The sequence below is a fragment of the Bradyrhizobium sp. AUGA SZCCT0222 genome, from assembly GCF_018130205.1.
In the GTDB taxonomy this organism is placed as follows: Bacteria; Pseudomonadota; Alphaproteobacteria; order Rhizobiales; family Xanthobacteraceae; genus Bradyrhizobium.
In genome coordinates this window covers 1-51259 of the sequence record NZ_JAFCLX010000051.1, presented here as the reverse complement: position 1 = coordinate 51259, position 51259 = coordinate 1, and the positions used below count along the sequence as shown (strand labels likewise).

Annotated in this window: 44 protein-coding genes, 1 tRNA gene and 1 pseudogene; 29 read left to right on the top strand and 17 right to left on the bottom strand. The window is 61.6% G+C overall.

What is annotated here, in order from left to right; translation table 11 throughout:
* Positions 1 to 112 precede the first annotated feature (112 nt).
* Positions 113 to 631, bottom strand: a complete 519-nt coding sequence (locus JQ629_RS30700; RefSeq protein WP_212415791.1) for a MarR family winged helix-turn-helix transcriptional regulator — start codon at positions 629 to 631, stop codon at positions 113 to 115.
* A 317-nt stretch (positions 632 to 948) separates the two neighbouring features.
* Between JQ629_RS30700 and JQ629_RS30695 the strand changes: the two genes are divergently transcribed.
* Complete coding sequence (locus JQ629_RS30695) at positions 949 to 1830, top strand: SDR family oxidoreductase (protein WP_212415790.1); 882 nt, start codon at positions 949 to 951, stop codon at positions 1828 to 1830.
* Positions 1831 to 1912: 82 nt separating this feature from the next.
* Entirely contained in the window at positions 1913 to 2713 is an 801-nt protein-coding gene (locus JQ629_RS30690; RefSeq protein ID WP_212415789.1) for an enoyl-CoA hydratase/isomerase family protein, read from the top strand.
* Positions 2714 to 2716: 3 nt separating this feature from the next.
* On the opposite strand, the gene JQ629_RS30685 is transcribed toward JQ629_RS30690, so the two are convergent.
* Complete coding sequence (locus tag JQ629_RS30685; RefSeq protein ID WP_212386037.1) at positions 2717 to 3520, bottom strand: enoyl-CoA hydratase/isomerase family protein; 804 nt, start codon at positions 3518 to 3520, stop codon at positions 2717 to 2719.
* Positions 3521 to 3743: 223 nt separating this feature from the next.
* Here JQ629_RS30685 and JQ629_RS30680 point away from each other — a divergent pair, with 223 nt between their 5' ends.
* The 4 genes from JQ629_RS30680 to JQ629_RS30665 all read left to right on the top strand — a co-directional run bounded on the left by JQ629_RS30680 (position 3744) and on the right by JQ629_RS30665 (position 7184).
* The gene (locus JQ629_RS30680; protein ID WP_212415788.1) at positions 3744 to 4613 is read left to right on the top strand and encodes an SDR family oxidoreductase; all 870 of its coding nucleotides are present in this window, start codon (positions 3744 to 3746) and stop codon (positions 4611 to 4613) included.
* A 68-nt stretch (positions 4614 to 4681) separates the two neighbouring features.
* On the top strand, positions 4682 to 5134 hold the full coding sequence (locus JQ629_RS30675) for a MaoC family dehydratase (RefSeq protein WP_212268832.1): 453 nt from the start codon (positions 4682 to 4684) through the stop codon (positions 5132 to 5134).
* A complete protein-coding gene (locus JQ629_RS30670; RefSeq protein ID WP_212415787.1) occupies positions 5131 to 6006 on the top strand; it encodes an HpcH/HpaI aldolase/citrate lyase family protein in 876 nt (291 codons plus the stop codon). The genes JQ629_RS30675 and JQ629_RS30670 overlap by 4 nt, the downstream gene beginning before the upstream one ends.
* On the top strand, positions 6003 to 7184 hold the full coding sequence (locus tag JQ629_RS30665; RefSeq protein WP_212415786.1) for an acyl-CoA dehydrogenase family protein: 1182 nt from the start codon (positions 6003 to 6005) through the stop codon (positions 7182 to 7184). The genes JQ629_RS30670 and JQ629_RS30665 overlap by 4 nt, the downstream gene beginning before the upstream one ends.
* A gap of 230 nt (positions 7185 to 7414) precedes the next feature.
* Here JQ629_RS30665 and JQ629_RS30660 read toward each other — a convergent pair whose 3' ends face one another.
* From JQ629_RS30660 to JQ629_RS30640, 5 genes are all read right to left on the bottom strand, one after another.
* On the bottom strand, positions 7415 to 8560 hold the full coding sequence (locus tag JQ629_RS30660; RefSeq protein WP_212415785.1) for an acyl-CoA dehydrogenase family protein: 1146 nt from the start codon (positions 8558 to 8560) through the stop codon (positions 7415 to 7417).
* Positions 8561 to 8622: 62 nt separating this feature from the next.
* The gene (gene kce / locus JQ629_RS30655) at positions 8623 to 9552 is read right to left on the bottom strand and encodes a 3,5-dioxohexanoate:acetyl-CoA acetone transferase (protein ID WP_212415784.1); all 930 of its coding nucleotides are present in this window, start codon (positions 9550 to 9552) and stop codon (positions 8623 to 8625) included.
* 90 nt (positions 9553 to 9642) lie between these two features.
* The gene (locus tag JQ629_RS30650) at positions 9643 to 10437 is read right to left on the bottom strand and encodes an enoyl-CoA hydratase-related protein (RefSeq protein ID WP_212268827.1); all 795 of its coding nucleotides are present in this window, start codon (positions 10435 to 10437) and stop codon (positions 9643 to 9645) included.
* Between the two features lie 18 nt (positions 10438 to 10455).
* Positions 10456 to 11214 carry a glucose 1-dehydrogenase gene (locus tag JQ629_RS30645; protein ID WP_212268826.1) on the bottom strand — a complete coding sequence of 253 codons (759 nt, stop codon included), beginning with the start codon at positions 11212 to 11214 and terminating at the stop codon, positions 10456 to 10458.
* A gap of 90 nt (positions 11215 to 11304) precedes the next feature.
* Positions 11305 to 12477: an acyl-CoA dehydrogenase family protein gene (locus JQ629_RS30640; RefSeq protein WP_212415783.1), complete on the bottom strand. Its 1173-nt coding sequence runs from the start codon at positions 12475 to 12477 to the stop codon at positions 11305 to 11307.
* A gap of 240 nt (positions 12478 to 12717) precedes the next feature.
* On the opposite strand from JQ629_RS30640, the gene JQ629_RS30635 reads away from it, so the two are divergent.
* From JQ629_RS30635 to JQ629_RS30600, 8 genes are all read left to right on the top strand, one after another.
* Entirely contained in the window at positions 12718 to 14016 is a 1299-nt protein-coding gene (locus JQ629_RS30635) for an enoyl-CoA hydratase-related protein (RefSeq protein ID WP_212415782.1), read from the top strand.
* A 36-nt stretch (positions 14017 to 14052) separates the two neighbouring features.
* Complete coding sequence (locus JQ629_RS30630) at positions 14053 to 15243, top strand: CaiB/BaiF CoA transferase family protein (protein ID WP_212415781.1); 1191 nt, start codon at positions 14053 to 14055, stop codon at positions 15241 to 15243.
* 31 nt (positions 15244 to 15274) lie between these two features.
* Positions 15275 to 16447, top strand: a complete 1173-nt coding sequence (locus JQ629_RS30625) for an aminoglycoside phosphotransferase family protein (protein ID WP_212415780.1) — start codon at positions 15275 to 15277, stop codon at positions 16445 to 16447.
* Between the two features lie 356 nt (positions 16448 to 16803).
* A complete protein-coding gene (locus JQ629_RS30620; RefSeq protein ID WP_212268821.1) occupies positions 16804 to 17661 on the top strand; it encodes a branched-chain amino acid ABC transporter permease in 858 nt (285 codons plus the stop codon).
* Positions 17658 to 18701, top strand: a complete 1044-nt coding sequence (locus tag JQ629_RS30615; protein ID WP_212415779.1) for a branched-chain amino acid ABC transporter permease — start codon at positions 17658 to 17660, stop codon at positions 18699 to 18701. The genes JQ629_RS30620 and JQ629_RS30615 overlap by 4 nt, the downstream gene beginning before the upstream one ends.
* Before the next feature lies 1 nt (position 18702).
* Positions 18703 to 19401, top strand: coding sequence for an ABC transporter ATP-binding protein (locus tag JQ629_RS30610; protein WP_212415778.1), 699 nt, complete (start codon positions 18703 to 18705; stop codon positions 19399 to 19401).
* On the top strand, positions 19398 to 20093 hold the full coding sequence (locus tag JQ629_RS30605; RefSeq protein ID WP_212415777.1) for an ABC transporter ATP-binding protein: 696 nt from the start codon (positions 19398 to 19400) through the stop codon (positions 20091 to 20093). Before JQ629_RS30610 ends, JQ629_RS30605 begins: the two co-directional genes overlap by 4 nt.
* A 33-nt stretch (positions 20094 to 20126) precedes the next feature.
* Positions 20127 to 21344 carry an ABC transporter substrate-binding protein gene (locus JQ629_RS30600; RefSeq protein WP_212268817.1) on the top strand — a complete coding sequence of 406 codons (1218 nt, stop codon included), beginning with the start codon at positions 20127 to 20129 and terminating at the stop codon, positions 21342 to 21344.
* A gap of 83 nt (positions 21345 to 21427) precedes the next feature.
* On the opposite strand, the gene JQ629_RS30595 is transcribed toward JQ629_RS30600, so the two are convergent.
* Positions 21428 to 22447, bottom strand: coding sequence for a zinc-binding dehydrogenase (locus JQ629_RS30595; protein ID WP_212415776.1), 1020 nt, complete (start codon positions 22445 to 22447; stop codon positions 21428 to 21430).
* Between the two features lie 235 nt (positions 22448 to 22682).
* Between JQ629_RS30595 and JQ629_RS30590 the strand changes: the two genes are divergently transcribed.
* Genes JQ629_RS30590 through JQ629_RS30560 form a run of 7 tightly spaced genes read left to right on the top strand, consistent with a single transcriptional unit; the run spans position 22683 to position 30072 of the window.
* Positions 22683 to 24341 carry an AMP-binding protein gene (locus JQ629_RS30590; protein ID WP_212415775.1) on the top strand — a complete coding sequence of 553 codons (1659 nt, stop codon included), beginning with the start codon at positions 22683 to 22685 and terminating at the stop codon, positions 24339 to 24341.
* The gene (locus JQ629_RS30585) at positions 24338 to 25099 is read left to right on the top strand and encodes an SDR family NAD(P)-dependent oxidoreductase (RefSeq protein WP_212415774.1); all 762 of its coding nucleotides are present in this window, start codon (positions 24338 to 24340) and stop codon (positions 25097 to 25099) included. The genes JQ629_RS30590 and JQ629_RS30585 overlap by 4 nt, the downstream gene beginning before the upstream one ends.
* Positions 25100 to 25109: 10 nt before the next feature.
* The gene (locus JQ629_RS30580; protein WP_212268813.1) at positions 25110 to 25895 is read left to right on the top strand and encodes an SDR family NAD(P)-dependent oxidoreductase; all 786 of its coding nucleotides are present in this window, start codon (positions 25110 to 25112) and stop codon (positions 25893 to 25895) included.
* Between the two features lie 38 nt (positions 25896 to 25933).
* A complete protein-coding gene (locus JQ629_RS30575; protein WP_212415773.1) occupies positions 25934 to 27181 on the top strand; it encodes an acyl-CoA dehydrogenase family protein in 1248 nt (415 codons plus the stop codon).
* Positions 27181 to 28221, top strand: a complete 1041-nt coding sequence (locus tag JQ629_RS30570) for a phosphotransferase family protein (protein WP_212415772.1) — start codon at positions 27181 to 27183, stop codon at positions 28219 to 28221. Before JQ629_RS30575 ends, JQ629_RS30570 begins: the two co-directional genes overlap by 1 nt.
* Positions 28218 to 28904: a nitroreductase gene (locus JQ629_RS30565; RefSeq protein ID WP_212415771.1), complete on the top strand. Its 687-nt coding sequence runs from the start codon at positions 28218 to 28220 to the stop codon at positions 28902 to 28904. Before JQ629_RS30570 ends, JQ629_RS30565 begins: the two co-directional genes overlap by 4 nt.
* Positions 28882 to 30072 carry a CaiB/BaiF CoA transferase family protein gene (locus tag JQ629_RS30560; protein WP_212415793.1) on the top strand — a complete coding sequence of 397 codons (1191 nt, stop codon included), beginning with the start codon at positions 28882 to 28884 and terminating at the stop codon, positions 30070 to 30072. The genes JQ629_RS30565 and JQ629_RS30560 overlap by 23 nt, the downstream gene beginning before the upstream one ends.
* 138 nt (positions 30073 to 30210) lie before the next feature.
* Here JQ629_RS30560 and JQ629_RS30555 read toward each other — a convergent pair whose 3' ends face one another.
* A complete protein-coding gene (locus JQ629_RS30555; RefSeq protein ID WP_212415770.1) occupies positions 30211 to 31878 on the bottom strand; it encodes a hypothetical protein in 1668 nt (555 codons plus the stop codon).
* Between the two features lie 355 nt (positions 31879 to 32233).
* Positions 32234 to 32307: transfer RNA gene (locus JQ629_RS30550), tRNA-Gln, on the bottom strand.
* 517 nt (positions 32308 to 32824) lie between these two features.
* Here JQ629_RS30550 and JQ629_RS30545 point away from each other — a divergent pair.
* From JQ629_RS30545 to JQ629_RS30530, 4 genes are all read left to right on the top strand, one after another.
* Positions 32825 to 34189, top strand: a complete 1365-nt coding sequence (locus tag JQ629_RS30545; RefSeq protein WP_212415769.1) for a protein kinase domain-containing protein — start codon at positions 32825 to 32827, stop codon at positions 34187 to 34189.
* Complete coding sequence (locus JQ629_RS30540; RefSeq protein WP_212415768.1) at positions 34189 to 35340, top strand: ATP-binding domain-containing protein; 1152 nt, start codon at positions 34189 to 34191, stop codon at positions 35338 to 35340. Before JQ629_RS30545 ends, JQ629_RS30540 begins: the two co-directional genes overlap by 1 nt.
* On the top strand, positions 35337 to 36677 hold the full coding sequence (locus JQ629_RS30535; RefSeq protein ID WP_212415767.1) for a hypothetical protein: 1341 nt from the start codon (positions 35337 to 35339) through the stop codon (positions 36675 to 36677). The genes JQ629_RS30540 and JQ629_RS30535 overlap by 4 nt, the downstream gene beginning before the upstream one ends.
* Positions 36678 to 37054: 377 nt before the next feature.
* Positions 37055 to 37783 (top strand): polyamine aminopropyltransferase, encoded by a 729-nt coding sequence (locus JQ629_RS30530; RefSeq protein WP_212415766.1) that lies wholly within the window; start codon positions 37055 to 37057, stop codon positions 37781 to 37783.
* Positions 37784 to 37915: 132 nt separating this feature from the next.
* On the opposite strand, the gene JQ629_RS30525 is transcribed toward JQ629_RS30530, so the two are convergent.
* The 3 genes from JQ629_RS30525 to JQ629_RS30515 all read right to left on the bottom strand — a co-directional run bounded on the left by JQ629_RS30525 (position 37916) and on the right by JQ629_RS30515 (position 42931).
* Positions 37916 to 38494, bottom strand: coding sequence for an invasion associated locus B family protein (locus tag JQ629_RS30525; RefSeq protein WP_349631349.1), 579 nt, complete (start codon positions 38492 to 38494; stop codon positions 37916 to 37918).
* Between the two features lie 124 nt (positions 38495 to 38618).
* Positions 38619 to 41765 (bottom strand): multidrug efflux RND transporter permease subunit, encoded by a 3147-nt coding sequence (locus JQ629_RS30520; RefSeq protein WP_212415765.1) that lies wholly within the window; start codon positions 41763 to 41765, stop codon positions 38619 to 38621.
* Entirely contained in the window at positions 41762 to 42931 is a 1170-nt protein-coding gene (locus JQ629_RS30515) for an efflux RND transporter periplasmic adaptor subunit (protein ID WP_212415764.1), read from the bottom strand. The genes JQ629_RS30520 and JQ629_RS30515 overlap by 4 nt, the downstream gene beginning before the upstream one ends.
* A 577-nt stretch (positions 42932 to 43508) precedes the next feature.
* Between JQ629_RS30515 and JQ629_RS30510 the strand changes: the two are divergent.
* The 4 genes and pseudogenes from JQ629_RS30510 to tolA all read left to right on the top strand — a co-directional run.
* Positions 43509 to 43721, top strand: a pseudogene (locus JQ629_RS30510) (PKHD-type hydroxylase); the annotation flags it as partial.
* On the top strand, positions 43718 to 44671 hold the full coding sequence (gene exbB / locus JQ629_RS30500; RefSeq protein WP_212415763.1) for a tonB-system energizer ExbB: 954 nt from the start codon (positions 43718 to 43720) through the stop codon (positions 44669 to 44671). The pseudogene JQ629_RS30510 and the gene exbB, both read left to right, overlap by 4 nt.
* Positions 44672 to 44674: 3 nt before the next feature.
* Positions 44675 to 45145: a TonB system transport protein ExbD gene (gene exbD, locus JQ629_RS30495; protein WP_212415762.1), complete on the top strand. Its 471-nt coding sequence runs from the start codon at positions 44675 to 44677 to the stop codon at positions 45143 to 45145.
* 70 nt (positions 45146 to 45215) lie between these two features.
* On the top strand, positions 45216 to 46010 hold the full coding sequence (gene tolA, locus JQ629_RS30490; RefSeq protein ID WP_212415761.1) for a cell envelope integrity protein TolA: 795 nt from the start codon (positions 45216 to 45218) through the stop codon (positions 46008 to 46010).
* A 21-nt stretch (positions 46011 to 46031) separates the two neighbouring features.
* Here the strand turns inward: tolA and JQ629_RS30485 are convergent, their stop codons facing one another.
* The 4 genes from JQ629_RS30485 to JQ629_RS30470 form a co-directional block, all read right to left on the bottom strand.
* Positions 46032 to 47237: a serine hydrolase domain-containing protein gene (locus JQ629_RS30485; protein ID WP_212415760.1), complete on the bottom strand. Its 1206-nt coding sequence runs from the start codon at positions 47235 to 47237 to the stop codon at positions 46032 to 46034.
* Between the two features lie 270 nt (positions 47238 to 47507).
* Positions 47508 to 48830, bottom strand: a complete 1323-nt coding sequence (locus JQ629_RS30480; RefSeq protein WP_212415759.1) for an adenylate/guanylate cyclase domain-containing protein — start codon at positions 48828 to 48830, stop codon at positions 47508 to 47510.
* A gap of 390 nt (positions 48831 to 49220) precedes the next feature.
* Positions 49221 to 49982 (bottom strand): hypothetical protein, encoded by a 762-nt coding sequence (locus JQ629_RS30475; RefSeq protein WP_212415758.1) that lies wholly within the window; start codon positions 49980 to 49982, stop codon positions 49221 to 49223.
* A 1-nt stretch (position 49983) separates the two neighbouring features.
* Positions 49984 to 50841: a tetratricopeptide repeat protein gene (locus JQ629_RS30470; protein ID WP_212415757.1), complete on the bottom strand. Its 858-nt coding sequence runs from the start codon at positions 50839 to 50841 to the stop codon at positions 49984 to 49986.
* Between the last annotated feature and the right edge of the window lie 418 nt (positions 50842 to 51259).

Here is a 51259-nt window from a genome sequence, read left to right as displayed (position 1 = left end):
CTCAATCGAACGCTTCTGCGCTTACAACTCGCCTGCGAAGGTCTAAAATGCCCCGAACTTTTGGTTCAGGACACTAGAGCCCCGTTCCGATTCCATCGGAACGGAAAAGGCTCTAGGCCGCTTTCCTGCTCTTCCGCGTTTTGCTCTTCTTGCCGACGTCCTCTTCGCTCTCATCCGGCAGGGCGCTTCCGTCGGACATCGCGAGCAGATTGTGCTTCATCGCAAGCAATGCGTCCGAAGCCGCCTCCAATGCCTGCCTGTCAATCCCGTTGGTCAGCTGGGCATTGAACTTATCGGTCTCCTTGCGAAGTTTTTCCAGGAAGCCGCGCGCCTGCTTGGTGACGAAGACGCGCTTGACGCGGCGGTCGACCGGGTCTGCCTGCCGAAGCACGAAGCCGGAAGACTCCAGACGATCGATCAGCGCCCCCACGCCGACCTTGCCAACGTCGAGCTCGTTGGCGAGCTGCGTCTGCGGCAGTCCGTCTTTGCGCGAGATGAAGGCAAGCACCCACCATTGCGACCGCGTGATGCCGAGCGGCGCGAGGGCGCGATCGAACATCATCCGGCGCAGCCGGGAAACGTCATGGATGAGGTAGCCTAGTCGGAGATCCCAGTCGGGCCGGTCGACCATTCGATTTTTTCCTCGTCAGAAGCTGATACCGATTGCGTGTCCATCACCGGCGATTCAACTGATATCATACACAAGCGTATTTTAAAAGGAACGCGATGCTGCGAACCCGTCCGCGGCGATTCCTGGCCCTGCGTGTCCCCCGGAATCGGCTCTATTTTGCCGGGAATTGAGCCGGATTGAGCTCCCGGGACATCCCTTGAGTCGGGACGATCGCGATTTACAGATGAAGTACATTAGTGTATTAATTTTGCTTGGCGGCCTGGCTCGGCTGCAAAGTAAGGCTTCGAATAGCGCTTCGAGTAGAGGATTTGCCGTTCATGTTCAGCCGTGACGTCCTCAAGGGAAAGCGCATCCTCGTGACCGGCGGCGGCACGGGGCTCGGCAAGGAGATTTCGCTGGGGTTCGCCTCGCACGGCGCGCATGTCTTTATCTGCGGCCGTCGGCCGGAAATTCTCGAGCAGGCGGCGGGCGAAATTCGCAGCCGATCGGGCGGGCAGGCCGAGGCGCTGGTCGCCAACGTTCGCGATCCCGACAGCATTGAAAAGATGATGGCGGAAATCTGGGCCACCGGTCCTCTCACGGGCCTCGTGAACAACGCCGGCGCCAATTTCCTGGCGCCGACCGAGACGTTGTCACCTCGCGGCTACGAGGCGATCAGGTCGACCATCATGGACGGCTCGTTTTACGCGGCGCAGGGTTGCGGAAGACGCTGGATTGCCGCGGGGCTTCCCGGCGTGATCATCAGTAATCTGGTGACGTGGGTCTGGACCGGATCGGCCTATGTGGTGCCGGCCGCGATGGCCAAGGCCGCGGTCCATGCGATGACGATGTCGCTCGCGGTGGAATGGGGACCGAAGGGCATCCGCGTCAACGCGGTCGCGCCCGGTCCGTTTCCGACCGAGAATGCCTGGGACAAGCTCAATCCGCTGGCGGAGACCGGAGTGGGGGCTACCCAGGCGGACGAAGTTCCGCTGCGGCGGTTCGGCAAGATGGATGAGCTGCGCAATCTGATGATCTTCCTGATGTCGGATGGCTGCAGCTACATCACCGGCGACACGATCAGCATCGATGGCGGGCATCATCTGGCGGCGCCAAGCACGTTTGCGGGGCTTTCAGAACTTTCGCCTGACGATTGGCAGCGGGCGCGCGAGGCCATTCAGGCTTCCACGCGCAAGGAAAAGGAAGGCCGGTCGGCCTGACGCTGGGCTGGCGACGAAAAGCCGTCCATGCTGGCCGCCTCGAAAGCATTTCTAACAAGTCCGAACGCCCGGGAGAGACGCAATGGGTCTGGCAATCGCTACCACCAGCTTCGAATGCACGATCGACGGCGGCCTTGCGCATATCGTTCTCAATCAGCCCGAGCGCGGTAACCCGATCGACGGCAACTTCTGCCGCGAATTCAACCTTTGCATGGCGGAATTGAGCGAGCGCAACGATGTGCGCTCGGTGCTGATCTCCGCGCGCGGAAGGCTATTCAGTGTCGGCGGCGATCTTGCCGCACTTGCGTCGCGGGGCGACGCGCTGCCGGTGACCATCAAGTCGTGGACAGCCGATTTGCATGCCGCCATCGTGCGGATGGTCCGCATGCGTGCGCCGGTCGTCGTGGCCGTGCAAGGCAACGTCGCGGGCGGCAGCGTCTCGCTGATGGCCGCGGGCGATCTGGTGGTGATCGGCAGATCGGCGCGCATTTCATCCGCATTCGCCAGGATCGGCTTCACGCCGGACAGCGGCTCGACGACAACCGTGACGCGGCGCATCGGGGTCGCCCGTGCCCGGCGGTTTTTCCTGCTGGCGGAGACGATGGACGCCGACGCCGCGCTGGCGACGGGGCTGGTCGACTATGTCGTGAACGACGACGCGGTTGTCGCCGAGGCCGAGAAGATCGCGCGCGAGCTGGCTTTGGGTCCCACCGAAGCCTATGGCGGGATCAAGCGCCTGTTCCTGCAGACGCTCAACCGTTCCATCGAGAGCCAGTTGGAAGATGAGGCACAAACGCTCGCAGCGATCTCGCGAACGGCGGATGCCCAGGAGGGGATAAAAGCCTTCAGGGAGAAGCGCAAACCGACATTTGCGGGAAGATAGGTTCTATTGATCCCTGTAGGTCGGATCGCGCTTCTCTCGAAATGCCGCGACAGCCTCCTGGTGGTCGCTGGTTTCAAGCAGCATGACCTGCTGGCGGTCCTCGATCATCAGCGCGGCATCGATGCCGGGCGCGTCGATCAGCGCGTTCAGCGTTTGCTTGGTCATGCGCAAGCCCATTGGCGAGGCGCGGGCCATTTCAGCGGCGAAGGCAAGGCCGGTCTCGAGCAATTTGTCGTCGTCAACGACGTCGCTGACGAGTCCTACCGCCTTGGCCCGGTCCGCACCCAGAAACCGCCCGGTCAGCAACAATTCCGACGCCACCGAAAGACCGATCAGCCGCGGCAGCAGATAGCCGGATCCCATGTCGCAGCCGCCGACGCCGACGCGTATGTAGGCGGCGTTCATCCGCGCCGCCGGTGTCGCGAAGCGAACATCGGAGGCCAGCAGCAAGGAAAACCCGGCGCCGCATGCCGCACCCTGAACAAGTGCTACGATCGGCTGCGGGCAGCTTCGCATCAGGCGGATGATCCGCGAATAGCGCTGCTGCATGTCCAGCTGCCGCTGCGGACGCCCCGCGCCGGGCGCTGCGAACGCATCGGACCCGAGTTCGGCCCCGGCGCAAAACGCCCGCCCATTGCCGCGGAAGATGACGATGCGCGTGGTCAGGCGTTCGTGCAGACCCGAAAAGTAGGCGATCAGCTCGTCGGCCATCGCGGGTGTCACCGCATTGAGGGCATCCGGCCGATTGAGGGAGAGAATCTCGATGGCGTCGCGCGCTTCGACGGTGATGGTCGTGAATTTGTCCATGTCGTACGTTTCCAAGGGCATCATTCGGCGCCGGGACAACACAATGTCACGGGGCGATCTGGATGGCCATAAGCGGCCGGTTGTTCCAATCGTTCGGCCTCCGGCCTTGTGGCGAGCCCCGCCGCAAAGCGCTTGCGAAACAGAGTACACCATATCATAATATAGTGTACTAATTTTTGGCAACGCGGCGTGACCCGCCAGTCCGTCACTCTCGGAGAGCACGATGCCGTATCAATCGGTTTTCAGGTCCGATCTGTTCAAGGGCAAGACGATTATCGTCACCGGTGGCGGCAGCGGTATCGGTCGTTGCACCGCACACGAACTGGTTGCTCTCGGTGCCAATGTCGCGATCCTCGGCCGCACCGCTGAAAAGCTGGCGGAGGTGAGGGCGGAGATTGAAGAGGATGGCGGACGGGTGCTCACCCATGTTTGCGATATCCGCGACGAAACGATGGTGATCGCTGCGATCGACGCGGTGCTAGGCACTTATGGCCGCATCGACGGGCTGGTGAACAATGCCGGGGGTCAATATCGCGCGCCGATGAAAACCATCTCGACCAAGGGCTTTGAGGCCGTGGTCCGCAGCAATCTGACCGGTGGATTCATTTTCATGCGCGAGGTCTACAATCGCTGGATGGAGGCGAATGGCGGGGCCATCGTCAATATCATTGCCGACATCTGGCATGGCTGGCCCGAGTTCGCCCACTCCGGTGCGGCGCGCGGCGGAATGCTGACGCTCACCGAAACCGCGGCGTGCGAATGGTCCGCTTCGGGAGTCCGTGTCAACGTGGTCGCGCCGGGAGGTATCGTGTCCAGCGGGTTTGATACCTACACGCCGGAAATGCAAAAGAAGCTGCATGATTTCACGGCCGGTGTGCCGCTGCAGCGGTTCGGCACCGAGGCCGAAATTTCGGCCGCGATCGTGTATCTGCTGTCGCCGGCTGCCGCCTACGTCACCGGTTCCTGCATCCGGGTCGATGGCGGCACACCGAATGCGCGGACCACGTGGAAGCTCGAACCGCACAATCGTAGCGCGCCCTTCGAAGGCTTTCATCGCTCCAGGCTTCCGGAGGCGTTGAAGAAAGCGCCCTGACTCCTGTCGGGCACCGTCAATAAGAAATAGTGTGCGTGTGTACGAATACAGAAAGGCGAGGAAACGGGATGGCGGGACTCTATTTCGAGCAGTTTTCGGTCGGGCAAACTTTCGTTCATGAAATCCGGCGCACGGTCACCGACATGGACAACATCCTGTTCTCGTCGCTGACCTATAATCCGGCGGCCGTGCACATCGATCATGAATACGCCAAATCGACCGAATTCGGCAAACCGCTGATGAACTCGATCTTCACCCTCGGCCTTGTCATCGGCCTGTCGGTGCAGGACACCACCCTGGGAACGACGGTTGGAAACCTCGGGATGGAAGACACCAAATTTCCACGCCCGGTCTTTGCCGGTGATACGATCAGGGCGGAAACGAAGATCCTGGCGGTGCGCGAGAGCAAGTCCCGCCCGACCCAGGGTATCGTGACCTTCGAGCATCGCGGCTTCAATCAGCACAACGAGGAAATCGCTTATTGCCGCCGCACAGGCCTGATGATGAGGCGTCCCGCATGAGATTGCGCTCCCTTCTGTTTGTGCCTGGCGACAGCGAGCACAAATTCGCAAAGGCATCCGGTATCGGCGCCGACGCGCTGATCCTCGATCTTGAGGATGCCGTCGCGCCGCCGCGCAAGGCGCTGGCGCGCGAGATGGTAAAAAACCTGCTCGGGGGGCCGGCGCGCGACTGGGCGTTTCTGGTGCGCATCAATCCGCTCGGCAGCGGGCTGACGCTCGAAGACATCGCGGCGGTTGTTCGTCCGGGCCTCGACGGCATCCTGATCCCGAAGGTCAACGGCACGCAGGATATCGAACTGATTTCGCACTACGTCGACGTGCTCGAGGTGGCTACCGGGGTCACGCCGGGGCATGTGAAGTTACTCGTGGTGGCGACCGAGACACCGGCTGCGATGATCGGCTTTGCGAGTTATGCAACGCCGAGCAGGCGTCTCATCGCCATGACATGGGGCGCGGAGGATCTGGGCGCGGCGCTCGGCGCACTGTCCAACAAGGAAGCCGACGGAAGCTGGACGTTCCCGTATCAGGTAGCGCGGGCGCAATGCCTGTTCGCCGCCGGTGCTGCGGGTGCCATGGCGCTGGACACGCTGTATGGCGATTTCAAGGACGAGAAAGGGCTGGCGGAAAGCTGCCGGATTGCACGCCGCGACGGCTTTGTTGGAAAGATCGCCATTCACCCGGCTCAGGTCGCGACGATCAATCAATGCTTCACGCCGTCGGAGGCCGATCTGGCGCATGCGCGCCGCGTGGTGGCGGCGTTCGCGGCGCAGCCTGATGCGGGGACGCTCGGCATCGACGGCAAGATGTATGACATGCCGCATCTGATCGCGGCAAAGCGCGCGCTCGCCTCGGCCGGGGAGGACGTCACATGAGTGCATTGGCCAACGAGTTCGAGCCGGGAGACGATCAGGCGGCCATTCGCGAGGGCGTACGCTCAGTCGTCACGCGCTTTGGCGACGACTACTGGCTGGCGCGCGACGACGACGGCAAGTTTCCGTTCGAGTTTCATCGCGCGATGGCCGACGCCGGCTGGCTCGGCATCACCATGCCGGAAGAGTATGGCGGCTCCGGCCTCGGGGTGACTGAGGCTGCGATCATGATGCATGAAGTCGCCAGCCATGGCGGCGGTATGTCCGCGACATCGGCGGTGCATATCAACCTGTTCGGACCGCATCCGATCGTCGTGAAGGGCACACCGGAACAGAAGGCGCGCTGGGTGCCGCGGCTGGTCGCAGGCGAAGATCAATGCTGCTTCGGTTTTACCGAGCCGGATGCCGGGCTGAACACGACCAGGATCAAGACTTTTGCGCAAAAGGTTCCGGGCGGCTATCTCGTGCACGGCCAGAAGGTCTGGACCTCGACCGCGCAGGTCGCCAACAAGATCATGCTGCTGACCCGGACCACGAAGTATGAGGATTGCAAGCGTCCGACCGACGGCATCACGATCTTCTACACCGACCTCGACCGGTCCAAGATCGATGTTCATCGCATTCCAAAAATGGGCCGCAAGTCGGTCGATTCCAACGCCATCTTCATCGACGGGCTGTTCATTCCGGAAGCCGACCGGATCGGCGAGGAGGGCAAGGGTTTTTCCTATATCCTGCACAGCCTCAATCCCGAGCGTATCCTGATTGCGGTCGAAGCGATCGGGATCGGCCAGGACGCGCTGCGCCGGGCGGCGAAATATGCAAGGGAGCGCGTGGTGTTCGACCGGCCGATCGGCCAGAATCAGGGCATCCAGCATCCGCTCGCGGAAAACTGGATGTATCTGGAGTCAGCCTGGCAAATGGCGATGCGTGCTGCTTGGCTCTACGATCACGACAGACCCTGTGGCGCCGAAGCCAACGCCGCCAAATTCCTCGGCGCCCGCGCCGGCCACGACGCGGCGTGGCAGGCGATCATGACCCATGGCGGCTTTGGATACGCCAAGGAGTATCACGTCGAGCGCCTGTTCCGCGAAGTCTCGATCACGCGGCTGGCCCCGATCACCGAACAGTTGATCCTCAGTTTTGTTGCCGAGAAGGTGCTGGAATTGCCGAAGAGCTATTGAGGAATTCTGAAAATGATTCGCTTTTTCGTCATGGCCGGGCTTGTCCCGGCCATCCACGTCTTTCTTGCCTAAGGAAGCCAGGACGTGGATGCCCGGCACCCGTCTCCGCCAAGGCTTCGGCGGGGCCACGAATCGTTGGCCCGCCGAAGCTTTAGCGAAGGCGGCAAGGCCGGGCGTGACGACGTGAGAGCCGCGAAGCGGCTTCTCGAACGATGCAGCCTCGATCTGCCCTACAGATTGCGCGAAATCAGCTCACGCATGATTTCCGAGGTGCCGCCGTAGATCCGCAGCACCCGCGCATCCGCGTAGAGGCGGCAGATCTCATACTCGCGCATAAAGCCGTAACCGCCGAAGAATTGCAGGCATTGGTCGACAAGCCGGCCATGCATTTCGGTGATCCAGAGTTTTGCGGTCGAAGCCGCGTAGGTCGTCAGTTCGTGATTGATGTGGTCATGGAGGCACTGATCGGCATAGGCCCATCCCACCGCAAGATCGGATTTCAGGTCGGCCAGCTTGAACCTTGTGTTCTGGAAGCTGCCGATCGGCGATCCAAAGGCGTTGCGCTGCTGCACGTAGTCCTTGGCAAGATCGAAGGCTTTCTGCGCCGCGGCGATCGAATGCAGCGCGATGGTCAAACGCTCCTGCGGCAGCTCGCTCATCAGCGCGCCCATCGCGCCGCCTTCCGCTCCCAATAAATTGGTCACCGGGACGCGCACGCCGTCGAAGAACAGTTCTGATGTATCGGAGGAGAGGTGTCCGAGTTTTTCGAGGTTGCGGCCGTGGCGAAAGCCGGGACGGTCGGTCTCGACAAGAACCAGACTCATTCCTCGTGAACCACCTTCCTGGTTGGTCCTGACAACGACGATGATGAGGTCGCACATCTGCCCGTTCGAGATGAAGGTCTTCTGGCCCGAGATCACGAACTCGTCGCCATCGCGTAACGCGCGGGTGCGGATGCCCTGCAGGTCGCTGCCGGTGCCGGGCTCGGTCATCGCGATCGCGCAGACGGTTTCACCCGTCACCATGCGCGGTAGCCATTTCTTCTTCTGTTCGGGTGTGCCGTAACTGAGCAGGTAGCCGCAGCAGACATCGTTGTGCACGGAGAAGTCGGTGGCGGGGCCTGCGAAGCCGGAATAGCTGAGTTCCTCGATCACGACGGCATTGTGCCGGAAGTCGCCGCCGGCGCCGCCGAACTCTTCGGGGACCTGCGGGCAGAGCAGGCCGGCCGCGCCGCCGGCGCCCCAGAGCGACCTGTCGATGATGCCGGCTTCTTCCCATCGTGCGAAATCCGGCGCGATCTTCGATGCCGCGAAGCGCCGCACGGTTTCCCTGAACTGTTGATGTTCTTCGTCGTAAACCCTGCGATGGGGCAGCATTGAGGCCTCCCGTTGATTGCTTTTGGCGATCCGGCCGCTACATCATTCCGATCAATCAGCGGTCAGAACGCGACCTTGTCGCCACCCTTGAGCTCAAGGATCTCGCGCGCCTCGTCGGCCGTCGCGACGTCCAGTCCCAGCCCTTCGATGATCTTTCGAACCTGCGTCACCTGATCGGCGTTCGACGCCGCAAGTTGGCCGGCGCCGATCCACAGGCTGTCTTCCAGGCCGACCCGCACATTTCCGCCGATGGCCGCCGCAATCGCCGCGACCGGCATTTGTGCGCGCCCGGCGCCCAATACCGACCAGCGATAATTGTCGCCGAACAGGCGATCGGCGGTGCGCTTCATGTGCATGACGTCTTCCTGATGCGCGCCGATGCCGCCCAGGAGGCCGAACACGGTCTGGATGAACAGCGGCGCTTGCACCAGACCCTCGGTCCAGAAGTAATGCAGATTGTAGAGATGACTGGTGTCGTAGCACTCGAACTCATAGCGCGCGCCGGTCGAGTTGAGCGTTTCCAGCGCGTAGCGGATATCCTTGAAGGAATTGCGGAAGACAAGGTCGTGGGAGCCTTCCAGCATCGCGGGCTCCCAGTCATGCTTGAACTGCTTGTATCGCTTGAGCATCGGGAACAGGCCGAAATTCATCGATCCCATGTTCAGGCTGGCGACCTCCGGCTTCCAGACTGCCGCGGGCTTGATCCGCTCTTCGACGGTCATATAGGGCGAGCCGCCGGTCGTCAGATTCACGACCACGTCGGATCGCTGCTTGATCACACGAAGAAACGGCTCGAAGGCTTCCGGCGACTGGTCCGGCCGGCCGTCTATCGGATTGCGGGCGTGAAGGTGCACGATAGCGGCGCCTGCCTCGGCCGCCCCCAGAGCGGATTCCGCGATCTCCGCCGCCGTCACCGGGAGGTGAGGCGACATCGAGGGCGTATGGATCGAGCCCGTGATCGCGCAGGAAATAATGACCTTACGTGCCGGCACGGTGTTTTCCTCTTGCGATGCGTGTTCAGCCGATGCGAGGTGAGGGCATCGGCAAACGTGGGGGAAGCGACGCGTTCTTTGCCAAAATGGCTAAGTGAACTTGTGGAAGTCCGGCGTCCGCTTCTCGTTGAAGGCGGCGACGCCTTCCTTCGATTCCGCGGTATCGTAGAACAGCTTCACCGCGTGAAGGGCCAGGTTGCTGATACCGCGAATGTTGTCGCTGTCGGCGTTGAAGGAGCGCTTTGCCAGCGCGATCGCGGTCGGTGAGCGCTGCGCAAGCTTGTCGGTCCAGTCCTTGACCGCGGCATCGAGTTCGGCGGCCGGAACCACCTTGTTGACCAGCCCCATTTCACGCGCCTGTTCGGCGGTGTAGCGGTCGTTGATGAACCAGATCTCGCGCGCCTTCTTGTCGCCGACGTGGCGGGCCAGCAAGGCGGTGCCCCAGCCGGCGTCGACGGAGCCGACCTTCGGTCCGACCTGGCCGAACTGCGCGGTGTCGGCGGCAATCGTCAGGTCGCACAGCGTCGCCAGCACATTGCCGCCACCGATCGCAAAGCCGTTGACGCGTGCAATGACGGGTTTGGGAACGTCGCGGATCAGGCCCTGCAACTCGTCGATCGGCAGCCCGACGACGCCGCGGCCGTCATATTGCCCTTCATGCGCGGACTGATCGCCGCCGGTGCAGAAGGCCTTGTCGCCGGCGCCGGTCAGCACGATGCTCGAAACGTTGCGGTCGTTGGCAGCAATCTGGAACGCCTGAATCAGTTCTTCGAGGGTCTGGCCGCGAAAGGCATTATAGACCTTGGGCCGGTTGATGATGATCCAGGCGGCACGATCGCGCACTTCGTAGATCACGTCGGTGAATTTGGTCGGATCTGCTATCATCGCTAAACCTCACATCTGCTAGATCATGTTCATGCCGCCGGAGACCGAGATGGCCTGTCCGGTGATGAATTTGCCGTCGTCCGACGCCAGTAAAGCGATGATTCCGGCATAGTCGTCGGGCTCGCCCATGCGCTTTAAGGGAATGCCGCGAACCATCGCGTCCTTCCATTTCACAGCCTGTTCGCCTTCGCCCAGCACCGCCGCCATCATCGGCGTGTTGGTGGGACCCGGACACACCGCATTCAGCAGCACGTTCTTGCGGGCGAGTTCGCGGGCGATCGATTTGGTGAAGGAGATCAACCCGCCCTTGCAGGCCGAGTAGACCGCCTCGTCGCTGGTGCCGACGCGGGCCGCGTCGGAGGCGATATTGATGATACGGCCGCCGCCATGTTCGACCATCAGCGGCGCGATGGCGTGGTGGGTATTGAGCGGACCATACAGATTGATGCGGATGATCTTGTCCCAGAGTTCCTTGTCGGTCTTCAGGAACGGCATCGGCCGGTCCCAGCCGGCGTTGTTGACGAGAACCCAAATGGGGCCGATTTCGGCCTCGACCTGCGCGACTGCGCGATCGACCGAGGCGCGGTCGCCGACATCGACGGTGTAGGTCGTGATCGCCGACTGCGGCGCCAGTTTCGCCGTCTCATGTCCGGCGTCGGGATTGATGTCGAAAATCGCGACCTTGCAGCCTTCTTCCGCGAGCCGAAGGGTGATGGCGCGGCCGATGCCCTGGCCGCCGCCGGTAACGATCGCTACCTTGCCTGATAAGCCTCTCAAATCTCACTCCCTTGGTTTGCGACGCTTCGGTCGTCTGTTCTGTTTCGGCGGATACTTTTGCGTCCGCCGGCCGTGTGCCATCAATGGCGATCAACCGCTCTTGGTGAGCGCAAAACCACATTGCGCGAACATCTGGCGGGCGATGATGGTTTTCATGATCTCGATCGATCCGCCAGCAATCTTGACGATCCGGGCGTCGACATAGGCGCGCGCGATCGGGTACTCCGTCATATAACCCCAGCCGCCGAATAATTGCAGGCATTCATCGACCGCTTCGCAGTGAAGTTCGGAAGTGAACATCTTGGCCATCGCGGCGTCGACCGGATCGAGCTTTCCTTCCATGAAGAGCGAGATGCATCGATCGGTAAAGACACGGGCGACCGTTGCCTTGGTCTTGAGATCGGCGAGCTTGAACTGGGTATTCTGGAAGTTGGCGAGCTTTTGACCGAACACGCTGCGGTCCGACGTGTATTCAACGGTCCAGTCAATCACGGTTTCGGTGACGGTGGCGGATCGGATCGCCTGGGCGAGCCGCTCCTGCGACAGCTTCGTCATCATCAAGGCAAAACCCTTACCCTCCTGTCCGAGCATGTTGGTCGCGGGAATGCGGATGTTCTCGAAGAACAGTTCGGAGGTATCCTGGGCCTTCATCCCGATTTTTTCGAGGTTTCTTCCGCGCTGAAAGCCGGGCCGGTTGCTCTCGACGATGAACAGCGTCACGCCCTTGGCGCCGGCGCTGCCGTCGGTCTTGGTCGCCAGCACGACGAAATCGCAGAGCTGGCCATTCGAGATGAAGACCTTCTGGCCGTTGATGACGAAATCATCGCCATCGCGCACGGCGCGGGTCCGGATCGCCTTGAGGTCGCTGCCGGCATGCGGTTCCGTCATGCCGAGCGAGCCGATCGCCTCGCCCGACACCATCTTCGGCAGCCATTGCCGCTTTTGCGCTTCGGTGCCGAACGAAAGCAGATAGGTCGCCACGAGATCTGTGTGAATCAGAAATCCCGGGCCGCTCGCGCCGGAGCGCCATAATTCCTCGAACACGACCACGTCGAACAAATAGTCGAGGCCCATGCCGCCATATTCTTCCGGAACGGTACAGCAGAGCAGCCCTTCGGCGCCGGCCTTGAGCCACAGTTCCCGCGGCACGATGCCGTCTTTTTCCCACTGCGCATGAAAGGGCACGATCTCGCGATCGACGAAGCGCCGGACCGATTCCCGGAAAATATGATGTTCCTCGCGGAAAATGGTGCGCTCGATCATCGACATCCGTCCACATCAATTTAGTTAGGTAGTGTACTATATGTTCCGAGATGGTAAAAGGCAAGCTGGCGCCGCGGGCTTTTTGCATCAGGGGTCGATGTCAGGACTTTCGTGAGCGTTCCCGGCAGATCAGCGCTGCAACCGATGGAGAGTTTTCACGGCGGCAAAACCATCCGTTTAAACTAGTACACAGATATACGATATGCTATAGGGCAAAAAACAACGGCGGAGAGGAAGCCCATGGACGAACTGCGAAAGTTGCAGCAATTCCGCGCCGAACGCCGCGAAAACAATGTCCTGCATCTTGTTTTCGACATGCCCGGCCGTCCGATGAATGTGTTCTCCAATGCCGCGATCGCCGAACTCGCCATTTTCAGCCGGTGGCTCCGCGACAGCGACGTCAAGGGCGTGGTGATCCGCTCGGGAAAGCCATCGGCATTCTGTGCCGGCGCCGATCTCGCCGAGCTCGGATTGGCCTACGACATGATCATGGCAGCGCCGGGCGAGACGCGCGATCGCGTGGCGTTCGACCATTTCTTCCGTCTCAGTCAGGCGCTGCGTGGAATCGAAACCGCGGGCAAGCCGGTCGCGGCGGCAATCGCGGGCCTGGCGCTCGGCGGCGGCGGCGAACTGGCGCTGGCGACCCACCACCGGGTCATGGTCGATGATCCCAAGGTCGTGTTTGGCTTGCCGGAGTCACTGGTCGGGCTGTTGCCGGGAGGCGGGGGAACCCAACGGCTGCCGCGTCTGACTGGAATCGAAAAGGCATTTCCGATCCTGCTGGAAGGTGCGCGGCTGTCCGGCCAGGCCGCTATTGCCGCCGGCGTGGTCGATGAGTTGGTTCCTGCCGACGAAGAGGTGGCGGCAGCGGAACGATGGGTGCTGTCGCATCCATCGGCGTCGCAGCCTTGGGATCGCGCCGGTTGGCGGCCGGTGGATGCGGATGATGCCGCCTCGATCATTGCGCGAAAGCGGGAAAGCATTCTGGCGGAGACCCTCGGACATTACCCGGCGCCACTCGCCATTCTCGATTGCGTTGCGCAAGGGCTGCCGCAGCCCTTTGATGCGGCGATCCGCAGCGAGATGCAGATATTCTCAAAGCTCATCCAGCGGCGCGAGCCGCGCAACATGATCAGGACGCTGTTTCTCGGGCGGCTCGATCATGACCGTTTTCGCAAGGCGGGAGGCATTCCGGCGCCCGTCGAACAGGCCGTGGCGGCGGTATCCGAGGCGCTGCAGGCCGGAGCAGATGCAACGCTTGCAAACGCGTTCGCCCGCGCCGGTTTTCACGGCCCGGGCAAGGCGCCGGCATTCGATGGCGTCATTGCCCAGTCCGCATTCTGGCTGGAGGCGGAGCCAGTCACCGACGGCAAACGCGCGCTGCGCGAGCGGCTGGCGCGGGCGTATGCCGCGGCAGACCAATGGCGTGCCACCTTCTCCGAGGATCAGCGCCGCGCGGCGGATTATCTGCTGGTCACGAAATATGGCTTTCCCGCCTACATGGCAGGTGCCTTCTCGTCCGCCCAGCCCGGCGCCTGATGCCACAGCTCGCACAACGCAATTGAGAGAACGAAATTGTCAAAACCCCTGACCGGCATCCGCGTCCTCGACCTGTCGAAAGTTTTGGCAGGTCCGCTATGTGCGCAATATCTCGGTGATCTCGGCGCCGACATCATCAAGGTGGAGACCGTCGGCCAGGGGGACGAGACGCGCGGCTGGCCGCCGTTTCCGGCGCCGGGCCTCGGCACGGTCTTTCTCAGCGCCAATCGTAACAAGCGCAGCATCGCCGTCGACATGAAATCGGAGAAGGGACGCGAGATCGTCCATGCGCTTGCAAAATCCGCCGACGTCGCCATCGAAAGTTTCGGAACGGGGGTCGCTGAGCGCCTTGGCATCGACGCCGCAACGCTTCGTACCCTGAACGACCGCCTGATTCATTGCAGCATCTCCGGGTTTGGCCGCGCTGGGCCGCTGAAAAACTCGCCCGGCTATGACGTGATTCTGCAGGCATTTTGCGGAGTCATGTCGATGACCGGCGACGAGGACGGCGGCTATATCCGCAGTCCGATCTCGCCGATCGACCAGATGACCGGCGTGCACGCCTTCAGCGGCATTCTGGCGCTGCTGTATGCGCGGGAAAAAACCGGGAAGGGCGGTGAGATCCAGGTCTCGCTGTTCGAAACCGCACTGGGCCTGCTCGGTTACAACCTCCAGACCTTCTGGGAGCGCGGCGTGCAGCCGCCGAAATGCGGCTCGAGCCATGAATCGCTCTGTCCCTATCAGGCCTTCGAGGCGGCCGACGGGCCGATCATGATCGGGGTCGCGAACGACAATCTCTGGCGTAAGTTCTGTGCGGTAACGGGACTGAATGCGATCGTTGATGATATCAGATTCAGGACCAATGCGGATCGCGTTGCGCACCGCAAGGAAACCCTCGGTCATGTCCAGGCGGCGCTGCGGCAAAATTCCGTCGCGCACTGGAACGAGGTGCTGACCGGCGTCGGCGTGCCCTGCGCGCCGATCAATTCGATCGCGCAATTGCTCGACCATCCGCACACCAAAGCGAGCGGCATCATTGTCGATTACGAGCACCAGACCGCGGGCAGGCTGAAGGGTGTCGGTCACCCGGTTCTAATCAACGGGGCGGAACGTCGCGCAGGCAGGCCGCCGCCGGTGCTGGGACAGCACACCGACGACGTGCTGGGTGAAATAGGTCTGTCATCCGAAACAATCGGCGAATTGCGTCGGGAACGTGTGATCGGTTGAGGTTTGCGCCGCTTAAGGGGAAATTGAGAAGATGGGACAATCAACAGATACGGCCCTGGCCGCGCTGAAAATCAGTGGACGTGTCGCTTACGAGCGCCTGGCGCGGCCAATGGCGCGCCGGTTCGACGATGTGCCCTGCACACCTTACGCTGTTACGCCTGAATGGCTGACGGCGGTCCTCTGCGGCAACGTCCCGGGGGCCATTGTCACAGACGTTGAAATCAAGCCTGCGAGTGCGGGCACCCACGAGCGGCATCAGTTAAGAGTGTCCTACAACGAGGAAGGTCGCCGCGCCGGCTTGCCGGTCTCGATCTTCACCAAGTCGCTGCCGAGCATCGTCACCCGCATGATCGGCGGCTTCAACGGCACGGCGCGCGTGGAGGGCAGTTTCTTTACGCAGATCCGCGCCCAGCTCGAGATCGAAGCCCCGCTGTGCTATCATTCCGCCTATGATCGGCGAACGTTTGCGGCGATCCATCTGCTGGAAGATCTGGTCGCGACCAAGTCAGCGACGTTCTGCAATCACAAGACATACGTCACCCGCGCCATGGCCGAGGACATGATCGATCTCCTGGCGTCGCTGCACGGCCGCTTCTACGGCGATCCGACGCTGGCCGAACGCTACCGCTGGCTCGCCAGCTATCCCCGATGGTTCACCATTGGGGCTGCAAAAATGGGCACCGAGTATTACACAAGGAAAGCGTTTGACGCCGCCGCTCACGTCATTCCAGCTGCGGTCATGGCGCGCCGCGACGATGTCTGGCCGGCAACGATGCGCGCACTTGCGCTGCATGACAGCGAGCCGCAGGGCCTCATTCACTCCGACGTGCACATCGGCAATTGGTACCGGACAGGCTCGGGCCAAATGGGGTTGTGCGATTGGCAATGTCTGTCGCGCGGCCATTGGTCACGCGACTTCGCCTACGCCGTGACGGCGTCGCTGACGCCGGATGATCGCCGGAGCTGGGAGCGCGAACTGCTGACCCGCTATATCGATCGGTTCGCGGAGAAGACCGGCGTCAAGTCGGACTTTGATCTCAGCTTCCAGCGCTACCGGCAGCAGATCGTGCACGCGCTTGCGATGTGGACGATCACGCTATGCCACTCGCCGCTGTTGCCGAACATGCAGCCCGAGGCCACCACGCTGACGATGATCGAGCGGATGACGACGGCGATGGCCGATCTGGGTGCGCTCGATAGTTGATCTTCGTTGGCTTGCAGCTGTGCGCGCCGAAATCCGTCGCATCGTTGCGCTTGTGTACTAATTAGTCAGCAAACTCCCGGCGCGACGGCGTACGTGTGGCAGAGCAGCGCAGGTCGGCCAGAGTTTTGCGTTTGCGGGACATATAAGTATATGATAAACACGTGTACTAAATAACGGGCACAGACCCGGCTCCGCCGGCACGGCGGGAAAAGAAGCAGTTCGGCATCGCCCGCGATCGGATCGTTGGCGCACGCTTAACGTGGCGGGGAGGGTCCATTGCGGAAGCGGGTGCGCAAATTGGCGGCGTATCGGACGGACGCGTTTCGTCCGCGGACGCATGACGAGAGGGCGCCGGCGTGATCGCGCTGTTGATCGCCAATTCGCTGGCGCTTGCCTCGCTGCTGATCATGCTCGCCAGCGGCCTCGCGCTGATCTACGGGCTGCGCGACGTTATCAATTTCGGCCACGGCGCGATTTACATGCTCGGCGCCTATCTCGGCTACACGGTCTCGCTGGTTGGTGGATTCTGGCTGGCATTGATCGTGGTGCCGATCCTGCTTGCGCTGCTCGGCATCGCCTTCGAATATCTGGCGCTGCGGCCCCTGCAAGGCAGGTCGCATATCGAGGTCGCGCTGGTCACGCTCGGGCTCGGCATCATCCTCGGGCAGATCATCATCTTCTTCTATGGCGGCGTTGCGCGCAGCGTCGATGCGCCGCAAATCCTGTCCGGTTCGGTCACGGTGCTGAACCTGTCCTATCCGGTCTACCGCATTTTCCTGATCATCATGGGGCTGGGGTCGTGCGCGCTTCTTGCCCTGTGGCTCAGATACACATCCTCGGGGCTCTATGTCCGCGCGGTGAGCCAGGATCCGTCCGTTGCACGCATGATGGGCATCAATGCCGACCGGCTCAGCTTGCTGGTGACCAGCCTCAGCACCGCGTTCGCCGGTGTCGCCGGCGTGCTGGCGGGTCCCTATCTGTCGATTGACCCGGGAATGGACGTGACGATGATCGTCAACTGCCTCATCATCGTGGTGATCGGCGGCACCGGAAGCATTGGCGGCGCGATCGTCGCAGCGTTGCTGTTCGGGTTCATGCAGGTCGCGGGATCGGTTTTCCTGCCGAATATCGCTGCCCTGGTTCCCTACATCTTGCTGATGATCGTGTTGCTGGTCGCCCCCCGCGGCATCGGGCGCGGCAGGGTGCTCAATTGAGTAACCGGACAACGACCGCGGCAAGCGAGCGCGTTGCCCCGCTTGGCGCGATGGGCGGATCGTCCCTGCGCGTGCCGCTGACCCTTGTCGCGGTTGCGATCGTGTTCGTGGTGGGTGCGGTGGCGCCAACCCGCTTCGCCGGCGATTTCGTGCTCCGGCTGGCCAATGAAGGCTTGCTGCTCGGCTTGCTCGCCCTCAGCGTCGCGTTCCTGATGAACCAGGCCGGACTGGTGGCGCTGGGCGCGGCGAGCATCTATGGCGGCTCCGGTCTGCTGTTCGCCATCGCCATGAACGATTGGAACCTGACCCCGATGGTGGCGCTGTGCGCCGCCTTTCTCATCATTGTGGTCTACGCCACGGTTCTCGGCGCGCTCATTGTGCGCACCAACCCGCTCGCCTTCATGATGCTGACGCTTGCCGCCGGCGAGATGATCAGCCACGCCGTCATGCTGGAAGCATTGCGCGACTATACCGGAGGCGCCGACGGGCTCGTCGTCAGCTTCAAGGGTACGGTATTCGGCATGGAGGCCGCGGACTTTGCCAGCCCGGCGCGGTTCTGGGTGGTGATGTGGGTCGCGGCATGGCTTTCCGGTTTGGCGTTGTGGGCCGTCGGCCGCTCCCGCCTCGGTGCCATCCTGCGCGCGGTGCGGGAGAACGAGGAACGCATGCGGTTCTCGGGATTCGACACCTATCTACCGCGCCTGATCGCCTATGTGCTCGTCAACATCGTCGCCGCCGTTGCCGGCCTGCTGCACGTGCTCAACGCCGGCTTCGTCTCGCCCGAGAGCCTCGGTATTTCGGTCAGCACCAATTCGCTGGTCGCGGCCCTGATGGGCGGCATCGCCGGCTCTGTGGGACCGCTGCTGGGCGGTGTGATTTTTTCCTTTGCGCAGGATGAGTTCGGCGCGCGTGGGCTCACGCAGCTTTTGACCGGCATCGCCATCGTCGTGTTCATCGTGGTTTTCCCGCGCGGTGTCGTCGGCGGATTGTCGAGCATGGCATGGCTGCGGAAGCTCGGCGGCAGGCGGGAGGCTTCCTGACATGCTCAGGATCGAGAATCTTTCCGTGAGCTATGGATCGGTCCGGGCCCTGTCGGACGTCGATCTGGAAGTCCTTGGCGACGGCATTCTTCACGGCGTGATCGGTCCCAACGGCGCCGGTAAATCCACGCTGCTCGACGCGGTTTGCGGCCGCCGCCGTCCGGTCGCGGGAACCGTCCACTATCGCAACGAGGATATCACGCGGCGCTCGGTGGCCTGGCGGCGCCGGCAGGGCATGGCGCGCTCGTTCCAGCGCACCAGCGTGTTCCAGGATCTGACCGTTCACGAACAGCTTCATCTGGTTGCGCAGCATCTTGGCGATAACAGGCTCGACGACGTGATCGAGGTGATGGATCTCTCCGGCTATCTGCACCAGAAAGCCGGCCGCATCGCCTACGGCGTGCAGCGCAGGGTGGACGTCGCCCTGGCCTTGATCGGCCGCCCGCATCTGCTGTTGCTGGACGAGCCGGGCGCAGGCCTTTCGGCGGCGGAGACGCTGCACCTGTTCGAGCATCTGCGCGATCTCGTGCGCGAGCGGAAGATTGCGGCGGTCGTGGTGGAGCATGATGTCGACGCGGTATTCGCGTGCTGCGGCAAGGTTACCGTGCTCGACCTCGGCCGCCACCTCGCCACCGGCACGCCGCAGCAAATTCGCGCCGACCATCGCGTCGTCGCCGCCTATCTCGGAACCGCGGCATGAGCGCGCTCCGCATCGAGAAGCTGGTTGCCGGCTATGGCGCCTCGACGGTGCTGCATGGGATCGACCTCACGGTCAATGAAGGGGAATCGGTCGCCGTCGTGGGCCGCAACGGGGCGGGCAAGTCCACGCTGCTGCTCTCGGTTTTTCGCGAGACCAACATCATCTCCGGCGCGATCTGGGTGCATGACAGCAGGGTCGATCATCTGCCTGGCTACATGGCTGCGAAGCTCGGCATTTCGATTGCGCCGCAGGGCCGTCGCATCCTGCCCAATTTGACCGTCAAGGAGAACCTGCTGCTCAGCAAGGCGACGGGCAGGGCTGGGTATTGGGATCTGAGGGCCGTCTACGATCTGTTTCCGGTGCTCGAAGAGCGCGCGAACCGGCCCGGCACCATGTTGAGCGGCGGCCAGCAGCAGATGCTGGCGATTGGGCGGGCGCTGATGGCCAATCCGAGCCTGGTCTTTCTCGACGAGCCGTCGGAGGGCCTTTCGCCGGTGCTGATCGACGGGCTGGTCGGCGCGCTCAATACGATCCGCCAGGCAGGAACCGGCGTGCTGGTGGTCGAGCAGCATTTGAATCTGGTCAAGCGCGCGACCGATCGTTTCATCATTCTGGCCAAGGGAGAAGTCGTCGGCTCAGGACCGACACCGGCGATCGGTGCGCCTGAGAACCAGGCACTGATGGCGTTGTAAGAAAATTCAAAACCAGGCGTAGGGAGAGCAAATATGAGGAAGGCACTTACCAGTACGGGCTTCGGCGCGCTGCTTTCGGCGGCCCTCGCCATCGCGATGGCAACCACGGCGCCGACCACAGCTTCCGCCAACGATACCGTCAAGATCGGCGTGCTGCTGATTGACAGCGGGCCATTGGCCGGCCTGAAGGAAACCCAGACCAAGGCGGTCAATCTGGCGATCGAGCGGATCAATGCCGCCGGCGGCGGCGCCGGCAAGAAACTTGAAGCCGTCTTCATCACCTATCCCGGCACGCCTGATACCGCCGTGGACGGTGCCACGCGCGCCGTCCAGAAGGATGGCGCGTTGTTCATTACCGGAATGGACACCTCGTCCGTCTCGCCGGCGCTACAGGCGAAACTTCCGGCATTGAAAGCCCTGATGGTCGAAGTGATGGCCAATGCCGACGGTCTGACCGGCAAGGGCTGCTCGCCGAATTACTTCCGGGTCAATGCCAACGATTCGATGATCATGGGGTCCTACAGGGAATTCCTGAAGGACCAGGGCGTCAAGAAATGGGACATCATCGCGGTCGATTACGCGGCAGGGCGCGACTCCGCCGACAAGTTCAAGGGCTTGATTACCTCGCAGGGTGGAACGATCGCAAAGACGTTGTTCACCCCGTTCGGAACGCCGGACTTCGGCGCCAAGATTTCCGAGCTCGGCGCAGAACCGGCCGACGGCCTGTTCGTGACGATCTTCGGCAGCGACGCCATCAACCTTGCCAAGCAGCAGCAGCAGTTCGGCCTGTTCAAGAAGTACAAGATGGTGCTGGGAAATTCCTTCGTGATCCCGCAAACGCTGCCCGCTCAGGGCGACACGGTGCTGGGCGTCTATCAGAACATCGGCTTCGTTGCCGGTTTTCCGGGCGCACAGGCCGAAGACTTCGTGAAGGCCTACAGTGAAAAGTACAACGGTGAACTGCCGCCTTACACCGGCGCTGACCAGTACGCCGCCATTCAGCTGATCGCGGCCGCGCTCAACAAGGCGAATTCGACCGACATCAACGCCGTACGGACGGCGCTGTCGGGCCTCAAGGCCGATACGGTGCTTGGCGACGTGGAGATGCGCGCGGGCGATCATCAGGCCGTGCGGCGGATGGCCATCAGCCAGATCCTGCCGGGTAAGGATGGCAAGCCGACCTACCACATCAAGAAGATCGAGCCGGGCCCGGACATCATTCCCCCGGTCGATCCCGCCTGCAAGAAGTGAGCGGTCCGGCGCCGATGTCGATCAAGTTTCGACGCCGGCGCCGAATTGTCTGCGTCAGGCCGCGCCTGTTTGCGGCCTGCCTGTCACGGCACCAGCGACACCTTGCCGAATTGCGCCCCGGACGCGAGATGGTCGAATGCGGCGCGTATGTCCGCCATGTCAAAGGTCGCATCGATGACCGGTTTCACCAGACCGCGATTGAACACATCGAGCAGTTGGCGGAATTCACTGAGGCTTCCGCCGGTCGATCCGTAAATCTCCAGCTGGCGGATGAACACGCGCTGCAGATCGGCGGGAGGATTGGAACCCGTCGTCGCGCCGCAGGTGACAAGCCGGCCGCCGCGGCGCAGCGACCGCAGCGATTCACCCCAGCTCGCTTCGCCGACGCTGTCGATCACCATATCGACGCCGCCATTGCTCATTTGCAGGATCGCGTTCGACACCCGGTCTTTTTGATAGTTGACGCCGCCGCTGGCGCCCAGCGCGATCGCGCGCTCGATCTTCGCATCGCTGGACGAGGTGACGAAGACCCGCGCGCCCACCAGTTTTGCCAGCTGCAGGCAGGCGACCGCGACACCCCCGCCGATGCCGACGATCAGGACGCTCTCGCCGGGCTGCAGGGTCTTCTTGCCGAACAGCATGCGCCAGGCGGTGAGGTGACCCGTCATCAGCGCGCCGGCCGCGACCAGATCGGCGTCGTCGGGCAAGGGGAAGAAACAGCGGCTCGGCATCGCGATATATTCGGCAAAGCCGCCATGGCGATGCTCGCCCATGATCTTCACGTTCTCGCACAGCGGCTGGTCGCCGGCGAGGCAATAGCGGCAATTGTTGCAAAACGCCTCGGAAAACAGGATGGCCTTCATGCCCGGCTTCAACGCGCTGCCGGACTCGGCCTCAACGATCTCGCCCGCGGCCTCCACGCCCATCACCTGCGGCAAGGTGTGCGTGATCCCGGCGCCGTTGTCGCGCATGTAGAGATCGACGCGATTGAGCGACGAGGCCGCGACCTTGAGCACGGACTCGCCGGGGGCAGGGGCCGGATCGGGAAAATCCCGCCAACTGACGCCGTCGGCTCCGCGCCGTTCCAGGACCGCCGCTTTCATGCTGCCTTCTCCTGCTTCGCCCGTCGCGCGTTCCGGTATTCGGACACACGTTTATCATATGCGTCTTGTGCTTGTTCCCTCAAGGCGCGCTCGCCCCCGCCGCGGTCGGTATGCGGTCTAGTTTTGATAGGTGAACGGGCCGGTCGATTTTGGAGTTGCGGTTCATCGGAAAACTAGTACGCTAGCTAACGAATAGGCCGTCAAGCGCCGCGATAAGAATCCAGGGAGAGAACGCATGAGCGGAAATCGATTTGATCCCGTCGCCCACGCAACGTCGATGCGCGCAGGCGGCTTCTGGATCGACAAGAGCTTCGACGAGTTTCTGCAAGCGACCATCGCGGCCACGCCGGGAAAGCTCGCCCTTCTGGCCGACCGCGCCGATCGCCCCGAGGCGAAGCGCTTCAGCTATGCCGAACTCGGCGATCTGATTTCGCGCGCGGCGGCCGCCTTGAAGCGCCTCGGTGTCGGCCCTCGCGACGTCGTCTCCGTTCAGCTTCCCAATTGGTGGGAGTTTGCCGTGATCGCGCTCGCCGCCTTCCGGGTCGGCGCCGTCATCAACCCCCTGATGCCGATCTTCCGCGAACATGAACTGAGCTACATGCTCGACTTCGCGGAAACCAAGCTTTTGATCGTGCCAAAACTGTTCCGTGGCTTCGATCACGAGGCGATGGCGCAGTCGCTGCGGCCCAAACTGCCAAAACTTCAACACATCATCGTTGTCGACGGCGAGGGGGCGAACAGCTTCGACCAGGCGCTGCTCTCCGGCAGCGATCGTCTCAAGCCGCCCCCGATCGGCGAGATCGGCGCGCTTCCGGCCGATCAGATGGCGGTGTTGATGTTCACCTCGGGCACGACGGGCTCGCCCAAAGGCGTCATGCATTGCCTCAATACGCTGCTGGCCTGCAATATCGCGCTGGCCGGCCGCTTTGGCCTCGACACCAACGACACCATGCTGGTCTGTTCGCCGCTCGGCCATATGACCGGCTTTGCGGCCGGCATGCTGCTCGGCCTCAAGATCGGCGCCTCCGTCGTGCTCCAGGACGTGTGGGAGCCGAAGCGCGGTATCGCGATCATGGCCAATGAAGGCGTTACTTACTCGGCGGGTGCCGCGACGTTCCTCGCCGACATGTGCGAGGCGGTCGCCGGTGGCGCGGCAAAGCCTGCGCACTTACGCAAATTCCTGTGTGCCGGCGCGCCAATTCCGCCGGCATTGATCGATCGCGTCTACCGCGAGCTCGATCTCAAGGTCTGTTCGCTGTGGGGCATGACGGAATCGCTGTCGAGCACGTTGACCGAGCCCGAACGGGCGCTCGAAAAATCGTCGAAGACCGACGGCCGCCCGCTGGAGGGCGTTGCCGTAAAGGTGCTTCGCATGGACGGATCTCCAGCGCCGGTCGGCGAGAAGGGGCTGCTCAAGGTGCGCGGCGCGCAGATGTGCCTCGGCTACTACAAGCGCGCCGACATGGAGCCGTTCGACGCCGAGGGGTGGTTCGACACCGGCGACATGGCCTACATGGACGACGAGGGCTACATCCGGATCGACGGCCGCATCAAGGACATCATCATTCGCGGCGGCGAGAACGTGCCGGTCTTCGATATCGAGAACCTGCTGTTCAAGCATCCGGCCGTGCTTTCGACCGCGATCGTGGGTTATCCGGATCCAAGGCTGGGCGAGCGCGCCTGCGCATTCGTGGTGCTGCGTCCCGGCCAGACGCTCGATCTGGCCGCCGTGCAGGCCTTGATGGCGGAGCACAAGGTCGCGAAGCAGTATTGGCCGGAACGCATCGAAATCGTCGCCGATCTGCCAAAAACCCCGGCGGGCAAGGTGCAGAAATTCCAGCTGCGCGAGATCGCAAAGGCGTTCGCCGAACCGCCGCACAAGGCCAGCGCATGAACTCCCGCCTCAGGGATCGCGTGTGCGTCGTCACCGGCGCCGCGCGCGGGATCGGCCTTGCGATCGCCGAGCGCTTCGGCCAGGAGGGCGGTCGCATCGCTTGTGTCGACGTCAGCGCCCGCCGCCTGGAGCCTGCGGTCGAGGGGTTGAAGAGCAAGGGGTTCGACGCCAAGCCCTATGAGGTCGATGTCGGCAAGCGCGACGATGTTCACGCCCTGTTTGCGAGGATCGAGAGCGAGTTTGCGGCGCCGGTAGCCGTGCTGGTCAACAATGCGGTCTTTGCGCGCTTCGAGCCGCTGGCGCAGATCGAAGTCGAGACGGTCGATCGCATGTTTGCGGTCGGTGTGCACGGCCTGATCTGGACCACGCAAGCGGCGGCGCCGCAGATGGAGCGTCGCGGCGGCGGCGCGATCGTGAATCTGAGTTCCGTGTCGGCGTTCAACCCCGCCAAGGATTCCATTGCCTATTCCGCGCTGAAGGCCGGTGTCGTTGGTCTCTCGCGGGCATCGGCAATCGAGCTCAGCGCCAAGAAGATTCGCGTCAACGTGATCGCGCCGGGCATGATCGGCACACCGGCTTCGATCGCGCAATTCGATGAAGCGACGATCGCAACGCGCCAGGCCGAGATGCCGGCCGGCCGCTTTGGTGAGCCGGAAGAGATCGCGGCCCTTGCCGCATTCCTCGCCAGCGACGACGCGAGCTACATCCAGGGCGCCGTCATCACCGCCGACGGCGGCTGGACCATCCCTGCCAGATAGGAGAAGCGCGATGAGGCGACTGGAAGGCAGGCGCGCAGTCGTTACCGGCGGTGGCAGCGGCATCGGCCGTGCCAGCGCGATCCGTTTCGCGCGCGAAGGCGCTTCCGTGCTGGTGGTCGGCCGGGCCGGCAATACCGAGGAAACGGCAGCAGCGATCCGGGACGAAGGCGGCATCGCATCGGCGTTGATCACGGACGCGGCGGTCGAGGAAAACGTCGCCGAGATCGTCCGGCGCTGCGTGGCGGAATTCGGTGGTCTGGAAATCTTCTTCGCCAATATCGGCGTCACCGGAACGAACACGCCGTTGCTGGAGCAGACGGTCGAGGAGTGGTCGGACGTCTACCGCATCAACACCATCAGCTGCTTCCTCGCCATCAAATATGCCGGCCGGCACATGACGGCGCAGGGCTACGGCTCGATCATCCTCACCTCGTCGGCCGCATCGCTGCGCGCCAATGCCGGCGCCATCTCCTACAGCGCGAGCAAGGCGGCGGTGAACAATCTGGCGCAGACGGCGGCCAACGCCTTTGCCGGCACCGGCGTGCGCGTCAATGCCGTGTTGCCGGGGCTGGTGGAAACGCAGCTGACCCGAAAAGTGTTCGAGGATGCCCGCGCGCGGGGCGTCGAAGCCAAGCTCGGCCATGTGACGCCGATGAAGCGACCCGGGCGTGCCGAGGAGATCGCCGCCGCCGCGGCCTTCCTGGCCAGCGATGATTCGTCCTACGTGGACGGACAACTGCTCTCCGTCGATGGCGGCGTCAGCAGTACCCACCCTTATGGGCGGATCGCGCTCTAGCAGCGGCCGAAAACAAAGAGAGCACCGGGAGAGGCGCCATGGACTTCGAACTACCCAAGGAAATCACCGACAAGCTTGCTGAGCTGGACGCCTTTATCGAGGCCGAGATCAAACCGCTCGAGCGCGACAACATCAAATTCTTCGATCATCGCCGCGAGAATGCCCGAACCGACTGGGATGATGACGGGCGCCCGCGCACCGAATGGCGCGCGCTGATCAGCGAAATGGAGCGCCGCGCCGACAAGGCAGGGCACCTGCGCTATGGCCTGCCGAAATCATGCGGCGGCCAGGCCGCTTCCAATCTTGCGATCGCAGCGATCCGCGAGCACCTCGCCGCCAAGGGGCTCGGCCTGCACAACGATCTGCAGGACGAATCCTCGATCGTCGGCAATTTCCCGATCATTCCGGCGCTCGCCGACTACGGCACCGAGGAACAGAAAAGCTATATCGAGGGCATCATCACCGGAAAGAAGCATCTTTCCTTCGCCCTGACCGAACCCGGACATGGCAGCGACGCGACGTGGCTGGAGACGGAAGGCGTACGTGACGGTGATCATTGGGTCATCAACGGCCGCAAGCGCTGGAACAGCCAGGTGGCCCGCGCCCACGCCAATCTGGTGTTTGCGCGCACCTCCGGCAAGCCGGGCGAGGCCAGGGGCATCACCGCCTTCATCGTTCCGACCGATACGCCGGGCCATCACGTGCTTTACAATCACTGGACCTTCAACATGCCCAGCGATCACGCGGAGACCGAACTGGTCAACGTGCGCGTGCCCGACAGCGCGATCCTGCACAAGGAGGGGGAGGGCCTCGTCGTCGCACAACGCTTTGTGCACGAGAACCGCGTGCGCCAGGCCGCGGCGAGCGCGGGCGCCGCGCGTTACTGTATCCTGAAGGCGGTCGAATACGCCAAGACACGCGTCGCCTTTGGCGAGCCGCTCGCGCGGAAGCAGGCGGTTCAGTTTCCGCTGGTCGAGCTGTGGTCCGAATACGAACTGGTGCGCAATTTCATCTTCCGCACGGCGTGGCAGATGGACCGCCAGAATCCGCTGGAGATCAGCGACATGGTCTCGATCTGTAACTTCCGCGCCAACCGCCTGTGCTGCGAGGCGGCTGACCGGGCGATGCAGGTACATGGCGGCATTGGCTACAGCCGTGCACTGCCGTTCGAGCATATCTACCGTCACCATCGCCGTTATCGCATCACAGAGGGTACCGAGGAAGTGCAGATAAGGCGCGTCGCGCAATACCTGTTCAACTTCAGCGGCAAGCAGGCCAGCCGGTGATGACGGCGCCGAGCGCGTCCGACCGCGGCGTCGATTTCGACGTTGCGCGGCTTGACGCGTATCTGAAGGACTGGCTCGGCGGCACCGGTCCGACACGGGTGGAACGCACGCACGGCGGGATGTCGAACCCGACATACTTTGTCAGCCGCGGCGGGTGGCGCGCGGTGCTGCGCAAGCAGCCGAAGAACGTGCTGCCGTCGGCACATGCGATCGACCGCGAATTTCGTGTCTTGACGGCGCTGCAAGGCAGTTCCGTACCGACACCAGAACCCTATCGGTACTGCGAGGATCGCGAGATCGTCGGGACGCCGTTCTATCTCATGGAATGGCTTGACGGCCGCGTCTTCAACGAGTTCGGAACGGCCGGACTCGCCCGCGCCGAGCGCACCGAGCTGTTCCGTTCGATGTGCGCCGCGCTGGCCGCCATCCACAGGCTGGATTACCGGGCGCTGGGCCTGGGCGATTTCGGCCGGCCCGGAAACTATTTTGCTCGCCAGCTCAAGCGCTGGTCGGAGCAATGGTCGCAGTTCCGCCGCGGCGACGATGATAACCCCGCGCTCGACAGGATGGTGCGCTGGCTTGCCGAGCGCTTGCCCGAAAGCGAGACGGTCGCGCTGTGCCACGGCGACTTCCGTATCGCCAACGTCATGTTTCATGCAACAGAGCCGCGCGTGGTCGGCGTGCTCGACTGGGAGCTCTCGACGCTCGGTCATCCCCTCGTCGATCTGGCCTTCAACAGCCAGGCCTGGCTGATGGCACCGGACGAAAACGGCGGATTGCTCGGCCTGCCGCTCGCGGAGATGGGGATTCCGTCCGAGCGCGATTATCTGGAACTCTATTACGAACTGTCCGGCGCGACCGAGCGCCTCACCCGATTTCACCAGGTGTTCGCGATGTTTCGCGGTGCGGTCGGCAGCGCCGGCGTCGCCGCGCGCGGGGATCTCGGCACCGGAGTGTTGCCGGACGCGGCGCGTGTCGGGCGGCATCTGGCGCACGCCTATGCGAAGCGTGGTGTCGCGTTGATCGAGGAAGAGCGATGAGCATGCACGAACGGCCCGCCATCACCATCGACGAGGCGATCCGGCGCCGCCGCTCGGTGCGTGGCTTTCTGCCCGACGAGATTCCGGAGGCGACGTTGCGCGAGGTGTTCGAGCTTGCGCAATGGTCGCCGTCGAACTGCAACGTGCAGCCTTGGACGCCGCATGTCGTTTCGGGTGAAGCGTTGAAACAACTTCGCACGGCGCTGGTCGCGGCCGGGATGCGGGACGAGCCGATCAAGCCGGACTGGCCGGCTGACGGCAAATTCACTGGTATCTACCGCGAGCGGCAGGTGGACGCGGCGCAGAAATTATATGGCGCGATGGGGGTCGAGCGGAGCGACGTGGTTGGCCGCAAGATGGCCTATATCCGCAACCACGCCTTCTTCGATGCGCCGCACGCCGTACTGATCTTCATGCCGACGCCGTTCGATACGCGCGAAGCGGCCGATATCGGCATGTATGCGCAGACCCTGATGCTGGCGCTGACCGCGCGCGGCATCGCGTCCTGCGCGCAGGGCGCGCTTGGGCTGTTTCCTGAGATCATCCGCGAACAGCTCGGCATTCCCGCCAATTACAAACTGCTGTTCGGCGTTTCGTTTGGCTACGAGGATCACAGTATCAAGGCCAATGCGGCGCGCGTCGGCCGCGCTGATCTCGGCGATGCTGTCCGGTTCCACCGCTGAGAGAGGAGACTTCATCGTGACGGGACCGCTGAACGGCTTTCGTGTCGTCGAGATGGGCGGGATCGGCCCGGCGCCATTCGCCGGCGCGCTGCTCGGCGATCTCGGCGCCGACGTGCTGCGGATTGACCGCATCGCCAAACCGGGCGTCGAGCCGGATTTGCCGCCGCGCTTCGACTTCTACAATCGCAACAAACGCTCCGTCGCGTTGGACCTCAAGCAGCCGCGGGCCGTGGCGGCCGTGCTGGAACTCGTAGCCGGGGCGGACGCGTTGATCGAAGGGTTTCGACCGACCGTGATGGAGCGGCTCGGGCTTGGTCCCGACATCTGCCACGCCAAGAATCCGCGGCTGGTCTACGCGCGCATGACGGGCTGGGGGCAGGAGGGGCCGATGGCGCAGGAGGCGGGCCACGACATCAACTACCTCGCGCTGACGGGCGCGCTGCATTCCCTGGGCGATGCCGATCGGCCGCCGCCGCCGCCGCTCAATCTGGTCGCCGATCTCGGCGGCGGCGCGCTTTATCTGGTGGTCGGCCTGCTCGCGGCGTCGATGGAAGTGCGTCAATCGGGCCGCGGACAGACGATCGACGTCGCCATGATCGACGGTGTCACGCATTTGATGTCGGCGTTCCAGGCTTTTCGCCAGCAGGGCAGCTGGACCGGGCGGCGTGCCGACAACATCGTCGATGGCGGCGCGCCGTTTTACGGCAGCTATGCCACGCGCGACGGCAAGTTCATCGCGGTGGGCGCCATCGAACCGCAATTCTACGCCAGTCTCCTGAAGGTGATGGGCATCGACGGCGAACGCCTGCCGGACCAGAACGATCGTGCGGCGTGGCCGGAGATGCGCAAGCGCTTCGCTGAGGTTTTCGCAACGCGCACGCGCGATGAGTGGGTCGCGAAAGCTGCGGGGCGTGACGCCTGTCTTGCACCCGTGCTGACGATCGACGAAGCGCCGGAGCATCCGCAGATGCAAAGCCGCGATGTTTACGCGGCGTTCGACGGCCTGCGGCATCCCAGCCCGGCGCCGCGATTTTCCCGCACGCCTTCCGAACTTCGCCGGCCGACGCCATCCCCCGGACGTGACAGCCGGGAGGCTCTCGCAGATTGGGGGATTTCTGCGGCGCAAATCTCTGAATTGGAAGCCGCCGGCGCCATGGGGCAGGTTTGACGTGGTCGATCGGGCAGCCTGGTGAATGGTCCGACGCGCAGCACGCGTCGGCGGCTTTTCGGTTTAAGCGGCTCCAACTGGCGCTTGCGTAGCTTGCGATATGACGCGAGCGGCGCACGAAGCGGTCACCTCGTTGGTTCAATGCGAACGGCGATTCTGGACGAAGAACCCCGGCTTAAGCCGCTGCGCTTCTCGATCATCTTGAATCTGGGATATCAGGCCGCCAGTCGTACCCGCGCCCAGCGGCGCGGTCTGCGGCGCGAGAGCGCGAATTGATTGTTGCAATCGCAGAATTGAGCGGTCTCGCGCCTGGACCTCGGCAGTGGCGACAAGCTGCTCTACAGTTATCGGAGCCGAAGGCTTGCAAACGAGCTTCTCAAGCTGCTCTCTGCGAAACGGAACAAAGAATTCCGTTAGAGCCGGCGAGAGCGCTGCCTTCTCATCGATGTGAACAAAGTTGAGGCTAGCAGGCCAAAGTATTTCTTCCGCTCCAAGTTTGGCTATTGGTGCAGTTCCTGCAGGCGGCCCCGCCTTGAAGAAATTGTGACATCCGGCGCATGTAACGGCTGCCGCACGAGCAACCAACTGTGTTGAATCCACACCAACCTTGGCCAGCCTGGCAGCTTCTGGATCGACAACTGTTTGCTTGAAGGCCGTGTTATCTATAGCTGGGCCCATGGGATTGTCGATTGGCGAAACTGAACTCTGGAACTCGTTGAACTTGTCGTCGAAACGAGCACCAAGCTTGCTAAAGAGGTAGCTTTTGAAAACTTTGAGATCGAATTCCGGAGCGGTTCTATCTAAGCGTTTATCATAGTTTTTGTGGTTTTTATCCGTTGCAACTTCATCGAACTCAATCAACTGCCCTAAGTAGCTGCCCTTGAACTCCCTCCAAAACTCGTCTTTGACAGTTGCCGCACGCGCCTGCGGAGCCGCCGTAGCGGGTACGCCGGCACCGTAGAGTTCGGCAAGCGGATTTGTCTTCACCGTTACCGGAACGAAACTGCTCGAGTTGCCATCGACGCTTGTGATGATCCACTCTCGCAAATTCCACTGGACCGGCCCGGTGGACGTGCCGACCTTGTTTACAAAAAGATTGCCCCGAACCTGTCCAAAACGATAATTGTCGGCATGTACCACGGGACCAATGTTGGCGGACAACCCCGTATAGTAAAAACGATCCAATTCGTCGGCTATGACCCCACCATCCGCGAGTTTTGACAAATTGGCCCAGAACTCTGCTACGGGTTGGCAGCCGATCTGGCCTCCTAGTGGATTTCTAAGACGGGCTTCAAAGATTATCGTCATCCGGCTGGCTGGCGGACTGTTGCCGTGATCGATTGCCTTGTTGAAAGTGTAGACGATACGATGCTCTCCGCAGTCCGACCAATCCTCGGGTACTAGATCCAGCCTATTGAAGAGGCCAACAGGAACCATGGCAAAAGGGTTGTCTGGCTTATCCGCATCCAGCAAATCGGACGCTTTCAAAACGGACTCCATGGGCCGTTCTGATACCTGCATCCGAAGCTGACTGTTGCGATTTACGAAGTCATCGGCCACAAACGACGACAACATTGTCGAAACAAGTTTTTCGGCGGCCTCCTTAGTCACCGCAATACCTTGCGACTTCAACACTGCGTTGATCGTTTTTCGAAAGCTAAACCGGTCGGCCAAGGCCGCTTTATCGTTGAAAACGATCGAATGCTGCTTTAACGGCTCAGGACAATATGGCTGGGCGTACGCCGATGAATGCGTAGCGATTAGAATGACTGCGGTACTCATCCGAAGTTTAGCGACGGAAATCATGACCGATTACCCCTCAAACTAAACGTGCAATAGCTCGAACTTCAACCTTATTATGCATACTCGCTTGGCGTGTGCAACCTGCCTCGTGCTACAGGCGGAGTCCGGGCGGCTTCAGGTTTCGGCGCATTCGCGACCTAGAGGAAGGTGTTCGACCTAGCCTGCAAGGCAGAGAGGTTGTTTAGGGTGAACGTCGCGCGCGAAGAGAGGCGGCTTTTGGAATTTGTCCCCGCTGGTTCGACGTGGAAGGGCGAGGGAGCTATCGGCGACGGTCCGTCAGCCTTCGATTTGCTTGCGGAAACAGCCCCCTCGCGGTGGCTAGAGGATAAACGGGTAAAATACGACTGAGCATCCAAATTGGCTGGGGAACTAGGATTCGAACCTAGACAAACAGAGTCAGAGTCTGTTGTGCTACCGTTACACCATTCCCCATCTAAGTACCTGATATATAAGTACTTTTTTCGGAAGTTTAGCAATGCCATTATATGGACTTTGGCAAACACTCCGGGCGGTCATATAGACGTGTCGACGTTGTGGGTCCAGTCTTACCGCACGAACCCTTCATCTAATTGTTTTCCGTAGAATTTTGCCTCTTACTCCGGATTTGTCATCTCGTCGTTCCCAGATTGCTCAACCACCCCCGTCAGGCTCCCGCGTGCACTACTACTCTTGGTGATGTCGAACAGAAGAACAGTTTAAGGTTGTAGCGAAGTGGCCGTGACGCCCATTTCCGAGCGCCTTATCTATTTGCCGACGCACCCCAGACCAACTGGATGCTTTGGCGATGCTGTTCATGGTGGAAAAGGCGGCTTGCCTATATCGTAAATTGAATCGTGAATGCCTATGTATCTTGGGCGGGAACGACATGGCTGCTCTAACCATTGGCGATCGTCGGCAACGGCGCGCTTGATAGTTTTGAACGACCGCGAATGCGTGCCGAGGGGGAGCCGTGGATTCAGCTAAAGCCAAAGAATGGGAAGATCGCTTTCGCGGAACTACAATCGAGTCTTGGACGATTGAATCGCTGATCGATCATGGAAAGTCAGCAGCCGTGTTTCGCGCGGCGGGCAAGGACGGGTTAGTCGCCGTTAAGATATTCGATGATGAAATTATTCAGCGTTTCGGCGACAAGACGCAACTTGGTCGCATCGAGCGCGAGCTGACACTGGTTGGCAAATCACATCCTAATATGGTCCGCTTGCTTGGCGGCGGAGTGGATGCAAATAGCAAGAACCATTACATCGTTATGGAATTTTTGGACGGTCTCAGTCTGAGCAAATGCTTGGATCAGGTGCCAGAAGCCAACATCCCAAAGCTAATAGAACAGCTTGTGTCAGCGTGTGAGTTCTTGGAGTCGCTGAACCTAGCGCACAGAGACATCAAGCCTGCCAACATCGTTCTACTAGAAGATCTAAGTAGGCTAGTGCTGCTCGATTTTGGCGTTCTGAAGCCGATCGGCGAGGTTGGTTTAACCGACGTGGATGGTCAGCGCGTATTTGTGGGCACTCTCCAATATAGTTCTCCGGAGTTTCTGCTACGGGATGAAGCAGATGATGCCGCGGGTTGGCGCGCCTTATCAATCTACCAAGCTGGTGCGGTGCTACATGACCTAATTATGCGGCGCCCTATATTTGACGAGTTCGTGAATCCATATGCGGCGCTTGTAAATGCGGTGCAGCATGAGCTTCCAAATGTCGCGAGCGAGACGGCGCCCTCATACCTCGTTGATGCGTGTCGCATGGCGTTGGTTAAAGACCCGGCCAAACGGATAGGCCTAGCAAACTGGGATTCTTTTCGACCCCCCAAGTCGATGCCGGCCGCCGACGAAGCGCGCAAGCGAGTGGGGCAGAGGATTCTGCTCGCAAAATCCGAAGCGACTCCCACAAAGAACAACGCAGCCGCTGCTCGTGAGCTGCTCGACACGGTTATCGAAGGATTGAAAATCGAAGTTCGGCGAATACGGCAAGCGAATGCTTCGTTGATTCCTCCGGTGGAGGTGGCGCGGGCCGCACGTCGCTCCCCGATACTTGTGATTCAGCTGAAGCCGTCAGAGAGCCTTCAGCTTTTGAGCGGGTTCCGATTAAATATTGTCGTCGAAGTCATCGATGTCGATGCGCAAGCAATCATAGTTCAAATAGCTGCGGCGACTTCCGACGTGCCGATAGATGAAATTCCCGCCGTAGAAGTATTCAAGGGTCCCTATAGTTCAGCAGCGATTAGCGATCGAATCGAAGCTGCGCTATTCTTGTGCCTGGATCAAGTACAACGAGGAATCGAAGGGTCGCTCAATCTTGATGGTCTAGGAGGGACTTGATGGAATCCTCTTGGTGGAAAGACATTAGTCAGCTTGATGAAGAGCAAAAAAAGGTCATCTCGCTCGATGACGATGCTGACCATCTTGTCATCGGCCCGCCGGGCTGCGGGAAAACAAATCTTCTTCTGTTGCGAGCGAGTTATCTTCACAAAAAGGGGACTACCAATATCAAAGTGCTCGCCTTTGGCCGAGTTCTTAAGGAGTTCATTGCGTCCGGTACGACGCACTACCCGTTTGCCCCTGACAAGGTGCAAACGTTTATGCGATGGGCATACGAAGTTCTGAATGCCAATGGCCTCACTCTGGCTGAAGACGATGATTTCGATAAAGTTCGGGATCAAATGTTTGCCAAACTGGGTGAAGTCGCGGCAATGCAAAAAGCCGAGAACACCTACGACGTGATCTTGCTAGATGAAGCGCAAGATTACTCTGATGACGAAGTCAACTTGATCCGTTCGTTTGGTGAGCGAATTTTCGCTGTTGGCGATAACAATCAACGCATCACGGAGAGAACCGGCGCGCTAGAGAAATTAGCGCAGCTTGGAGCGGGGACAGTAACTCTCCGTCACCATTATCGAAATGGTATGAAGATTTGTCGCGTTGCGGATGGGATCAAGAATCTCATCGATGATCCTAGCGGTATGGAGGCGAGTTCCAACTATGACGAGGCTGCGTATCCCTCCACTGTCGAGGCATTAGGAGAATTAGAAATCGACGATCAGGTGGCCCAAGCAGTGAAGCGTATAGAGACTCAACTCCAAGCTTACCCAGGAGAGATGATCGGAGTGCTGTGCCCACGAGCTGATGATTTGAAAGTAGTTGTCGGCCTACTTCTTGCCAGTAGCATTGCTGGAGACGTGCAAGTACAGCGGGCTGGTGCTTACACCTCGATGGTTGAAGGTCGTCCGGTTGTCGTTACGACCGTACAAGGAGCAAAAGGTCTCGAGTTCAGGGCTGTTCACCTGATGGCTGCTGACAAGCTGAAAAGATTCCCCACGCAAAGGAATCTGACTTACACTGCTGTGACGAGGGCGAAAACGACGCTCGTTGTTTATCATGGTGGGAGTTTGGCGGGTTACTTTGAAAAAGGACTGAAAGCCTGCGAAATTGCGAAGCCAGTTGAGCCGGACCTGAAGGATCTCTTCTTATGATCGCGATCACAACGCGTCGCCTAAGTCGGGAGGAGTTCGTCAATTGGATGGCCGAGGCTCTGGTCGGTAATCCAACGTTGCCAAGTGATGCAGGGTCGCAGCGCGCGAAGCCTAATGATGTGACACTGGCTTGGCCAGATTTTCAGGCGAATGCTAGGCCGATCATCTGCGTCCCAGAAAGGCAGCTTCAAGAATTTTTCGCATTTGTATCGACCTACAGCACAAACGTGCGTCCATTTACAGCGTACTTCCGAGTTTTGCCGACCGAATTGATCGAGAGTTTGGAGAATAATAGGCGCGTCCATGGTAACGAGATGCAGATCGCTCGGATGGTTGCTGGAGCCAGCCTTGCCGAAGCCTGGATGGCTGCAGCACGACAGTCCGAACGACCGAGCCATGTGCTTCCGTTGCTTCAGTCATCGCTATCTCTGTTGCTTGGTCAAACGGTTCTAGCTGGCTATGACGACCAAGCGTTTGATTGGGCTTTGAATGAATGGATCGCAGCTCGGGGAGAAGGTATCGAAGCCGTTAGTAAGCAGAATGTGGGAAGCAGTGCCGTTGCTTGGCTCCATGTGCATAGGGCGACGACGGCACTCTCGCGGGGGGCTCTTCGAGAGTTCAATGGTCCGATCGTTGAGTTCATCGCAGCTGCGGTTGAGGCGCGGTCTATTAGGCCAGATATGCTTCGCAAACTCTCGACGATTGCGGGCGTTGACCTCGATTTGGTGAAATTGCTCGCCGCCTCAAGAGAGGAACGAATTAGCCGCTTCAATGCAACGATCGCCCAACTCAAAAATCGCGGCGAAGGCGGACTGAAACCTGAATTTTTGGCGGGTCTAATGCTTGCGATTGCCGGCAATGGATCGTTTGAGATGCTGCGATCAGCCCGTGAATTTGAGGGTTGGCTCGATGGTGCGGTTGTTTGGTTCGGTATCTGCGCTGCACTTTTCGACGATAGCAACGTCCTCGTATACGCTAATTCAGCTGGTCGGCGCGTGGTCCGAGACATTCTCCGGCGCGACGATCCGTTCGATCTACCGAGAGCAGATATAGCCTCGACAGAACTTCGGTTCATGCAAGGCAGCAAGGTTGATGTCGGACAATTTGGCGTTCATGGGCCAAGGTCGATCGAAGTTGAGATACTCCCCAACGTCGTTACCCGAATACTATCGCAGGAGACTAGCCAAACTGAGCGGAGCCCGGACGAACGCGACATCCTGCTGCGCACAATGGATGAAGTGTCTTATCTAGCTAGTCGCGCTCGCCGTATTTTGACAGAGGGAAGTGAGCGTCAGGGAGATATTTACAGGTCGCGCAGGCCGGGTCGTAGCAAGTGAGCATGTGGCAATTCCACTAATTGGCCCGAGCGCCACTTGGCAGCGCCGAAAGTTTAGCAAACGTCTCAGATTTCTTCAGTTCAGGCCGGATCAAATCGGGGAGGTTTGCTAAACTGGTTGAGGAAAATCAACGACTTAGCCAATAAACCGTTAGGCTACCGTTACACCATTCCCCAAGAATTGCTGAGCGACATCAATGACTTAGTGAGTCGGCCGGCAATTGCTCGCGGCCGGATCCTGAGAATCCGGCGAACTGGCGCCCTTCTACTCGCTACCTTGCGCCCTTGGCAAGCGCGCGGGGAAGGCGTTGTTGCAAGGGGCCCGGCAAATCCGCCGGTATTTTGGGACGCGGCCGGGCCGCAGTCAGGCCTTGGCCGATGAGCCTTTCGTTCGAAGAACTCGACTTCCGCCCGACGCCGATGGGCGTGCTCAGCCTGCGGCGCCGGCGGCGGCCGATGTCCGACGTCGATGTCTACGAAATCAAGCTCGGCGACGAGTTTCTGATGTCGAGCCAGTTCACGTTGGCCGAGATCGAGCTGGCGCGGCTTGGCCTCGCGGCGCATGGTCGCGCGGATCTGGACGTGGTGGTCGGCGGCCTCGGGCTTGGCTACACCGCCCGCGCGGTGCTCGAAAACGCCGGCGTGCGCTCACTGATCGTGGTGGATGCGCTTTCCGAAGTGATCGAATGGCACGAGCAGGGATTGCTGCCGCTCGGCAAGGAGCTCACCGGCGATCCGCGCTGCCGCCTTGCCCATGGCGATTTCTTTGCGATGTCGGCCTCCGCCGAAGGGTTCGACGCGGGTTCACAGGGACGCCGTTTCGATGCGGTGCTGGTCGATATCGATCACTCGCCGCGCAAGCTGCTGCATCCGCGGCACGCCGCGCTGTACGAGCCGGAAGGGCTGGCACGGCTCGCCGGCCATCTGCAGCCGGGCGGCGTGTTCGCGCTGTGGTCGAACGATCCACCGGACGATGCGTTCGAACGCGTGCTGGCCGGCGCCTTTGCGACCTCGACAACCCATGTCGTGACCTTCGACAATTGGCGCGGGGATCACGATGCCAGCAACACCGTCTATGTGGCCGTGAAAGCGGAGGTGGCGCGGTAGTGGTGTTATTCCGTCATTGCGAGCGCAGCGAAGCAATCCATTCTTGCTTTGCGTGACGAGGTGGATTGCTTCGCGGTGCCTGTCATCGGGCGCGCATTCGCGCGACCCGGTGGCTCGAAATGACGAAATCAGTTACTTGATCTTGTCGTAGGCTGAGGCGAAGTCGGCGAGCGGCATCGGAATGGTGATGCTTTCCTTGGCCATGTTCTGGAACGACACTTTCAGCTGCTTGCCGGATTTCATCGCCGCCAGCATATCCGCCGGGATCGGGCTGTTGGCGTAGCAGCCGCGCTGCTCGCAGGTCTGGATCTGCAGATCGGAAACCTTGCCGTCGTCGACCTGAAGCTTGGCGCCCGCCGGCAGGTTTAATCCGAGCGGCAACTGGATGATGGCCATCGGCTGACGGGTGTCGCCGGCGACGCGGATGTTGAGCAGCACGATCACCTGTCCGGTCTTGGTGAGAACCGCGGTCTGTTCGACCGCGCATTCGAGCGGCGCCTCGCGGCTTGGGCTGGAGCAGCGCGCGACCCAGCCGGGAGGGGCGGGGGTGTTGGCCGGCGCAGCATCGGCCTGCGGGGCCGGCGTCGGCGACGGCGTGGCCTGGGCCGAACGCGGCGCGGCCTTGGCCTTGGGTGCCTGCGGCGTCTGGCCGAAGCCGGGCGAGGCAAACGTAACGGCGACGACGAATGCGAGCGTTGCTGAAATTTTCACTGTGATCCGGCTCCGAAATATGTCGCTCTCGGATGTGCCGTCGGACGCTCAAAGTCAAGTAACTCGCCAGGCCAGATCGCCTGCAGGGTTAAATCACTGGCAATCCATCACGCGCAAAGCCAGTTCACTCGGCGGCTTGCTTGACCGCGCCCTGTTGTTCCGGATCGGCTTCGCGATCGGGATGCGCCGGTCGCCCCCAGCGCGCAAACGCGTTCGAGAGCCGGTCGAGATAGAGATAGATCACCGGCGTCGTGAACAGCGTCAGCGCCTGGCTGACGATGAGGCCGCCGACCATGGCATAGCCGAGCGGCTGGCGGATTTCCGATCCGGTGCCGGTGCCGAGCATCAGCGGCACGCCGCCGAGCAGGGCGGCCATCGTCGTCATCATGATCGGGCGGAAACGCAGCAGCGCCGCCTTTCGGATCGCGGCCTCGGGCTCCAGCTGCTCGTCGCGCTCGGCCGAGATCGCGAAATCGACCATCATGATGCCGTTCTTTTTCACGATGCCGATCAGCAGCACGATGCCGATCAGCGCGATCAGGCTGAAGTCGAATCCGAACAGCATCAGGATCGCCAGTGCCCCGACGCCGGCCGACGGCAGCGTGGACAGGATCGTGATCGGGTGGATGTAGCTTTCATAGAGAATGCCGAGGATCAAATAGACGACCACGAGGGCCGCGAGGATCAGCAGTGGCACGGTGCCGAGCGATTGCTGGAAGGCTTGCGCGGTGCCCTGGAAACTCGAGTTGAGCGTCGTCGGCGCGCCGATCTCGACCATCGCCTTCTGGACCGCGTTGGTCGCCTGGCCCAGCGCCACGCCCTGGCCGAGGTTGAAACTGATCGTGATCGCCGGAAACTGGCCCTGGTGGCTGATCGACAGCGGCCGCACCGGCACGCTGGTCCATTTCGCAAACGTCGACAGCGGCACCTGGTCGCCGGTGGTCGGGGATTTCACATAGATCTTGTCCAGGGTGTCGATGCTGCCCTGCAATTCCGGCAGCACTTCGAGGATCACGTGATAGCTGTTGAGCTGCGTGAAATACTGCGTCACCTGGCGCTGGCCAAAGGCGTCGTACAGCGTGTCGTCGATCAATTGCGGCTGGATGCCGTAGCGCGAGGCGGTGTCGCGATTGATCTTCAGTTCCACCGTGGTGCCGTTGGTCTGCTGGTCGGTCGCGACGTCGCGCAGTTCGGGCAGCGTCTGCATTTTGGCGAGGATCTTCGGCGCCCATTCGTTCAGCTCGGCCAGATTGGCGTCCTGCAGCGTGAATTCGAACTGGGTTCGCGTCGGCCGGCCGCCCAGCCGGACGTCCTGCGCCGCCTGCATATACAGCCGGGCGCCCTCGACCTTGTCCAGCTTGGGGCGCAGCCGGGCGATGATCTCCTGCGCTGACGCCTTGCGCTCGTTGCGCGGCTTCAGCGTGATGAACATGTTGCCGTTGTTGCCGGCCCTGCCGCTGCCGCCGATGTTCATGGCGATGGTCGCGACATCGGGATCGGCCATCACGATCTTGCCGAGTTCCTCCTGGTGACGCTTCATGTCGGCGAACGAAATATCCTGGTTGGCCTCGGAGGTGGCGGTGATCAGGCCGACGTCCTGCTGCGGGAAGAAGCCTTTCGGGATGATCACGAACAGGTAGACCGACAATCCCAGCGTCGCGAAGAAGATCATCAGCGTCGTGAACTTCCAGCGCAGCGCCAGGTCGAGCCCGCGCTCATAGGCGCGAAGCATGGCGTCGAACGCGCTTTCGCTCCATTGGTAGAAGCGCCCATGCCTGGTCTCGTGATGCGACCTGAGGAAGCGCGATGCCATCATCGGCGTCAGTGTCAGCGACACGATCATCGATACGAAGATCGTCATCGCCAGCGTGACCGCGAACTCGCGGAACAGCCGGCCGATAATGCCGCCCATCAGGAGCAGCGGGATCAGCACCGCGACCAGCGAGATCGAGATCGAGACGATGGTGAAACCGATTTCCTTGGCGCCCTTGAAGGCGGCGGCCATCGGCGTTTCGCCTTCCTCGATGTAGCGGGTGATGTTCTCCAGCATCACGATGGCGTCGTCGACGACGAAGCCGACGGCGATGGTGAGCGCCATCAGCGACAGATTGTCGAGCGAATAGCCGAATACCCACATCAGCGCGCAGGCGCCGAGCAGGGCCAGCGGCACCGTGATGGTCGGGATCACGGTTGCCCAGAAGCTGCGCAGGAAGATGAAGATCACCATCACGACCAGCGCGATGGTGAGAAGCAGCGTGAATTGCACGTCCTCGACCGCGGCGCGGATGGTCTGGGTGCGATCGCTGATGACCTCGATCTTGATCGCAGGCGGGATGGCCGCGACCAGCCGCGGCAGCGTCGCCTTGATCTTGTCGACGGTCTCGATGACGTTGGCGCCGGGCTGCTTGAACACGACGAGGAACACGCCACGTTTGCCGTTGGCCCAGGCCGCCTGCTTGGCGTCTTCCGGGCCGGTGACGGCCTGGCCGATATCGCGAACCCGCAGCGGTCCGCCATTGCGATAGGCGATGATGACGTCGTTCCAGTCCCTGGAATCGAGCAGCTGGTCGTTGGCGTAGATGGTGTAGGCGCGGGTGGCGCCGTCGATATTGCCCTTCGGGCTGTCGACGGTGGTGATCGTGATCTGGCTGCGCACGTCCTCCATCGACAGGCCCTTGGCGACGAGCTTGGCGGGATCGATCTGGATGCGGATCGCCGGCTTTTGTTGCCCGCCGATGATGACCTGCGCAACGCCGGAAATCTGGCTGATCTGCTGCGCAAGCTGGGCGTCGACGCTGTCGCTAACGGTGGTCAGCGGCAACGTGTCCGACGTCGCCGACAGCAGCAGGATCGGCGAATCCGCCGGGTTGACCTTGCGATAGGTCGGCGGCGAGGGGAGGTTCTTCGGCAATTGACCGCTGGCGGCGTTGATCGCGGCCTGCACGTCGTTGGCGGCGCCATCGATCGAACGGTTGAGATCGAACTGGATGGTGACCGCTGACGTGCCGAGATAGCTGGTCGAGGTCATCTGCGCGATGCCGGGAATTTGCGCGAGCTGGCGCTCCAGCGGCTGCGCCACCGACGAGGCCATGGTCTCCGGACTGCCACCCGGCAGGCTGGCGGAGACCTGGATGGTCGGAAAATCGACCTGCGGCAGCGGGGCCACCGGCAGCAGCGGATAGGCGACGAGACCGATGAACAGAATGCCGGCCATCATCAGCGAGGTGCCGATGGGGTAGCGAATGAAGGGCGCGGAGATTCCGCCGCTCATCTTTGGCCGACCTTGGCCGGCACCGGGTCCGAACTTGCGACCGCGGTCGAAACCAGCGTGCCCGGCTGCACCTTGTATTGGCCTGCCGTGATTACCTGCTCGCCGGGCGACAATCCCTCATTGATCACGGAGCGGCCGTCGATCGACCGCGTCACCTTGATCTTGCGCAGGGCGGCCTTGTTGTCCTGGTCGACCGTGAACGCGTAGAGGCCGTCGGACCCATGCTGAACCGCATCGTCGGGCACCACGGTGGCGTCCTTCAGCGTCGCAATCAAAAGCCGGGTCGAAACCGACTGGCCCGGCCACAGCGCATGGTCCTTGTTGTCGAAAAGCGCCTTGAGCCGGATCGTGCCGCTCGTGGTGTCGACCTGGTTGTTGATCAGCGCCAGCGTTCCCGTCGACAGCACGCGCTTGCCGTCGGTCGACAGCGCGATCGTCTCCGGCGGCGCCACCGCAAGTGCAGCCCTGATATCGGGCAGTTGATCTTCGGGGGCCGTGAAGATCACGGCGATCGGTTCGATCTGCGCGATGGTCACAATGCCGGTCTGGGTTGCGGCATTGACGATGTTGCCGACGTCGACCTGGCGCAGGCCCGCAACCCCGGAGATCGGCGCCTTGATGGTGGCGTAGTCGAGCTGGGTTTGCGCATTGAAAATGGCCGCGGCGTCGGCCTCGATCTGCGCCGTCAGCTGCGCGACGGTGGAGCGCTGGGTATCGGTTTGCTGCCGGGTCGCGAATTCGCCGAGCTTGGTAAAGCGCTGCAAATCGAGACTGGCGTTGGCGAGATTGGCTTCGTCCTGGGCTTTCTTGGCCTTCGCCTGATCGAGCGTCGCCTGGAACGGCCGCGGATCGATCTCGACCAGCGTATCGCCCTGCTTGACGAACTGACCTTCCTGGAAGGCGATCCGGTTGATCTGGCCATCGACGCGGGTGCGGACCAGGACAGTATTAAAGCCTTGCACCGTACCAAGGCCGGTCAGATAGACCGGGAAATCGGCCTTCTCGACGGCTGCGGTCTTGACGGCGACGCGGGCCGGTGCGCGCTGCTGGGGACTAGCAGCCTGCGCGGCGTGGTCTTCGCCATGGAATCGCTGCCAGCCGAAATAGCCGAGCCCGGCCATTGCACCGATCAGCAACAACAGACGGATCGTGCGCGATTTGGACATGCGGGCTTCTTGGGTTCGGGAGGGTATTCAAAAGCGTCCCCAGCGAAGTCCGGTGTAATATGCGCGCCGTTTGGCTGTAAACACACTAAGACTTGAAGAATCCTAAACAATTGGAAAGGTTTGAAGCCTCGCAGCTTGATCAAAAATGTCGCTCTGCAATGCCTGCCGATTGCGCAACGCGCCGGGCGTTTCGCGCCTGCTGCGCCGCGGTGAAGGTATGAAGAGTCTTGGCGACAAGATTCTTGGCGGGAAAAACTCCTGATGGGACTCGGGATAATATCCGCGCAGCGCGATCGGCGGCTCGTCGAATTCCCGCAATTGCGATAGCGCTTTTCGAAACGTTTTGAAACATCACTGGATATCCATCGCGCGAGCGGGTTGTGATGCTCTCTGACTTCGGCGACGCGATCAAAGCAGTGGTGAAAGGTTTCAACATCGCCGCGTTGGGAGCGGGCGGTGTTGTCCCATTGGCGGCCGCGCTTTAGATTTAGAACCCTTCAAATCTAAGCCTCTCAAGCCGGCAGACGAGGCCTTCGATGGTTCCCTGAAGCAGGCTCCGGGCTCGGATCCCGCTGTTTACGGTGCTTCTAGTTTGCATCTCACACGGGGTATGCGTGTGGTGTCTTTTGTCTGGCTGCAGAGCATGGTACGGGATGCCCACGCCCGCAGGCTGACTTTCGATCTTGAGACGTCGATCCAGGCCTTGGTAATGCGACCGGGGCGATGACCCCAAAACGGTCAAATTGACGGCATCTATCACAACCTAATTCGCTACTGGGCCGAAGCATGAATTTCTTGATTGTTCGAAACACCGTCGCTGCAATCGCCGCCTTGGCGATCCTGTCGTCAACTGCGCCTTCGTCGGCCCAGCAGCAGATGGCGCCGGCAGCAACAGCCGCGCAGGCTCCGGCCGTGCAGGCTCCCGCGCCGTCGGCGGCCGCAGCGCCAACTGCCGCATCCCCGGGTGCAGCCGCGTCCCCGGCGGCAGAAGCAACCGCCGCGCCGGCCGAGCGTGACAAGCTGCTGAAGGCCGCCGCTGCGGAGCTCCGCGAATTGTCGCCCTGGTCGATGTTCAAGTCGGCGGACGTGCTGGTCAAGGCCGTCATGATCGGTCTCGCCTTTGCCTCGCTGCTGACCTGGACCATCTTCATCGCCAAGATGATCGAGATGACCGTCATTCAGCGCAAGCTGCGCAATGCGCTCAAAAAGATCAGCGACTCCCGCTCGCTTGCGGAAGCGCAATTCGCGCTGGGCGCGAAGGGTAGCGTGCTGTCGTCGTTGCTCGCGGCCGCGATGCGCGAAGCGCGCCTGTCGGCGGGTATCTCGAGCGACGCCGGCATCAAGGAGCGCGCGGCGTCGAGCTTTGCCGAGATCGTGCGCGCCGAGGCGCGGCGGATCCGGCTCGGCATGGGCCTGCTCGCCACCATCGGCGCAACATCGCCCTTCGTCGGACTGTTCGGCACGGTCTGGGGCATCATGAACAGCTTCATCGGCATCTCGAAATCGCAGACGACCAATCTGGCCGTGGTGGCGCCCGGTATCGCCGAAGCGCTGCTGGCGACCGCGATCGGTCTTGTCGCCGCGATCCCCGCCGTCATCATCTACAATCACTTTTCGCGCGTGACCAAGGGCTACCTGGAACTGGTCGGCCGTGCGTCGGGCGCCGCAGGACGTCTGCTGTCGCGCGATCTCGATCGCACCCATGTCGGCGGTTCGCATTCCCGCGCGGCGGCGGAGTAGGCGATGGGCGCTTCGATCGCAGAGAGCGACGACGACGACGGCGATTTCGCGGAATCGCACGAAATCAACGTCACGCCGTTCATCGACGTCATGCTCGTCCTCCTGATCATCTTCATGGTGGCTGCGCCGCTGTCGACCGTCGATCTTCCGATCGACTTGCCGACATCGACGGCGACCCCGCAGAAGAAACCGGACAAGCCGACTTACGTGAGCATCAAGCCGGATCTGGCGGTCGCGATCGGCGAGAACCTGGTCAAGCGGGTCGATCTGGTGCGCTCGCTCGACGCGATGCCGGATATGAGCAAGGATAAATATGTCTTCCTGCGCGCCGACCGCGCGGTGCCCTATGGCGAGTTGATGGATGTGCTGGAGATCCTGCGCGCCGGCGGTTATTCCAAGCTCAAGCTGGTGACGCTCGAAGGCGTTCCGGATGCGGCGGCCTTGCCGGCAGCACCGGCCGAATCGAAACCTTGATTCTTTATTTTGACGCGTTTTCTTCACGCGAACCGGTACCCACTTCGCTTGAAAACGCTACGGGTAACTGATGACTGACCTCGACGAACAAACGACGTCCCGGCGGCTCTGGGTTTTCGCAGGCGTCTGCGCGCTCGCGCTTCACATCGGCGGCGCGGCGCTGGCGATCTCGCATTTGCAGGCCGAAGAGGCCGACGATGCGCTCGGCGCGACCGCGATCGAGATCGGACTCGAAATGGCCTCGGTCCATCGCGAGGTGACCGATCTGCCGCCGGGCCCGGATACGGATGCGTCGACGGCGTCTCCCCAGCTTGCGGAGCAGAAGGCCGAGGTCAAGGAAACCGAACTGCCGCAGGACAAGCCAACGGAACCCGAAGAAGCGGACCGGGTGGTGACGGAGACCGAGTCGAAGAAGCCCAAGGAAGACGATCCGAAGATCGCGGCGGTACAGACCGCAGCCTCGACGGAGTCGGTCGCGTCAGAAGCAACCGCCACTCCCAGTTCCGAGGTGATCCCGGAGGGGCCGCGCTCGATCGCACCGGCCATCGGCAGCGGCGAGACCGCGCGCCGCGTGCGTGCGACCTGGCAGAAGGAGCTGTCCGCCCATCTCGACAAGCACAAGAAATATCCAAAGGATCGCGCTCAACAGGCTGCCGAAATCGCTGTTCGTTTCACGCTGGACCGGATGGGGCGCGTGCTTTCGGTCAGCATCGAAAAAGGATCCGGCGACGCGGCGTTCGACGAGGCCGCACTCTCAATGGTGCGGCGCTCCGATCCCGTGCCCGCGCCGCCGCCATTGATCGCGGACGAAGGGTTGAGCTTTACCGTGCCGGTGATCTTCCGCGTCAAATCGAAGAAGGGCTGAGCGGGTAGGGCGCCGCGGGGCCTACGACGCTGGCTCCGTTTGGAGCGCGCGCACCGCAGCTCTGATCATCGCGACGATTTCGAGCTTGGCGTCGCCGTCCTCAGGCTGACGCCACGCGCTCTGGATTGCGACGACCACCTGCTCGGCCGGATTGACGACGATGATCTGGCCATAGTCGCCGTTCGCCGAAAAGACACCGTTGCTGACGCCGCCCGGCAAGGGCGGCATCGCCCACCAGTGGTAGCCGTATCCCAACGGCGAACCGGGCGTGAGCCGACCGAAGCCGGTGGGGGCGCTGTCGGGCTGTCCGGCGAGATCGCGCCAGCCGGGCGGAAGGACCCGCCGCCCATTGAAGGCTTCGCCATCCTCCAGCACCAGCTGGCCGAAGCGGCCGAAGTCGCGCAGGCGCGCGCTGACGCCAAACCCGGCGAGTTCCAGGCCACCTTCGGAGTCAAGTTGCCAATACCCATCGGCCTCCATGCCGGCAGGGCCCCAGATCGTCTCGGCGCAGAAGTCGGCCAGGGGCTGGGCTGTTGCGGCCGCGACCAACGCGCCAATCAGGAAACTCTCGCCGGTCGAATAGTTGAAGACTTTGCCCTGCGGCTGTGCGCGCGGCAGTTCGCACAGAAGGTCAAAGGCGGAGCTTGGCCGCCGGCTCACCATGGCCTTGACCAGGCGATCGCAGTTTGATCGTCCGTCTGCATCGTCGTGCTCGCGCCAGGCCACACCGGAGCACATCCGCAGGAGATTACGGATCGTGACGCCCTCGTAAGCCGAGCCGCGCAGCCGCGGCAAATATTGCTCGCAGCGATCGTCAAGGCTACCGATCAAGCCATCATGGAGTGCCGCCCCGACGAGCGTCGCGGTGATCGACTTCGCGGTCGACATGCTGGTCCACCGGCTCTCCGGGCCGTTACCCATGCCGTAACGTTCCAACGCAATCTCGCCATGCTTCAGGATCAGCAGCCCGGCCATGCGCCGGCGGGCCATGTGGTCGCTGAGGCCGAGGCGCACCCCGCCCACCTCAAAGGTCAGGTCCGCGAGCGAACGGGCGTGCGGTGGGAGCGGCCGTACGGCGTTGCCGCGCCGGATGACGCGCACCGGCCAGACCTGGTCCTGGTTGCGGAAGGTCGGCGCCTGGTTTTCGGGTGTCGTGTTCCAGTGGTGCGAAGCCGCCCGCTCCGGATCGGTGTCATCAGCGGCATTCGTCGGTGCAGGATTGGCCATGAATACCCCCTCGTTCGTTGAGACGACGCCAAATCGCCCGGGAACGGAGCGTTTGCAAAGCAAATCAAGTTGGTTTGACGTGGTCTTGTCCCGCTGGCATGCTGACGGCCGTCGATACGGAGACATAGCCCCGTCAGGGGATGTGCGAATGTCCGCTCAGGGTCAAACGCGTCGGTTTGGCCAGACCATGGCGACTTCCGGTCTACCCCGGTAAACGGACATTCTCAGGATAGGCGGGCATGTCTCAAAAGTGCCAAACCCGGACATGTACTATGCACTCGCGGCGAACAAATCCCAACGACCGGGCAAGCCCTTGAGTTCATGTGAACCGCGCTCGGAAAATTTCAGGCCCGCCCCGGCAACAAGGTCCGTGACAACTCTTGAAACGAGAACTTCGCGTGGTTGGGATTGTGCCATCACGCGAGCGGCCGCGTGCACAGCAATTCCCCCGATGTCTCGGCCTCTTATTTCAATTTCTCCCGTGTGGAGGCCGGCCCGTAGAGGCAAACCTATCTGCGATGCAGCCGTCCCTAATGCCAACGCGCATCGAACGGCGCGGCCGGGGCCGTCGAAGGTTGCCAAAATTCCGTCGCCGGTGCTTTTGACCAGAATTCCGCGATGCTTCTCGATCATTTGTTTCGCAAGCTGATCATGGCTGTCGAGAGACCGCCGCCAGGCTTGGTCGCCCATGGCAGCAGCGCTGCGAGTCGAATCGACAATGTCGGTGAAGAGAACTGTCGCCAAAACCCGCTCCTGATGCGCCGATGAACCTTCCCTGTGTCCGGTTACGAACTCCTCGATGTCTCCGAGCAGTGCCTCGGTGTCACCAGCCCAGAACGCGTGATCGCGCTCGGGATATTCAATAAATTTTGCGTCAGGAATGCGTGACGCTAGGTCGCGGCCGGCCTCGATGGGGACTCGCACGTCCAGAAGGCGGTGCAATACAAGTGTGGGAACACGTATTGCCGAGAGAATCGGCCTGACGTCAATTTGCGCATTCAAAAACATAAGCGCCCGCACCGCGCCCGGGCTGGCGGAAAGTCGTTCCAGTTTGGCGAACTGAGCGACCGCATTTCCGTTGGCCACCTGGCTCGGGATCACGGTCTTTCCGACTTCGCCGCTGCCCCAGGATTTCACAATCCCCGCAATTCTCTTCTCCAGCTCATCCGGTCGGGACGCCGGGGCAAGCGCAAATCCTCCAAAAAGAATGAGTTGCATAACACGTTCGGGATATGTCGCGGCGAACAAGGCACTCATGGCCGAGCCTTCGGAAAAACCCATCACCACTGCCCGTGCAGAGCCGATGTCATCCATGACCGCGCGAACGTCGTCCATGCGTTGTTCAAGCGACGGTGCGCCTGATATCCGGTCGGACAACCCTTGGCCCCGCTTGTCGAAGGTGACGACGCGGGCAAACGTCGAAAGCCGGCGCAAGAATGCGGTGTATCCGGGCAGCTCGTGCGTGAATTCGACGTGCGACACGAAGCCGGGCACCATGATGAGATCAACCGGGCCGGCGCCCATGACTTGATACGCAATATTGACGTCGCCGCTGAGCGCGTAACGCGTCTCCGGTAAGTCAAAATCATTCATTTCAATCCTCGAAGGCGCAAATAACTTGCTTGTCCTTGGCACGGAGAGGATCAAACGTAACCCGAATTGCCTGTCATGGCGACGGGGTACGACGTCAGTTCAGGGTCATTCGCGGCCGTTTGACGGTCGGCCAGCCACTTCGGACATACCCCGAACAACGGACATCAGCAGGCCGACCCCGGTGGTCCGGGTCGTGCCAGAAGCGTATTCGGTCACGTGTCGATCGGTTGTGGCGCCAGATCGGCTGTCCTTCACTGGATAGGCGGGCATGTCTCAAAAGTGCCAACGACGGAAGTGTCCTTTGACAGTCTGGCGTCGAGTTGAAGCCCCTGACCTTGCTGTCCTTCTTCCACAGCGCCTCGTCGTAGTCAGCTTCCGATAGCAGCCACTTCAATTCGTCGTGGTCTTGAAGCCGCGCATGGATACGAGCTTTTCCTCACGAAATCGGAGAATGAGCCAAGCGGTCTCATCGAAACCGTTTGCGAGCTTTCCTTCGTGAGAATACACCATCTGAGCAGCTTCCGACTTCGACGGCGGTCCCAGCGCCGTGATTACCTGCTGACGCGACATACCTAAATGCAGCTTGCCGTCGAAGACGACGGGCGCGAACTTTTCCGGGATGATGGCGCAACCGGTCGAGGTCTCGGTGTCTTTCTCGGTGAGCTCTTCAACGATCTCTGTGACGCGATGGTCCGGGCCGCCCATCTCTCCGTGGGACACGACCCATAATCGATGCTGCGCGCGCCTATAACACAGCCAATAGATGCTACCTCCAGCGTCGCCCTGGTGTTGAATGGTCCCTTCGCCCACGGCTTTGCGGACCGCGCCGAGCGGCGTCTCCTCGAAGCGGCCGGCGAATGCGCCTAGCGAAAAGCGGGTCGCCAATCTCTTCACCACTGTCGGCGGCACGCGCTCGAACGCATGTTCGTCGACTGGCGGCGGCGGTGTCTGCGCGGAGCAGTCGCCCGCGGGGATCGCGAAAAGGAGAAGCAGCAAGAAGAGCGTCTTTCGACCATCAACTCCGAATTGCCTTGCATTGGAGATTGAGCGCTTCTGCAATAGCTCCTTTCCCCTGGCAAGGATGGCGTCAACATCGAGATCTTTGACGCGGCCAGCCGCTCTGTCCGCCAGTCCTTTAAATATTCGAGCCATGTCAGCGCCGCCCCGTCATCTTGCTCAATTCTTTCGATACGCGCTTCACAGCCGTCGGGCCGTCTGGATCGGACGGAGCGAGTTGAGTGTGCATCTTGAAGTCGGCCAATGCCGCTTGCAGACTGCGTTTCTTCTCCCACGCCATGCCGCGGTTGTAATAGGCTTTGGCAATTTTCGGATCGAGCCGTATCGCCTGGCTAAAATCCGCGATGGCCCGGTCGAGGTCGCCCCTGTTGCCCCAGGCGCTGCCGCGGTTGACGTAGGCGCTCCCATATTTCGGATTGAGCTCGATCGCCTGGTTATAGTCCGCGATGGCCCGGTCGTATTTGCCCCCGGCGCTCCAGGCGCGGCCGCGGCCGTAGTACGCCTCAGCATCTTTCGGGTCGAGCTGGATCGCCTGGTCGAAGTCCGCGATGGCCCGGTCGAGGTCACCCTTGGACCCCAGGGCGCTGCCGCGGTTGGCGTAGGCGACCGCATATTTCGGATCGATCTGGATCGCCTTTGTATAGTCCGCGATGGCCCGGTCGAAGTCGCCCTTATGGAACCAAATGTTGCCGCGGTTGCTGTAGGCCGCCGGATACGTCGGATCGATCCGCATCGACTCGTTGTAGTCAGCCACTGCGCGGTTGACGTCACCCTGTGCCTGGTACGCCCCGCCGCGACGCGCATGCAGCCGCGCAAGGCTTCGACCCTTGTATTGGTGCGAGTCGATGGCGCGCGAGCACTCTGTGACCGCGAGGTCATCTGACAGTTTTATGCAGAAATCCAACTCGTCTGCGGCGGCCACTCTCGGCAACCCGGCGAGAACCACCGTGGCCATGCATGCTAACAACCGGTATGTTGAGAAGCGCATCTGCATCGCACGTGGTCTCCGCACGTTGGTCGGAGCAGCCGGAACAACCGACCGCCATTCTCCGGACGTTCATTTGTCCCTTAGTCGGGGTCGCAGAACAAATGGTTCATCAGCGATGATTGGACGCTCGGTTTCCGCACAAAATGACTGATTTTAACCGGGGGCGCTCGCCCAAGGTGCGACAAAACAACCCGACGGGCAAATCAGTTCTGATTTACGGAAGTCGTGTCAAGTAGAGAATTTCTGTAAATCGAAAATATTTCTGTTGTCGGCCGGCCCAAATCAGTGCGCATCTATCGCCATCCCGTCCTACTCAGAAGGGCGTCGGCCGTCGTCACGGACGTTGGGCGGGTTGCGGTGGACGCTGGTTTACGCTGAGACGATGGCGTGGACTAAGCGTACGGCAAAACCGTGTGGTCCTGGC

Excerpts from the sequence above, each read along its gene's own strand:
- exbD (WP_212415762.1), top strand. The coding sequence starts at position 44,675 with ATGGGCGCTTCGATCGCAGAGAGCGACGACGACGACGGCGATTTCGCG.
- JQ629_RS30520 (WP_212415765.1), bottom strand. The coding sequence starts at position 41,765 with ATGAGCGGCGGAATCTCCGCGCCCTTCATTCGCTACCCCATCGGCACC.
- JQ629_RS30580 (WP_212268813.1), top strand. The coding sequence starts at position 25,110 with ATGAGGCGACTGGAAGGCAGGCGCGCAGTCGTTACCGGCGGTGGCAGC.
- JQ629_RS30540 (WP_212415768.1), top strand. The coding sequence starts at position 34,189 with ATGGAATCCTCTTGGTGGAAAGACATTAGTCAGCTTGATGAAGAGCAA.
- JQ629_RS30600 (WP_212268817.1), top strand. The coding sequence starts at position 20,127 with ATGAGGAAGGCACTTACCAGTACGGGCTTCGGCGCGCTGCTTTCGGCG.
- JQ629_RS30690 (WP_212415789.1), top strand. The coding sequence starts at position 1,913 with ATGGGTCTGGCAATCGCTACCACCAGCTTCGAATGCACGATCGACGGC.
- JQ629_RS30530 (WP_212415766.1), top strand. The coding sequence starts at position 37,055 with ATGAGCCTTTCGTTCGAAGAACTCGACTTCCGCCCGACGCCGATGGGC.
- JQ629_RS30605 (WP_212415777.1), top strand. The coding sequence starts at position 19,398 with ATGAGCGCGCTCCGCATCGAGAAGCTGGTTGCCGGCTATGGCGCCTCG.
- JQ629_RS30585 (WP_212415774.1), top strand. The coding sequence starts at position 24,338 with ATGAACTCCCGCCTCAGGGATCGCGTGTGCGTCGTCACCGGCGCCGCG.
- JQ629_RS30660 (WP_212415785.1), bottom strand. The coding sequence starts at position 8,560 with ATGCTGCCCCATCGCAGGGTTTACGACGAAGAACATCAACAGTTCAGG.
- tolA (WP_212415761.1), top strand. The coding sequence starts at position 45,216 with ATGACTGACCTCGACGAACAAACGACGTCCCGGCGGCTCTGGGTTTTC.
- JQ629_RS30475 (WP_212415758.1), bottom strand. The coding sequence starts at position 49,982 with ATGGCTCGAATATTTAAAGGACTGGCGGACAGAGCGGCTGGCCGCGTC.
- JQ629_RS30665 (WP_212415786.1), top strand. The coding sequence starts at position 6,003 with ATGAGTGCATTGGCCAACGAGTTCGAGCCGGGAGACGATCAGGCGGCC.
- JQ629_RS30650 (WP_212268827.1), bottom strand. The coding sequence starts at position 10,437 with ATGATAGCAGATCCGACCAAATTCACCGACGTGATCTACGAAGTGCGC.
- JQ629_RS30610 (WP_212415778.1), top strand. The coding sequence starts at position 18,703 with ATGCTCAGGATCGAGAATCTTTCCGTGAGCTATGGATCGGTCCGGGCC.
- JQ629_RS30595 (WP_212415776.1), bottom strand. The coding sequence starts at position 22,447 with ATGAAAGCGGCGGTCCTGGAACGGCGCGGAGCCGACGGCGTCAGTTGG.
- JQ629_RS30565 (WP_212415771.1), top strand. The coding sequence starts at position 28,218 with ATGAGCATGCACGAACGGCCCGCCATCACCATCGACGAGGCGATCCGG.
- JQ629_RS30635 (WP_212415782.1), top strand. The coding sequence starts at position 12,718 with ATGGACGAACTGCGAAAGTTGCAGCAATTCCGCGCCGAACGCCGCGAA.
- JQ629_RS30575 (WP_212415773.1), top strand. The coding sequence starts at position 25,934 with ATGGACTTCGAACTACCCAAGGAAATCACCGACAAGCTTGCTGAGCTG.
- JQ629_RS30480 (WP_212415759.1), bottom strand. The coding sequence starts at position 48,830 with ATGAATGATTTTGACTTACCGGAGACGCGTTACGCGCTCAGCGGCGAC.
- JQ629_RS30555 (WP_212415770.1), bottom strand. The coding sequence starts at position 31,878 with ATGATTTCCGTCGCTAAACTTCGGATGAGTACCGCAGTCATTCTAATC.
- JQ629_RS30680 (WP_212415788.1), top strand. The coding sequence starts at position 3,744 with ATGCCGTATCAATCGGTTTTCAGGTCCGATCTGTTCAAGGGCAAGACG.
- JQ629_RS30640 (WP_212415783.1), bottom strand. The coding sequence starts at position 12,477 with ATGATCGAGCGCACCATTTTCCGCGAGGAACATCATATTTTCCGGGAA.
- JQ629_RS30675 (WP_212268832.1), top strand. The coding sequence starts at position 4,682 with ATGGCGGGACTCTATTTCGAGCAGTTTTCGGTCGGGCAAACTTTCGTT.
- JQ629_RS30515 (WP_212415764.1), bottom strand. The coding sequence starts at position 42,931 with ATGTCCAAATCGCGCACGATCCGTCTGTTGTTGCTGATCGGTGCAATG.
- exbB (WP_212415763.1), top strand. The coding sequence starts at position 43,718 with ATGAATTTCTTGATTGTTCGAAACACCGTCGCTGCAATCGCCGCCTTG.
- JQ629_RS30485 (WP_212415760.1), bottom strand. The coding sequence starts at position 47,237 with ATGGCCAATCCTGCACCGACGAATGCCGCTGATGACACCGATCCGGAG.
- JQ629_RS30470 (WP_212415757.1), bottom strand. The coding sequence starts at position 50,841 with ATGCAGATGCGCTTCTCAACATACCGGTTGTTAGCATGCATGGCCACG.
- JQ629_RS30625 (WP_212415780.1), top strand. The coding sequence starts at position 15,275 with ATGGGACAATCAACAGATACGGCCCTGGCCGCGCTGAAAATCAGTGGA.
- JQ629_RS30670 (WP_212415787.1), top strand. The coding sequence starts at position 5,131 with ATGAGATTGCGCTCCCTTCTGTTTGTGCCTGGCGACAGCGAGCACAAA.
- JQ629_RS30700 (WP_212415791.1), bottom strand. The coding sequence starts at position 631 with ATGGTCGACCGGCCCGACTGGGATCTCCGACTAGGCTACCTCATCCAT.
- JQ629_RS30695 (WP_212415790.1), top strand. The coding sequence starts at position 949 with ATGTTCAGCCGTGACGTCCTCAAGGGAAAGCGCATCCTCGTGACCGGC.
- JQ629_RS30685 (WP_212386037.1), bottom strand. The coding sequence starts at position 3,520 with ATGGACAAATTCACGACCATCACCGTCGAAGCGCGCGACGCCATCGAG.
- JQ629_RS30590 (WP_212415775.1), top strand. The coding sequence starts at position 22,683 with ATGAGCGGAAATCGATTTGATCCCGTCGCCCACGCAACGTCGATGCGC.
- JQ629_RS30570 (WP_212415772.1), top strand. The coding sequence starts at position 27,181 with ATGACGGCGCCGAGCGCGTCCGACCGCGGCGTCGATTTCGACGTTGCG.
- JQ629_RS30535 (WP_212415767.1), top strand. The coding sequence starts at position 35,337 with ATGATCGCGATCACAACGCGTCGCCTAAGTCGGGAGGAGTTCGTCAAT.
- JQ629_RS30560 (WP_212415793.1), top strand. The coding sequence starts at position 28,882 with ATGCTGTCCGGTTCCACCGCTGAGAGAGGAGACTTCATCGTGACGGGA.